The 49831-nt window shown below is 45.4% G+C and carries 35 protein-coding genes and 1 riboswitch; of the genes, 14 read left to right on the top strand and 21 right to left on the bottom strand.

Translation table 11 applies throughout. From position 1 onward, the window contains the following. The first annotated feature begins 454 nt into the window (after positions 1 to 454). A riboswitch (cobalamin riboswitch) is annotated at positions 455 to 658 on the top strand. A 36-nt stretch (positions 659 to 694) separates the two neighbouring features. Genes DWW90_RS09135 through DWW90_RS09125 form a run of 3 tightly spaced genes read left to right on the top strand, consistent with a single transcriptional unit; the run spans position 695 to position 4940 of the window. Continuing rightward, the gene (locus DWW90_RS09135; RefSeq protein WP_122344765.1) at positions 695 to 2695 is read left to right on the top strand and encodes a TonB-dependent siderophore receptor; all 2001 of its coding nucleotides are present in this window, start codon (positions 695 to 697) and stop codon (positions 2693 to 2695) included. A 20-nt stretch (positions 2696 to 2715) separates the two neighbouring features. Next, on the top strand, positions 2716 to 3807 hold the full coding sequence (locus DWW90_RS09130) for a YncE family protein (protein ID WP_147292113.1): 1092 nt from the start codon (positions 2716 to 2718) through the stop codon (positions 3805 to 3807). Between the two features lie 11 nt (positions 3808 to 3818). Continuing rightward, positions 3819 to 4940, top strand: a complete 1122-nt coding sequence (locus tag DWW90_RS09125; protein ID WP_122344764.1) for an ABC transporter substrate-binding protein — start codon at positions 3819 to 3821, stop codon at positions 4938 to 4940. Positions 4941 to 4950: 10 nt separating this feature from the next. Here DWW90_RS09125 and DWW90_RS09120 read toward each other — a convergent pair whose 3' ends face one another. The 4 genes from DWW90_RS09120 to carB all read right to left on the bottom strand — a co-directional run bounded on the left by DWW90_RS09120 (position 4951) and on the right by carB (position 14145). Continuing rightward, positions 4951 to 6900 (bottom strand): ATP-binding protein, encoded by a 1950-nt coding sequence (locus tag DWW90_RS09120; RefSeq protein WP_122344763.1) that lies wholly within the window; start codon positions 6898 to 6900, stop codon positions 4951 to 4953. A gap of 285 nt (positions 6901 to 7185) precedes the next feature. Next, positions 7186 to 8562, bottom strand: a complete 1377-nt coding sequence (locus DWW90_RS09115; protein ID WP_115499692.1) for an NAD(P)/FAD-dependent oxidoreductase — start codon at positions 8560 to 8562, stop codon at positions 7186 to 7188. 196 nt (positions 8563 to 8758) lie between these two features. Then, the gene (locus tag DWW90_RS09110; protein ID WP_122344762.1) at positions 8759 to 10816 is read right to left on the bottom strand and encodes a triple tyrosine motif-containing protein; all 2058 of its coding nucleotides are present in this window, start codon (positions 10814 to 10816) and stop codon (positions 8759 to 8761) included. 110 nt (positions 10817 to 10926) lie between these two features. Further along, positions 10927 to 14145, bottom strand: a complete 3219-nt coding sequence (carB, locus tag DWW90_RS09105) for a carbamoyl-phosphate synthase (glutamine-hydrolyzing) large subunit (RefSeq protein WP_122344761.1) — start codon at positions 14143 to 14145, stop codon at positions 10927 to 10929. A gap of 487 nt (positions 14146 to 14632) precedes the next feature. Between carB and DWW90_RS09095 the strand changes: the two genes are divergently transcribed. After that, the gene (locus DWW90_RS09095) at positions 14633 to 16462 is read left to right on the top strand and encodes a heparinase II/III family protein (protein ID WP_122344759.1); all 1830 of its coding nucleotides are present in this window, start codon (positions 14633 to 14635) and stop codon (positions 16460 to 16462) included. Here the strand turns inward: DWW90_RS09095 and DWW90_RS09090 are convergent. The 13 genes from DWW90_RS09090 to DWW90_RS09025 all read right to left on the bottom strand — a co-directional run bounded on the left by DWW90_RS09090 (position 16452) and on the right by DWW90_RS09025 (position 36164). After that, positions 16452 to 18281, bottom strand: coding sequence for an O-antigen ligase family protein (locus tag DWW90_RS09090; protein ID WP_122344758.1), 1830 nt, complete (start codon positions 18279 to 18281; stop codon positions 16452 to 16454). The genes DWW90_RS09095 and DWW90_RS09090 overlap by 11 nt on opposite strands. Before the next feature lie 317 nt (positions 18282 to 18598). After that, complete coding sequence (locus DWW90_RS09080) at positions 18599 to 21856, bottom strand: efflux RND transporter permease subunit (RefSeq protein WP_122344757.1); 3258 nt, start codon at positions 21854 to 21856, stop codon at positions 18599 to 18601. A 13-nt stretch (positions 21857 to 21869) separates the two neighbouring features. Further along, the gene (locus DWW90_RS09075; RefSeq protein ID WP_233547696.1) at positions 21870 to 23315 is read right to left on the bottom strand and encodes a TolC family protein; all 1446 of its coding nucleotides are present in this window, start codon (positions 23313 to 23315) and stop codon (positions 21870 to 21872) included. A gap of 67 nt (positions 23316 to 23382) precedes the next feature. Beyond that, entirely contained in the window at positions 23383 to 26463 is a 3081-nt protein-coding gene (locus DWW90_RS09070) for an efflux RND transporter permease subunit (RefSeq protein ID WP_122344755.1), read from the bottom strand. A 54-nt stretch (positions 26464 to 26517) separates the two neighbouring features. Then, on the bottom strand, positions 26518 to 27582 hold the full coding sequence (locus tag DWW90_RS09065; protein WP_122344754.1) for an efflux RND transporter periplasmic adaptor subunit: 1065 nt from the start codon (positions 27580 to 27582) through the stop codon (positions 26518 to 26520). Between the two features lie 73 nt (positions 27583 to 27655). Continuing rightward, entirely contained in the window at positions 27656 to 29470 is a 1815-nt protein-coding gene (locus DWW90_RS09060; RefSeq protein WP_233547695.1) for an O-antigen ligase family protein, read from the bottom strand. Between the two features lie 28 nt (positions 29471 to 29498). Then, positions 29499 to 30371, bottom strand: coding sequence for a signal peptidase I (gene lepB, locus DWW90_RS09055; protein WP_122344752.1), 873 nt, complete (start codon positions 30369 to 30371; stop codon positions 29499 to 29501). 25 nt (positions 30372 to 30396) lie between these two features. Continuing rightward, positions 30397 to 32430 (bottom strand): hypothetical protein, encoded by a 2034-nt coding sequence (locus DWW90_RS09050; RefSeq protein ID WP_122344751.1) that lies wholly within the window; start codon positions 32428 to 32430, stop codon positions 30397 to 30399. Between the two features lie 9 nt (positions 32431 to 32439). After that, positions 32440 to 33474 carry a 6-bladed beta-propeller gene (locus tag DWW90_RS09045; RefSeq protein ID WP_122344750.1) on the bottom strand — a complete coding sequence of 345 codons (1035 nt, stop codon included), beginning with the start codon at positions 33472 to 33474 and terminating at the stop codon, positions 32440 to 32442. Between the two features lie 15 nt (positions 33475 to 33489). Then, positions 33490 to 33780 (bottom strand): NVEALA domain-containing protein, encoded by a 291-nt coding sequence (locus tag DWW90_RS09040; protein WP_122344749.1) that lies wholly within the window; start codon positions 33778 to 33780, stop codon positions 33490 to 33492. Between the two features lie 222 nt (positions 33781 to 34002). Continuing rightward, positions 34003 to 34866, bottom strand: coding sequence for a DUF1573 domain-containing protein (locus DWW90_RS09035; protein WP_122344748.1), 864 nt, complete (start codon positions 34864 to 34866; stop codon positions 34003 to 34005). A 6-nt stretch (positions 34867 to 34872) separates the two neighbouring features. Then, positions 34873 to 35931 (bottom strand): BF3164 family lipoprotein, encoded by a 1059-nt coding sequence (locus DWW90_RS09030; protein WP_122344747.1) that lies wholly within the window; start codon positions 35929 to 35931, stop codon positions 34873 to 34875. 2 nt (positions 35932 to 35933) lie between these two features. Further along, entirely contained in the window at positions 35934 to 36164 is a 231-nt protein-coding gene (locus tag DWW90_RS09025; RefSeq protein ID WP_122344746.1) for an NVEALA domain-containing protein, read from the bottom strand. Positions 36165 to 36312: 148 nt separating this feature from the next. Here DWW90_RS09025 and DWW90_RS09020 point away from each other — a divergent pair, with 148 nt between their 5' ends. Beyond that, a complete protein-coding gene (locus DWW90_RS09020; RefSeq protein ID WP_233547689.1) occupies positions 36313 to 37371 on the top strand; it encodes a hypothetical protein in 1059 nt (352 codons plus the stop codon). Here DWW90_RS09020 and DWW90_RS09015 read toward each other — a convergent pair. From DWW90_RS09015 to DWW90_RS09000, 4 genes are all read right to left on the bottom strand, one after another. Next, entirely contained in the window at positions 37352 to 38407 is a 1056-nt protein-coding gene (locus DWW90_RS09015; protein WP_122344744.1) for a BF3164 family lipoprotein, read from the bottom strand. The genes DWW90_RS09020 and DWW90_RS09015 overlap by 20 nt on opposite strands. Further along, positions 38404 to 38988: a hypothetical protein gene (locus DWW90_RS09010; RefSeq protein ID WP_147382414.1), complete on the bottom strand. Its 585-nt coding sequence runs from the start codon at positions 38986 to 38988 to the stop codon at positions 38404 to 38406. Before DWW90_RS09010 ends, DWW90_RS09015 begins: the two co-directional genes overlap by 4 nt. A gap of 59 nt (positions 38989 to 39047) precedes the next feature. Beyond that, positions 39048 to 40604: an ATP-binding protein gene (locus DWW90_RS09005; protein WP_122344823.1), complete on the bottom strand. Its 1557-nt coding sequence runs from the start codon at positions 40602 to 40604 to the stop codon at positions 39048 to 39050. Between the two features lie 92 nt (positions 40605 to 40696). Next, positions 40697 to 41698, bottom strand: a complete 1002-nt coding sequence (locus DWW90_RS09000; RefSeq protein ID WP_122344742.1) for a 6-bladed beta-propeller — start codon at positions 41696 to 41698, stop codon at positions 40697 to 40699. 966 nt (positions 41699 to 42664) lie between these two features. Here DWW90_RS09000 and atpD point away from each other — a divergent pair. Genes atpD through DWW90_RS08955 form a run of 9 tightly spaced genes read left to right on the top strand, consistent with a single transcriptional unit; the run spans position 42665 to position 49710 of the window. Continuing rightward, positions 42665 to 44182, top strand: coding sequence for a F0F1 ATP synthase subunit beta (gene atpD, locus DWW90_RS08995; protein ID WP_122332763.1), 1518 nt, complete (start codon positions 42665 to 42667; stop codon positions 44180 to 44182). A 6-nt stretch (positions 44183 to 44188) separates the two neighbouring features. Beyond that, positions 44189 to 44422, top strand: coding sequence for a F0F1 ATP synthase subunit epsilon (locus DWW90_RS08990; protein ID WP_122344741.1), 234 nt, complete (start codon positions 44189 to 44191; stop codon positions 44420 to 44422). Positions 44423 to 44439: 17 nt separating this feature from the next. Beyond that, complete coding sequence (locus tag DWW90_RS08985; protein WP_122344740.1) at positions 44440 to 44868, top strand: hypothetical protein; 429 nt, start codon at positions 44440 to 44442, stop codon at positions 44866 to 44868. Then, complete coding sequence (gene atpB / locus DWW90_RS08980; protein WP_122344739.1) at positions 44846 to 45904, top strand: F0F1 ATP synthase subunit A; 1059 nt, start codon at positions 44846 to 44848, stop codon at positions 45902 to 45904. The genes DWW90_RS08985 and atpB overlap by 23 nt, the downstream gene beginning before the upstream one ends. Positions 45905 to 45940: 36 nt before the next feature. Beyond that, the gene (gene atpE, locus DWW90_RS08975) at positions 45941 to 46195 is read left to right on the top strand and encodes an ATP synthase F0 subunit C (protein ID WP_005633044.1); all 255 of its coding nucleotides are present in this window, start codon (positions 45941 to 45943) and stop codon (positions 46193 to 46195) included. Positions 46196 to 46209: 14 nt separating this feature from the next. Then, positions 46210 to 46710, top strand: coding sequence for a F0F1 ATP synthase subunit B (gene atpF / locus DWW90_RS08970; protein WP_115500042.1), 501 nt, complete (start codon positions 46210 to 46212; stop codon positions 46708 to 46710). A 3-nt stretch (positions 46711 to 46713) separates the two neighbouring features. Then, positions 46714 to 47256, top strand: coding sequence for a F0F1 ATP synthase subunit delta (locus DWW90_RS08965; protein ID WP_122344738.1), 543 nt, complete (start codon positions 46714 to 46716; stop codon positions 47254 to 47256). Positions 47257 to 47269: 13 nt separating this feature from the next. Beyond that, entirely contained in the window at positions 47270 to 48847 is a 1578-nt protein-coding gene (gene atpA / locus DWW90_RS08960) for a F0F1 ATP synthase subunit alpha (protein ID WP_122344737.1), read from the top strand. A 5-nt stretch (positions 48848 to 48852) separates the two neighbouring features. Next, a complete protein-coding gene (locus DWW90_RS08955; RefSeq protein WP_115500045.1) occupies positions 48853 to 49710 on the top strand; it encodes a F0F1 ATP synthase subunit gamma in 858 nt (285 codons plus the stop codon). Positions 49711 to 49831 lie beyond the last annotated feature (121 nt).

Here is a 49831-nt window from a genome sequence, read left to right as displayed (position 1 = left end):
GTGCGCAGTCCGTTTCGAAAAGCGTGCAAATTGATTACCGAAAGACGGAAACGCCGACAATGTGATAAAGCTTAACTCCCGGAGAATCGAATATTTGAAAATAAAACGGACGGCGTTCCAAATATCCCAAGGAAATTCAGGTACTTTTTTGCCCTTATGACGGTCCTCTTTCCAATTACGACCGTCCAAATCGCCATTACGACCGTGCTAATCTTCGCGAGGTGCCGAGTGCACTACACATTAGCACGGTCGTAATGGCAAAGAGGACGGTCGTAAGGGCTGGAAACACTCAAAAAAGCGGAAAAAGTCCTTTTTTGAGGCTCGAAAATTGGATTAACATTTGTTTTGTTTCGGATGCCTTTCGAGCCTAAAAAATGCGTTTTATACAATAAGCCCCCCCCGAAATAGTTGAAAGTTAAGAGTTGAAAATTGAAAATTAGGTTTGTTTTTGTTACCTTTGCGCCCGGATAATGGTGTAACCGCGTTTGCTTCCGCAGGCGGTTAGTAAAAGGGAATCCGGTGTAAGTCCGGAGCTGTACCCGTAGCTGTAAGTTCTGTAAAACCCTGGCAAATCTTGTTGCCACTGATTAAATTCGGGAAGGTAGCCGTAAAAAGGGGAGAACAAGCCAGAAAACCTGCCACTATTCAATATATTCGAGCCCTCGGGTAAAGGGTGCGATGAACCGATTAAGATATGCAGAATTCATTTACCAAACGCTTTTTAGAGCTGTTATGTGTTTGTCTGTTTCCGTTTGCCGTTTTGCATGCGCAAGTGGACACGACGACTTTTCACCAACTTTCGGGTGTTGAAATATTGGGAAAGGTGCGCCCTTCCACCACGCGCGAGAGCACGCCGCTCCAGGTGATGGACAAAGCCGGCATCGAGCGTCTCGGCGTGCAGGATTTGTCGGAAGCCGTGAAGCGCTTTTCAGGTGTGACCGTGCAGGACTATGGGGGGATAGGCGGTTTGAAAACAGTCTCCGTTCGCAGCCTCGGCGCCAAACATACGGCTGTCAGCTACGACGGCGTGACGATTACGGATGCACAGAGCGGACAGGTGGATATCAGCCGCTTTACACTGGATAACGTCGATATGATCTCCCTGTCGATCGGGCAGGCGGACGATATCTTCCAGACGGCGCGGATGTATGCGTCGGCGGGGGCGTTGAACATAAAGACGGCTCGACCGGTGTTTGCCGACCGGCCGTTCCATGTGAAAGCACAGGTCAAGGCCGGTTCGTTTGGTATGGTGAATCCTTATTTGCGCTATGAGCAGAAGTTGGGTAAACACTTCGCGGCGACGGGCCAGGTCGATTGGTTGCGCGCAGACGGGAATTACCCTTATGTTATTCAGAACGAGCAGCAAGAAGAATCGGGGAAGCGGAAGAACAGCGATATCCGGACTTTACGCACTGAATTGAATCTGTTTGGCGATCTTGGCAAAGGTAGCGAACTTGCGGTGAAAGGTTATTATTTCGATTCGGAACGGGGATTGCCCGGTTCAGTGATCCTCTATAACGATTATGCAAAGGAAAGGCTTTGGGACAAGAATTATTTCGTACAGGGACATTATAAGAAACAATTCGATACCCGCTTTTCTTTACAGGCGCAGGGTAAGTATAATTACTCTTGGAATAAGTACATCGACTTTAATAACAACTATGAGACAGGAAAGCAGGAGGACCGGCATACGCAACGGGAGTATTATTTTTCTGTCGGAGGTTTATATACACCGGCCGAATACCTGTCGTTTTCTCTGACAACAGACTTTTCTGTTAATACATTAAAGAACAACCTGCCGGATTGTCCTTTCCCAACCCGCTACACCTCCTTGTCGGTACTGGCGGCTCAATATAAAGACAGCCGGTTGACGGCAACCGCCAGTTTGCTGAATACGTTCATTTCCGAGAAGGTGGAAAAAGGAGATAAACCGTCCGACCGGAAACGACTGTCGCCGAGCATAAGTGCTTCGTGGCGGATTTTGCCGGAGCAGAATGTACGGGTGCGTGCTTCTTTCAAGGATATATTCAGGGTGCCGACTTTTAATGATATGTATTATTTGAGGATAGGCAACACGAACCTGAAGCCGGAGCGGGCGACTCAATACAATCTTGGGGTGACATGGGGCGAACAGCCTTCTTCCTTCCTCTCTTATCTGAATTTGTCGGTCGATGGTTATTATAACCGGGTACGGGATAAGATTGTCGCTCTTCCTACTCTTTATATCTGGAAAATGATGAATATGGGAGAAGTGGCGATCAGTGGAATCGACGCGAATGTGTCTGCCGAAATTACCTGTTCGGAATCATTCAGCTTCTTGCTGCAAGGCAATTATACCTGGCAGAAAGCGATTGACATAACCAAAGAAACGGCAAAGAATTACCGGGATCAAATACCCTACACACCCAGACATTCCGGTACGGCATCTTTGTCTGTACAAAATAAATGGTTAAACGTCTCTTATCTGCTGACGTGTGCCGGCGACCGCTATTCCTTGCCCCAGAATATAAAGGAGAATAGGATCGACCGGTATGTGGAACAGACTGTTTCTGTAAACCGGGAGTTTCAACTGCATAATTGCAGACTTCGTTTGCAAGGCGAAGTGCTGAATGTAGGAAATCTTAATTATGAGATTATAAAGTATTATCCGATGCCCGGGCGTTCATTCCGGGTGTCAGTCTCTTGTTCTTTCTAAATAATTAATATATAAGTGGAATGAAAAAGAAGTATTTATTATTTGCATTATGCTCTTTGATGGCAGTGCCGTTTGTTTCTTGTGATAACGATGATGATCCGAAGCCGGATGTCCCGGCTGAAACTTCTACGACTGGCGTTTATCTTTTGAATGCCGGTAAGATGAATAGTAATAATGCTACTCTGGATTATTATAATCCGGAGACAAAGGAACTGACGACTAAAGTCTTTGCTGCAGCGAATGGGCGTGGCCTTGGCGATACGGCTAACGATATGCTTATTTACGGTTCTAAGATGTATATCGCAGTGAACACCTCTGCAACAATTGAAGTTACAGATTTGTCCGGCAAGTCTTTAAAAACAATCAGCCCGAAGGATGAGTCTAACCAGCCGCAGCAGCCCCGTATGCTTACTGCTGCCGGCGGAAAGGTCTATGTAACATTGTTCGACGGGCATCTGGCTTGTATCGATACTACTTCTATGGAGATCGTGAAGAAAGTGAAAGTCGGTCCTAACCCGGAAGGTGTTTGCGAATTGAATGGAAAGTTGTATGTCGCAAATTCAGGAGGATATAATGAGGTGCAGGATTCTACTTTATCTGTAGTGGACGCAAATACATTTGAAGTAACAGGTTCTATTGTTGTTACAATCAATCCGAAGACTGTACAGAAGGATGACGAAGGCAATTTATATGTTCTTTCTTTGGGTAACTATGGAAATATCGGTAATGAATTGCAGCGTCTGAATGTGGCAACCGGTGACTCGAAGGTGATTGAAAAGAATAGTCAGCTTGTTTCTACCGTATGTGGTGATAAAATCTATATTTATAGTGCCAAACAGGAGAACTGGGTGGTGACAGATTATGATTTTAAAGTGTATGACATTAAAAAGGGCAACCTGGAAGATAAAAGCTTTATCACAGACGGGACAAAATTGGACAATACATATTGTATGAGCTCTGATCCTGTGACCGGTAATGTTTATATTGGAACTTCTGATTATACCAGTACAGGAGATATGTTTATCTTTTCTTCTGAAGGAAAGTTGATCAATCAATTGGCTTTGTCTGGCTTGAACCCGATGGGAGCTTACTTTTTAACTGAACAGAAATAAGATATTTTCCAATGAGGAATCTTGTTTGCTTCTTATTGACTTTTTGGGTTGTGGCTTGTTCGCAACCCAAAAAGCCTCACCTGGAAGAATCCCTTTCCTCCGACACCATCCGCTACGCCCAGGGCTTTACCGTTCATCATTTCAATGATTATACCTCGGTTGATGTGCGTGATCCTTGGGACAGTACACGCTTGTTGCAGCGCTACTTGCTGGTAGACCGGGAGAAACCTGTTCCCGGGAATCTTCCGAAAGGTACAGTCGTGCGGGTACCGGTGCAGAATATAGTGGTCTACACATCCGTACATGCTGCAGTTATCGACCAATTGGGAGAAACCGGGCGGATTATCGGTGTCTGTGAACCCCGCTATATGGACACGCCCTCTATCCAGGAAGGGTTGAAAGCCGGACGGATTGCCGACATGGGAGAGGCGACGGCGCCGAATGTTGAGCTGATGATCGATAAAGGAGCGGAGCTTGTCCTTGTTTCCCCTTTCCAGAATAGCGGTTATGGTCCTGTCGAGAAATTGGGTATTCCCATTATCGAAGGCGCCGATTATATGGAATCACTGCCGTTGGGACGTACCGAGTGGATTCGTTTCTACGGAATGTTGTTCGGTAAGGAGGCAAAGGCGGATTCTATCTTCCGGGTTACCGAGAAAAGTTATCTCGACCTGAAAGAACTGGTGACGGCGGATATGCCTCGCCCAAGCGTTATCTCCGAAAAGAAATTCGGCTCTTCCTGGTTTATGCCTTCCGGGGAAAGCTATGTTGCCAATTTGTATAAGGACGCCGGAGCCGATTATATATTTACCGATCTTCCCGGAGCCGGAAGCACGCCGTTAGCTTTCGAGACGGTGCTCGACCGGGCGATCCATGCCGATCTATGGTTGATTAAATATAACCAGTCCAAAGATATGACCTATGGGGACTTGCGGTCCGAATATACGCCCTATGAGAATTTTGATGCGTTTAAGAACCGTCGGATTTATGCTTGCAATACCGGTGTAGTGCCTTATTACGAAGAGTTTCCCCTACATCCCGATTATTTGCTGAAAGACTTGATTTGGGTGTTTCATCCGGAGCTGTTGCCGGACTATACGCCCCGGTATTATCATAAGATGCAGGAAGAATAATCGCTTTTGTTTATTCTTCCTGTATATTTGTTTCACAAGGCACCCATGCCCAGAATGTAGAGCCGGTACCGGGAGTCGAACTGAAACTGATTGAACCTCCCGCCGTTTCGACAATTGCTTTGGAAATAGCCAATCCGAGCCCTGTCCCCTGCACAAATTCATTGATCTTCTCAAACCGGGCAAACACTTTGTCGTGCGATTCCTGCGGAATGCCGATGCCAGTGTCTTCAACATATATCCGGACACCATTCCCTTCAACGGAATATCCCATCTTGATATGTCCGGACTTCGTGTATTTTATCGCATTGGTGAGGAAGTTCATCCATACTTGGATGAGGCGGTTCCTGTCTAATGTAACCCAGCAATTTGCCTCGGCTTTATCCTGGCAGAGCTTAACACCCGGATTTGTTATCTTCGGCAGAACACAGGCATATAGTTCGTCTGAAACGGTTGCCAGGTTGAACCTTTCGATTTTACGTTCGAGTATTCCTGCTTCTATTTTGGAAAGGTCAAGGATATCATTGATCAATCTCAACAATAACTCGTTGTTGGACTTTATGATGTTTATGTACATGTTTTTTTCTTCCGGATCGTTGCATGATGTCATCAGCTCGGAAAAACCGACGATCGCATTCAGCGGAGTGCGTATCTCATGGCTCATGTTGGCAAGGAAAGCAGACTTAAGCCGGTCGGAAAGTTCCGCCTTTTCTTTCAGCTCTTTGATCATTTCTTGCTGTTCCCTGTTCAATTTCTGAAGTTGCGGGATGTTTTGCCGGAAGCCGGTGAAATGTGTGATATTGCCATTCTCGTCTTTCTCGAAAGGAACTGCGGTAAAGTCGCAGTATTGCCATGACTTGTCGTATTTGGTCTGCATACGGCATGTGAAATAGACTGTCAGGTCTTTCCCTTCCAACATAGGCGCTATTGCGTCACTAAAAGAGGTACGGTCTTCCGGATGTATGACATCCAGATATTCCGACAGGGTTAATAGTCTGTTGGAAGTATAATCGTTTATGGGATCATTGTAAGATTCGAATTTTTGGGTTTTTACATCGAAGTCCCAATGGACGATATTACTGACTTTCATGGTCAGCTCACGCTTGGCAATCAGGTCTTGTGTCTTTTTCGCCATTCGTACCTTCTCTGTTACATCTAACTGTGTGCCGACAACCTGCAGTTTTCCCCAATGTTCGGTGGACAATCGCATCATGCTCTCGTAATAGCGGTATTGCTGTTCCTGTGCGTTGTAAAAGCGCACCGTTATCTGCTGCTGTTCGATTTTCTTATTGATTAGCAGCGTAAGGCTTTGCATTAACAGTTGATGATCCTGGGGATGTAGTATCAATAAAAGTTCTTCGATTGGTGTTGTGCCTTTTATTACCGTATCGCCGTATAATGGCTCGAATACCTTTTTGTGCACATCATATACCCAGGAAGACATATTGGCCGTATTCATGGCCAGCTCTAAGTCTTTTTTAGTCTCTTCCGTATGAAATTCCGCGTCTTTTATAGCTGTGACATCGTTGGATAAGAGTATATGCCCGATAACCGCCCCGTTCTTACTTAGGATGGGAATTATCCGGACATCGTAAATCATCGTATCCTGGTTCTTGGTGGAAAAGTATGCATTGTTCTTTATCCGTTCGAAATCATATTCGAACTCGAGCCTGACAATTTCTTTGCCGCTTTGTATCTTAGCTCTTAGCTGGTCATCGACATAGGGACTCTTGAAAAGATTGACAAAGTTAACAACCGTGTTCCGGTCCTCGACTCCATACATATGTAACGCATGGTCGTTTATGCTGCGTAAAACACCGTTGGCATCATAAACCTCAATGCTTATAGGCAGTCTGTTGTATATGCTTTCCGTGAACAGGAGCTGCTCTTGTATGAGTTTGGATATCTCTTCCTCAAAGGATGCATTATCTTCATTAGAGGAGGTCTCCTTATCTTGTTCCATGATTCCCTATTTTTATTGACAATAAAATTACTTATGTAATAGCTATCGGATGTATTTGCCCAAAGCGTTTTTAAATACTACATATATTTAAATATTTCGACAAATGTATGCAAAAAAAAGGAACAATGATTGGCTTTGTGACTTTGAAACTAAAGGGATTGTCTATTAATTATTGATTTTTAATGAAAAAACAAGACAGGGTATTATAAAATTCCCCCGGACTCTTACAAGCGAGCCGGGGGACTTTCAGTTTGGCATTTTATTATAGGGAGTTGTTTTTGGTTGTCAAGCCCATCCGTTCAACATTCCATAGAAATACATGGGTTTCAGGAAATAAACTTTCAACAGCCATGCTGCCCAAAGTTCTTTTGACGGATTCATCATGGAGAACGGGAATGAACTTTCCTGTTCTTTCTTATAGTTGAACTCGCAGAGCAGGACGTGTCCGTAGTCTGTTACGATCGGGCAAGCTGCGTAGCCGTCGTACTTTTCTACGGGTTCCTTGCCTTCCATCAGCGAGATCAGGTTCTTGGCTGCAATAGGCACTTGCTTGCGGACTGCGGCGGATGTCTTACTGGTCGGGATTCCGGCTACGTCTCCGAGGGAAACGATATTCGGATATGTCTTGTGTACCAGCGTCTCTTTGTCCACCATGACCCAACCGTCGGCAGCTAATTTGCCTTCTGTCCATCCCAAGCCGGCTTCTTTCACGAAATCCGGGGCTGACATTGGCGGTGTGAAATGCAGGAAATCGTAGTCTTCAACAAACGGTGTGTAGACCTTCTGGTCGCCAACCGTCTCTATCTTCTCGAAATGGACCTGTTTAGCGGATGTATCCACTCCTTTTACACGTACGTTCAGATTGATAGGGACATTGCGTTCCTTATAAATTTCCAGCAGGCGGGGGGTGAAGTAGGGAATATCATATAACTCTTTGGAAGCTGTATAATAGTTCAAATCCACTTTATCGCGTGTTCCTTGCTTGCGGTTATAGTGTTCTGTCAACAGACAAATCTTTTTCGGAGCGCCTCCGCATTTATGTTTCGTATAAGTGTCTGTAAAAATGCCGCGTCCGCCGGTCTTGGAGAATTCCTGCAGACCTTTCCATGTTTTCTGTGCACCTTCGAAGTCGTAAATGCTATATGCGTTGCCTTGTCCTAACGTATCGTGCGTGATACCTTCCACCTTTTCCCAGTTTGTCTGGATTCCGGGGGTCAGGACCAGAAAGTCGTAGGCGATCTTTCCGTTATTTTGAGTTGTTACCTGGTTCCATACCGGATCGACGGCGGTAACAGAGTCTTTAATCCATTTGATATCGCTGGGCATACAGTCTTCCTGCTTTTTCCAGACATCGTTCGGTTGGTAAACGCCTGATGCGATCAGGGTGAAACCCGGCTGATAAAACTGACGGTCACTGGGATCGATCAATGTGATATCCGGCTTGTCCAGCCAGCTCTTTAAACGGGCAGCCATGCTGATACCGGCAGCACCGCCACCGATAATAACAATTTTACCTTTCGCATTGCTTGAGAATGCTTTTGCTTTTTGTGTACTTGCAGCGGTCAGTAATCCAGCCATTGCCATTAGTTTGAAAAAATGCCGGCGGTCGATACCTTTTTTCTCAAACGCCTTTAGTTGATCTTCCAGTTCGTGTTTCATCATGTCTAAAAAATTAGATTTTGGATGCAAAGGAAAGATAATTATATAAGCGCGTACAAAAAAGGGCTACTACACTGCTTGCGCAAGCTTTTTGAGAGGGATGAAATAGTACTACAATGCTTTCTCATCACCTTTCTTATTGTACTTAATTATTTAATATATAATTAAATACGGGAAAGGCTTTTCTGAGATTATATTTTTAGAAATTCATTAGAAAATCAACGAGATTCGTGTCTCCTTCCAATCCTAAACGCTTTCTGAGGCGATAACGCCGCAGTTCAATCGCCCGTATGGACACATTCATAAGGGAGGCGATCTCCTTTGTGGAAAGATTCATGCGAAGCAGGCAACAGATACGGAGGTCGCCGGCCGTGATGTCTGCATATTGTTGGCGCAGGCGGTCCATGAAGTTTTGGTGTGCGCTGTTGAAATAGCTTTCAAACAGGACCCAGTCCGCCTGGTCGTTCAGCGTTTCTTCCATTAAGGTTTTCATCCGGCTGTAGAGTTTGTTCGGATAGCGTTCGCCTAATGCCTCCTTTTGCTTTTCGAGTTCTTCCAGCAGGGTTTGGACAGCCTGGTTGCGTTTGACAAGGGCTGTTGTCTGCAATGTCAGTTCATAGTTTTTGTTCTGAAGTTCGGACTCGAGCATCCGGTTTTTCATTTCCTGCATCCTTTGCTGCTCGGCCTGGCGTTCGGCTTCGACTTTTTCCTGTTCTTCCTTGTGCAGGTTCTTCAGGTTATAACGGAGCGCAGTCTGCACGATAGCCCAGACCAAAGCAATATAGAGCAGCCATGCCCATACCGTATTGTACCAGGGAGGGCGGACTTCTATCGACAGGGATAGCTCCGGATACGGACCTTTGATGACATACTTACGCACTTTCAGTTGGTAATGCCCTTCCGGCAGCTGCAAGAAAGAGATTCTTCCATCGTGTTGCCAGGCCGACCAATCGGACGATACGCCTTCGATCTTGTAGCTGATCTGGTGGTTGGAAGTGAATATGGTAGTCCCGATCCAGACATTAAGTTCCTGGAAGTTATACGGGAGTGATATCTTTTGGGAAGAGAGCGGCAAATTATGGCTCCCGGACGAATCGATATATTCCAGTTGGGAAACAGACAGGGGCGCACTGCTGAGACTGTTCCCGATCAGTTCCCGGATGTTAATGAGCAAAGTCCCTTGCATGGCGGAAACCAATACCAGCGAATCATTCAAGGGTATGATCCGCCTGCCTCGTGTGACAAGGTTCATGTTGTAGTTGTCGAAGAGAAGGCGGCATTTTAGTGTTCCGATGCCGTCTGCCACATGGAACAGCGCGGCTTCGTTGCCGATCGATAGCCAGTAAAGATCGTCGCCTGCCGGATAGATATGTTCGGCCTGTGCAAATATGCCCAACGCTTCCGTATCGCGGAATAGCTGTTTGATCGTGGGAATGGGCGCCTTTTCTGTTTTGAGATAAGGCTGTGCTTCTGTTTCGCTGATCGGGGTGAATACATTTCCCGCTATCAGCGGACGTTTGAAGTAGCCGAGATTGGTTTGGATATACAGCTCTTCCCCGTCGAGACCGGCGTTGGTCAGTTTGCCTATCGAACTTCTTTTACCCAACAACGCGATTGGAGGCTCGAAGGTGATTTGGGTCAATCCGTTATCTAAGGCTACCCAGATTTGCCGGGAATCCTGTACGCAGATAAAACGGACGATATTGTCCTGCAACTGGTTCTGCAAAGATAAATGTTGGAGAATTGTCCCGTCGGGCGAGGTGATAAACAATCCTTGCGTCAGGGTGCCGATAAAGAAGTATGTTCCGTTCGTTGCAAAAGCACTGGGATGTGCGTCCTCGATTTCTTTCGGTAACGTAAAAGGTATTTCGACTGGCGGAGGGTCGAACCTGATTTCCGGCGGAACGGTGGTTAGCGGATGATAATGAAGGATACCGTCCGTGTCGCGTGTCCAGCCGCCTAACATGGTCGCATTGCGTGTATAGATCGTGTCGTTGTAATAGGTTACGCCGGTCACCTCTTCCTGCCCGGGCAATGAATACAGTTTCCATGTATTTCCGTCGAACGCAAGCAATCCGGAGTTATTGGCAGCATACAGCATACCGTCCGGCGTCAGCGAAAAGCCCCAGTTCTGGCAGCTTGCCTTATAATCGTCGACCGTATAGTTCTTGACAAAAACATAGGGAATAGCTACTGAAGCGCACACGGCATGAGCCGTGAACAGCATAACAATAAGGATGTTCAGTAGTCTATACATTGCAGTCTAAACGAGTTTTATATTTGGTAGAGAATTAAAAGGGCTGTAAGCACGATCGCATACAGCCCTTTGTATCCGCTTTTCAGCGGCAAATATAGTTAAATTCTCTATTATTTGTATTCCTGCCAGCTCTTAATCTGGATGTCTTTTTCTCCCATATTGCAGAAAGCTCCGATGAAGGCGCTTGCCAGGCGGGCGTTGGTGATCAACGGGATGTTGTGATCGATCGCTGCACGACGGATCTTATAGCCATTGGTCAGCTCGCGCTTGCTGTGGTCTTTCGGGATATTTACAACCAGTTCGAACACGTGCTGGCTGAACATATCCATGATGTTCAGGTCGCCCTGTTCGTCCGGCCAGCAGACTGCTGTTGCAGGGATGCCGTTTTCGTTCAGGAATTTAGCTGTTCCGTCTGTTCCGTAGATATGATAACCTTTGGCGGCCAGCATATGGCACGGTTCCAGCAGTTCGGCTTTGCTCTTGGCAGCCCCTGAAGAAACGAGTACGTTCTTTTGCGGTATCTTGTTGCCGACAGCCATCATAGCGGAAAGCAATGCTTCGTCGAAGTCGTCGCCGATACAACCTACTTCACCGGTTGAGCTCATATCCACGCCCAATACAGGGTCAGCCTTGTGCAGACGGGCGAATGAGAACTGGGATGCCTTGACGCCGATCCAGTCGATGTCGAATGCGCTCTTGTCCGGTTTGGTATATGGAGCGTCCAGCATGATACGGGTTGCCGTTTCGATAAAGTTGCGTTTCAGCACCTTCGATACGAACGGGAAGCTGCGGGATGCACGCAGGTTACATTCGATAACCTTCACATCGTTGTTCTTTGCCAGGAACTGGATGTTGAACGGTCCGCTGATGTTCAGTTCTTTTGCGATCATCTTGCTGACCTTCTTGATACGGCGGGCTGTCTCGAAATAAATCTTCTGAGCCGGGAATACCAGTGTCGCGTCACCGGAGTGAACGCCGGCAAACTCGATATGTTCGGAGATTGCATATTCGACCACTTCGCCGTTCATGGCTACCGCGTCGAATTCGATCTCTTTCGCTCCCTGCAGGAATTCGGAAACGACAACCGGATATTCTTTCGATACCTTGGCTGCCAGATCCAGGAACTCAATCATCTGTTCCTTGCTGTGGCATACGTTCATGGCAGCGCCTGACAATACGTAAGACGGACGGATCAGGATCGGGAAGCCCACCTTTTCGATGAACCCGTCGATCTCTTCCATACTCGTCAGCTCGGCCCAACGCGGCTGGTCGATACCTAACGTGTCGAGCATTGCGGAGAACTTGTGACGGTTTTCAGCGCGGTCGATCGACAGCGGGGAAGTTCCCAAGATAGGCACGTTCTGACGGTGCAGCTTCATGGCAAGGTTGTTCGGAATCTGGCCGCCAACCGATACGATTACGCCTTTCGGAAGTTCCAGGTCCATCACGTCGAGTACGCGTTCGAACGAGAGTTCGTCGAAGTACAGGCGGTCGCACATGTCGTAGTCCGTTGAAACCGTTTCCGGGTTATAGTTGATCATGATAGACTTGTAACCCAACTTGCGGGCCGTCTGTGCTGCATTAACCGAACACCAGTCGAACTCTACGGACGAACCGATACGGTATGCACCCGAACCTAAGATAACGACGCTCTTGTCGTTCGGATAGTAAGCGATGTCGTGTTCGCTGCCGTCGTATGTCATATACAGGTAGTTGGTCAGTTCCGGATGTTCGGAAGCGATCGTGTTGATACGTTTCACGCTCGGCAGGATGCCCATCTTCTTACGCAGGTTGCGCACGCGGATGTTTTCTTTTTCCATGTTGCCTTCCGGATGCTCCACATAACGGGCGATCTGGAAGTCTGAGAAGCCCAAGCGTTTCGCTTCTTTCAGTACCTCTTCAGGCAGGTCTTCGATCTTATTATAGGAAGACAATACTTTCGTATAGTCTACGATATTCTTCAAGCCGTTCAGGAACCACATCGTGATCTTGGACAGTTCGTGGATGCGTTCAACCGTGTAACCTTCTTCCAGTGCTTTGGCAACGGCGAAGATACGCAGGTCAGTCGGGTTGGCCAATGCATCGTCCAGGTTGTCGAATGTGATGTCGTTGTTGCCCACGAAACCGTGCATTCCCTGTCCGATCATACGCAGACCCTTCTGCATGATCTCTTCGAAGCTCTTTCCGATCGACATGATTTCACCTACCGATTTCATGCTCGAACCGATCTGGCGGCTGACACCTACGAACTTCGTCAAGTCCCAACGCGGGATCTTCACGATCATATAATCGACTTCCGGAGCTTTATAGGCAGAGTTCGGTGTACCCATTTCGCCGATTTCGTCAAGGCTGTAACCCAATGCCAACTTAGCAGCTACGAACGCCAACGGATAACCGCTTGCCTTGGATGCCAATGCCGAAGAACGGCTCAGACGGGCGTTCACCTCGATCACACGATAGTCGAATGTATCGGAGTTGAAAGCATATTGGATGTTACATTCGCCGACGATACCCAAGTGACGGATCGTCTTTGTCGAAAGTTCTTTCAGCAGGTCCAGTTCCTTCTCTGTCAGTGAGCAAGTCGGAGCGACCACGATACTTTCACCGGTATGTACACCTAACGGATCGACGTTTTCCATGCTTACCACCGTGAAGCAATGGTCGTTCTTGTCACGGATCACTTCGAACTCGATTTCCTTCCAGCCCTTCAGTGATTCTTCGACCAATACCTGCGGAGAGTAGGCGAAGGCGCTTTCTGCAAGCACGCGCAGTTCCGCTTCGTCTTTACAGATACCGCTACCCATGCCACCCAAGGCATAAGCCGAACGGATCATAACCGGGAAACCGATCTTGTAGGCCGCTTTTACTACGTCTTCCAGGTTTTCGCAAGCCTGGCTGATAGGAGTCTTTACTTCTATCTCGTCGAGTTTCTTTACAAACAGGTCGCGGTCTTCCGTGTACATAATCGCTTCTACGGAAGTACCTAATACTTTTACTCCGTATTTGGCCAGCGTTCCGCTGGTGTACAGTTCAGTTCCGCAGTTCAGGGCAGTCTGTCCGCCGAAAGCCAGCAGGATACCGTCCGGTTGTTCTTTTTTGATAACTTCTTCAACAAAGTAAGGAGTGATAGGCAGGAAATACACCTTATCGGCCACCCCTTCCGATGTTTGAATAGTTGCAATGTTCGGATTGAGCAATACTGTGCTGATTCCTTCTTCCTTCAGCGCTTTCAATGCTTGTGAACCGGAGTAGTCAAACTCGCCGGCCTGTCCGATTTTCAGGGCACCCGAGCCCAGAACAATCACCTTTTTGATACCACTTTTCGACATAGTAATTTGGGTTGTTTAATTTATTGATTTTATAGAATGTTATACCGCCTTATCAGATTATGAGGCACAAAAAAAATGCGTTAGTAAAAATAACTAACGCATCTTATATTACCAAACGATAATCCTTAGAAATGAAGAAATGAGCTTCATTGTCCGACATATAACCGGAAAAGTACGCTGGATTGTCCTTATGTGCTTTCTGTGCCATGAACCTCTGTCTTCAAAATTTCGGCAAAGATAAGTCTTATATTTCAAACGTGCAAGATAATGATTGGTTCTTTTTGGTTATTGACCGCCAGGCTCCTGTTAAACATAAAATAGCTTCCTCGGTGATGCGTTGCTTTTACCCTCTTTTTTTCGCTCCCGTCCGAAAAAAAACCGCCCTTGTCTGAAAAAATATGGGACAGGAGCGGAAAAATACGGGACGGGAGCCCGAGGTGATTCGTTTTTATTTTTATTTTTGTTTCCTATAATAACATTTAAGACCATGAACAAAACATTATTTCTTATTGCAACCTGCCTGCTTTTGTGCCTGGGCATGCATTCCGTTGCTCAAACGTTCGATTACAGCCGCGTGGAGAGTCATCCCCGCCTGTTGATGAAACAAGGCGAGGAGCAGGATATACGGAAAAGCTTGGAGGGGAATCCCGAAATGCAGCGTGTCTATAACCAGATTGTCGGGGAAGCCGACCGGTTGATGATCAAACCGACACTTACCTATAAGAAGGAAGGCCTCCGCCTGCTGGCCGTCTCCCGGGAAGCCTTGAAACGTATTTTCGATCTTTCGTTTGTGTACAGGATGACAGGCGAAGACAAATACCGGCTGCGTGCCGAACAGGAGATCGTTTCCGTTTGCTCGTTCGACGACTGGAACCCGTCGCACTTTTTGGATGTAGGCGAGATGACGATGGCCGTTGCAATCGGTTACGACTGGCTGTATGACCGGTTGTCGCCCGAGACGAAGAAACTGGCGCGGGAAGCGATCCTGCAGAAAGGTTTCGCCCCGTCGAACGACGAACAATATAACTGGTTCCTGAAAGCCGAGAACAACTGGAACCAGGTTTGCAATACCGGATTGGTCTATGGCGCCCTTGCTCTTTTGGAGTCGGACACAAAGGTGACGACGGGGATTATCGAACGGGCCATGTCGTCTGTTCCTCTGTCAATGAAGGTGTATGCTCCCGACGGTAATTATCCGGAAGGATATAATTATTGGGGATATGGGACGAGCTTCAATGCCATGCTGATTGCCGCGTTGGAGTCGGCGCTCGGTTCGGACGGCGGATTGTGTGCGACCGAAGGTTTTATGCCTTCCGCCCGTTTTATGCAGTATATGGCGGGTACGACGGGGCTCGCTTTCAATTTCAGCGATGCGCGTGAGACGACTCAGTCTTTTCCGGCGATGTTCTGGTATGCTTCCAAGCTGAACGACCCTTCTTTGCTGTGGAACGAAAAGATATTTCTGACGCGTGGAGATACTCATTTCACGGCCGAGGAAGAACGTTTCCTGCCTATCATCCTGATCTACGGATCGCATTTCAACATGGAAGAGGTGACGCCGCCGGCATCGAAAATATGGGTCGGACACGGGAAGGTGCCTGTTGCCCTGATCCGTACCGGATGGAATGAGGGAGAAGGTTTTTATGTCGGGATCAAGGGCGGTACGGCTTCTGCCAACCATGCCCATATGGACGCCGGTTCTTTCGTGTTCGAGGCTTTGGGCGTACGCTGGGCGCAGGATTTGGGGATGCAGGAATACTATTCGCTTGAAAAGGAAAATGTGCGCCTCTGGAATGGTGATCAGGATGGACAGCGTTGGGATGTGTTCCGCTATAACAACTTTGTCCACAACACGCTGACGGTAAACGGTGAGAAGCATCAGGTGAAAGGGACGGTCCCTATCCTGGCGACCTACACGAAGGATGCCAAGTTAGGAGCCAGCCTGGATATGACTTCCCTGTTCGGGGATGATCTGAAAAAGGCAACCCGCGAGGTGGCCCTAATCAAGGAGCAATATTTGCAGGTGACGGACCGTGTACAGGCTGCCGGTAAGCCGGCCTCTGTCCGGTGGACGATGGTGACATCCGCCACTCCGAAACAGATCGATGCCCATACGATGGAACTGACGAAAGAAGGGAAAAAGCTGCATTTGATTCTTGACAGTCCTTCTTCCGCTTCTTTCTCGGTGATCGATAATGTCCCGTCACACAGCTACGACGCTCCGAATCCCGGTTCTGTCCGCATCATTTTCGATGCCGACCTGAAAGCCGGCCAGAAGGAGACGCTGAAAGTACGGTTCGTTCCGGTTACTCGATAGGGGTATTTTCGTGTTTCAGGATTTGGATGATTTCCTCTTTCATCTCTTTTGTGATATTGTTTTGCGCACTTGGCTGGATGGTTAGAACCCTTTTGGCTGCTATCCGGAATTTATCCGGATGGCAGAAAGACGGTTCTGCGTATAGTTTTGCCAGCAGGAAATAGGTATATCCCTGTTCGGGCAGGATCCGGTTGACATCCAGTAAGTATTGTTCGGCAGCTTCATATTGTTGGATCGCTTCTTTGTTTTGGGCGATCGCGTAATATAGATGTGGTTCTGCACTTAGCTGCAAGGCTCTTTTTAACCAGATGATGGCAATGTCATGGCGCCCTGTCTGGCTGAAGCATTCCGCTCCTTCATACAAAAAGTCGGCTTGGTGATACAGCTGCTGGTATAGGTTGGCGTATTGGTCGGCCGCTTGCTCGTACGCTTTGTTTTGATATAGCTCTTTAAGCGTTTTCCATTCTTTATAGGTATAGTAGCAATCTTTCTGCCCATAAAAAAGGACGCAGGCAATGATGGCAGCAAGAGCTCCGATATAAGGGGTGTTTCGTTGTTCGCGTTGTTCGTTCTGTTTCGGGTTGGTTGCGCAGATTACTGCCAGGAACATGAGTAAGACCCAGTATGCAGGCAGTTGGAGCGGATAGGAAAATAACGCAAATATTCCGAGTGCCAATACGCCGCCGGATGCTCCTATTTGCCGGTGCTTGATGCCGTAATACAGGGAGAAAGCCAGCCAAAGGGCAAACAGGAGCAACCCCGTTATTCCCAGCTCAACACCGATTTGCAGGTATTCGTTATAAGCATACCGGGGACAGATTGCCGTTTGTTTTTCTATAGGGGAAGCGATTCCCGTGTCGAAGTAATTTGCCTGGGCCTGGGCGAATGTTGTCGGGAAGCCTCCTATTCCTGTTCCGCTCATCGGATGCTCCATAATTGCTTTGGTCGTGATGTTCCAGATCAGAAGCCGGCGATCGCCTGCCTGGGACTTTTGGATGTTGCCGGCCAGTATGATTGCTGTGATGATTACGAACAGAACGATAGAAAAGATGGCAAAAAGTTTGTTGTGCAGTTGTATGGTCTCTTTTGTCTGTCTCCACCCGATCATTCTCATCCAGCAAACCCAGATGCCCGAAAGAATAGCGACTATCCATGCCGGGTGATTCGTGTTGGATAATAAGGCTATTGTGATAAAGATTGCCCCAAAGGCGGAAAAGTAGAACAGAAATGTGCGGGATTCCCACCAGGCGAACTTATCACAGTCTTTAAACCGGAGTACAGTGCTTAGGCAGATAGGGAAGATGACTGCGATATAACCGAAAAACGGTTCCGCCTTTAAAGATATCTGGAGTAGCCTGAAAACAGGGTGTGTGGAGGGTTCGTTGTTCCCGAAACTACAGATTCCCCATATGGCCGGAACGATCCCCGTAAATATGATGATTGTGATGAAAAAGGGACGGAGTTCCTGATGTGCCAGTAACGTACTCCTGAGCATAAACCAGAGTGTAATGAGCTGGGCTATAAAAAGGAAACGTTCCGGTTGCAGGTTCCTGTCTTTGTCGTAAGTGATTAAGACAATACCGAACAGAAGTAATAGCAGCGCATCCGGTAAAGAGAATATAAAACGGCTTTTTCGGGTGGTAAACTCCATAAGTAGTACACTTCCGGCTAATAATAATGCGGTAAAATGAAACCAGCATATCCTTCCGGAGAAAGTCCCGTTGGCCAGTTCAGGATTAATTGCAAAAATTGTGCATAAAAGCAACATTCCGCTCGTCGCGAGCAGAAATAACCGAAGGTAGTAAAGTGAATTGTTCATGTTCTTTTTTATATTTAAATTGGTAACAAACTATCCGCAATCTATGGGTAAAACGGGCAGGAATTTTCTCATAGTCAACCTGTCAGGCTATTGCCAGGCAGATAACAGGAAGTGGAGTGAACAAATATACCCTATAAAACAAAAAGGGGAGCTTGTGAGTTTCCCTTTTGAAAAAAAAGATTAATCGAAGTGGCAAAAGTAGGTTTTACTTTGTTCCAATGCGGAGGTCTGGATGTGACATTTTGTTGACAATTTATAAATAATAGGAACACAAATATTTGGAGGATAAACCACTGTTGTTTTTTTTAAAATGGAAGTCAAGGCTTCGGTTGTTTTTTCAAAGTGAAGATCGGCAGGTAGAGGAAAATGCCCAGAATAGACATGATAAGTCCCCCGATTGTCCCGGCGGCCAACGGAAACCAGAAGGCTTCTTTGCCTTCACCTAACATAAACGGTATAAAACCTAAAATGGTGGAAACGACTGTCAGGAAGATCGGAGTGATCTTCGCATTCCATGCTTTCAGATAGGCTTTATAAGGCGACATCAACGGCTTGCGCAGTCGTATCTGGTTGTATTCGTTCAGGATATAGATACTGGCATTCACTGTAATACCGCATAGCAGGACGAAGGAGGCAAACCCTCCCTGGTCGAAATTCAGCTTGAACCAGTAGAATGTGAGGAACACGCCGATATAAGAGATCGGTATCACGAAGATAACGGCCAACGGTTGTTTCAGCGAGTTGAACAGGATACTGGTCGTGAAAAAGATAATGACGATGATAAGCAGCAACAACAGGTATTGCTTGTTGTCTTTCTTGTCCCAGTACCAGTAAGCGCTATCCGATTTAGCCGTGTAGCCCATTGGCAGGATGGCATTGAACTCTTTCAACTCCCGTTCCTGTATCTTATTCCCCTGATTTCCGGCGCCGATATATTCGTATTGCAGGCAAAGGCGGTATTGCTGATTTACTTTGGCAACCTTTTGTGGCATCTGTCCTTTTTCGACGGTTGCCAGTTCGGCCAGCTTGTAAGGCTTGCCTTTGATGCTTTGCGGGACGTTCTGCATACTCCATACATCGTATTCCTGTGACTGGCGGGAGGTGAGTTTCAGCTTTTCCGTTTCATCTTTCATCACGATCGTCCCGCTATAAATGTCTTTCCCGAAGACCGGGTTCAAAGAGGCGAACAACTCGATCGGCTGTATGTTTTCCTGTGCCAGGCGGGCTTTGTCCAGATTGAAGTAGAACTCTTGGTAATCGTCTTTCCACCAGGAAAATTCCGAATTGATCAGGACTTCTTTGATACGGCGGTAGGTGAGCAACCTGGCCTTCAACTGTTCGGCCCAGTCGTAAAGCTCGTCGTAGTTGTAGCCGTACATCTCGATGCGGAAAGAACCGGCACCTTCCCGTACGTCGTTGCTGAATCCCTGGTCTTGCAATCCCCATACATTCCAACTACCGCCACCCAATTCGAGGGCTTTACTGATAATCTTGCTTTTCAGGGTATAGGGGAAGCCGCTCCGTTCGCTTTCTTTCGTGAAGTAGATGCTGATGCCACCCTGGCGGGCGCTGTAGACGCTTGTCTGGAACTGGCGTATCTCTTTGAACGTGCTTAGGTAGGCTTCCATACGGCTCATCAGGTTATTCATCTGGGCCAGAGTCGTCCCGTTCGGAAGCGAGGCACTGACGCTTAACACAGTCTCTTCGTTCCGCGTAAAATAGCTTCCCTCATATACTTTCTGGACAAACAGGCGCAAGGTTCCTCCTAATGCTTTGTCGATAATCGGTTTGACTTTTTCTTTATAGGTTTCGTTAGCCGCGAACTTGTTGTAGTTCTCGATCATCATGGAATCGGTCGCTGTGTACACTTTCTTTTTATCTTTCGTGTCGTATTCTATTTTCTCCGGCAGCAGGAAGACCGGAAGACCGAATGCCAACAGCAGGACGAAGCAGGCGAGCTTCTTCCAGTTGCAAAGAAAATTGATTAGCCATTGGTAGCAGCGGTTGTAATAGACCGGGAAGCGTTTGAGGAAACGGTTTGTCCTTTTTCTGAGTCGGTACATAAAGCTGTTCGGGGAACCGGAAGTCCTTGTTTGAATCTCCTTATGCTGGCTTCCTTTTTTCCATTCCAGATTCATCTTGTCGATCAGGGCGGGAACCAGGAACAGGGCAATCGACAAAGAAACACCCAGATTAATGATAACAACCGCTGCGAAATCCTGCAGGTTAAGGCGTATCTTTTCATCCAGGAAGAAGATGATAACCAGTGCCCCCATCGTTGTCAGCGTAGCGGTCAGAATGGACAGGATTGCTTTCCGGTTATGCCGGTTCCGGATATGTTCCGTCATGACGATCGTGTTGTCTATCACAAGGCTGAGCGAGATTGTGACGCCGGCCAACGAATAAAGTTGCATTTCCAACCCCAGCAAGTAGTAGAGGATAACAGCGATGCAAAGGTTGATCGAAAGGCTGATCACGATCAATAGCAAATATTTAAGTTCCCGTGTGATCAGCAAGACAAAGATCAGCAGGATCAAGACCGTAAGTCCCGTACGGATATAAATTTTGTTCAACTCGTCCTGGATAAATTCGGTTGCGTCATAGCTGGTATGTATTTCATATCCGGGAGGTAGCAGGGCGCGGATGTGTTCCATTTCTGCTTTGACCTGTTTGGCCAGTTCGAGCTGGTTGGCTGTCTCTTCGGCTCGGATGGACAGGTAGATGGAGTTCAGCCCGTTAATACGGTAGTATCTTTGTGGAGCCTCTTCCTGACGGGTTACTTTCAGGAGTTGGTCCAGACGGATCAGTTTGCCGTCTTTATTCATGACAGTGATAAGCGACGGCTCGAACCCGTCCTTTTCGCTTTCCGGGATCAGGGCGAGGCGAATCCATGAGGTCATCAATTCGGTTTTTACGTTGCCGGTCCCTAAGAATTCCTTTTGGTAATACTGGCTGATAGCCCTTTGTATATCAGCAATACTGATGCCTAATGTTGCCAGCTGGCGACTGTCATATTCAAGTCTCCATTCCATGGGCGTGGCCCCGCTGACGTCTATCCGGTAAATACCGGGAATACCGCTGAGACGGGGTTTTATCTGGTCTTCCGCAAAACGCTGGATGAAAATAGGAGTGGCTGCGGCGTTTAGCGTATAGCTCATAAACGGGCGCACTTCCTTATCGTCCGGGCGACTCATCTCCAGGACCGGATAGCTCAATCCGTCCGGCAGGCTGGGCCATGTCTGGCGGATGATGGTCGACGCCTCGAAACGGGCGGCGTCTATATTGGTGTGTTTGTCCAGTTCGAGCGTGACATATCCCCAACCGTTTCCGGATGTGGAATTGATCTCCTTGATCCCTTTGATACGCGCCAGCATGGCTTCCAGACGCGAAGTCACCTCCATCTCTATCACGCGTGCCGAGTTTCCCGGCATATTGTAGCTGATGGTCAATTGCGGCAAGGTGCGCGATGGCGACAGCTTGATCGGCAATAGTGGTATAAAGGCAATCCCCGCCATTGCCACACAAAGGAAGGTGACGATGATGGTAAAAGAGGATATTTTAGGAGATGCACTCATTCTTTTCTTTTATTTACAACCCATTCTTATAGTCGAACTCGTTCGCAAGCGAAACGCCCGTCTCAAAATCATGCAAGGTCAGCTTCCTGATCTTATAATAGCTCAACCAATAGTTTTGCAAAGCTGAAATGTAATTGCGCTGTGCTTCCTGCTGGCGGTTCAGTGAAAGGGTAAGGCTGTTGATGTCTGCCTTGCCGATCATGAAACGCTGTTTGGTTTCGCTATAAGCCGTTTCGGCCAGATCCACCGCTTCTTCAGCGCTTGCGATCAGGGCTTGCTGGATATTGAAGTCGCCGACGGTCATGATCACATCTTCCTCGACGGTCAGTTCCTGCTGCTTGGCGGAGGTTTCTGTCACAAGCAGGTTGTTTTTGGCAACATTATGTTTCCCTTTCCTGACGCCCCAGTCCACGAGAGGAATCGAAACAGACAGGGAGACTATCTCCTGTTGTTGCAGGTTCTTATAAGCATCCTGGATCTTACTGGAGACCTGGTTGAAGCCGACACTGGCGTTGATCTGGGCGTTGAACATCGCTTCTTTCTTGGTCTTGTCGACCTGTTGCTGTGCTTCCAATATCTGTTGACGGAGGTCCAGGAAAGTCGGGTTGTTCTCGCGTGCCAGTTCAAGCGCCTTGTCTACCGATATTTCCATATCGCGCGGGCGGCTCGGCAGGCGCAGGCGTATTTCCGTGTTCTTGTCGAAGTTCAGATAAGACGCCAGGCTGAACATGGCGCGCTTCAATGCAATTTCAGCATTTTTCAAGGTATTGCGGGCATTTACGGCATCGAGTTTCAATGTCAGCAGGTCCGCCTGGCTGATGGAAGCGATTTTGTGGCGTTCCTGCCCTGTCCGGTACAGCGTATCCGTAGTGGCAACGTTCTCTTTGGCCAGGTCGTATTCTACTTGCGCCATCGCTAAGGCGAAGAAATAGGTTGTTGCCTGCTCGCTCATCTGTTCCACGTTATAAAGAAGTTCTTTCTTTACTTTCTCGTATTTCAGCGGCTCGATTTTCCGTTCCCACTTGAAGGCATTGTAGCCTAACAAGTCTTGCTGGTAACCTAAGCGTACGGGGACAGTCGAGAACTGGTTATAGGTTTCGTTACCGAAATAACGCATATAATCCAGATCCGTATCCAGGTAGAACGTACCGCCCAGGAGGTCGAAGTTCTGTTGAACCTCCAATTGGCCGCCGGCATAAAGCGATTGCTGTTTTCTATACACGTCGATATCGTTTTCCGAATCGTATCGTTGTGTAAAATACCGCCGGTATTGTGCCGGTGTCAGGTTCAGGGTTAGACTCGGCAAACGTCCCGCCTTATAGGTCCGGTATTGCCAGTACCCAGCCAGATACATGTTCTTATAGCGGAAAGCATCCAGCGAACTGTCTGCCGCCAACGTTATTGTCCGTTCCAGTGTCAGCGTGAGCTGTGCCTTTCCCGGAAGCATACATAAAAGCATTAACAATGTGATTATGTATTTATACCTGTGTACAAACTTGTTGTTCATAACTTTTAATTTTCAATTTTCAACTTTCAACTGTTCTCACATCGTGTTTGCGGTAAATGAACCAATAGATTAACGGGATAACGAAAAGGCTGACTGCCGTACCGATGAACATGGCCGAGATCATGGCAATGGATAGCGGTTTTTGCAGTTCGCTACCCATGTCGAAGGTGAAGAGCAGCGGTACCATTCCGAATATGGTTGTTAATGATGTCATGATGATGGGACGCAAACGTCGACGCCCGGCTTCATGTATGGCCTCCATGAGCGGAACCCCGCCTTTCCGGAGCTCGTTGATGGCATCCAGTTTCAGGATGGAGTCGTTGATGATGATACCGCAGGTAACAACGATACCGATGGCACTCATCAGGTTCATGGTATGCCCGCATATCCAGAGCACCAGCAAGGATGCGGCCACGTCGATCGGAATTTCCAGCAATACGATCAGCGGTTGCAGGAAACTTTCGAACTGCGCCGCCAGGATAAAATACATCAGGAGGATCGAGATGAAAAGGATTACCACCAACTCATTCAACATCTGCTGGTTGGAGAAGAAACTTCCGGAGAAGTCTATATCCCAGTTTTTCTCAACTTCTTTCTTGACACCGTCCATCAGCTGATCCGCCTTATCGACATCATAGAAACTGAAAGGGATATATTCCCCGTTCTTTCCGGCAGTGATTGTTTTCAAATCTTCACCCGGAGTGACGTGTACCAATGATTGTAACGGTACGTATCTTACATTTCCATCCGCATCGGGAACCGTGTGGACCAGTGTTTTTTGTAAAACCTCGTTTACCGTCTGTCCCTCTCCGGCGAGTGCGATCGGCAGATATTGCTGGTAGGAGCGGAGCGTCGCCACCTCATTCTCTTTGAATGCTGTCTTCAGTAACCGGTACACCTCATTATAATCGACATTGTAAAGCAAGAGTTTTTGTCGGTCTATCGTAATGTTCAGCTGGTTGTCGAAAGCAATACCGACAGGAGCATGTCCGGTTCTCGCCTCTATCTGCCGTTCTATCTTACGGAGCACGGATGCGTCCGGAGCCTCAGTCTTGTTGTGTGAATAAAGCTCGGCAACAATATCCGCTTCTCCGGTGACAAATAGCTTTTCAAAGACAGTGACAGGCGGGGAGAACGAGATTACCGCCATCGGATAATGCGTCTTGATCCAGTGTTCGACGGATTTCTGCAAGGGAGCGATCCCTTCCGGTTTTTCCGTCTTGAAATACATTTCGCTTTCCGAAGCCGACATTTCCTGGTCACGGTTCAACAGGAACTGCTGTTGTCCCACGTAGGCTGTATGTTCTGTCACCCTGTCATTGACGGATGACGTCAACTGGTTTATCCGGCTCCTGTTTTCGTCAATATGGATGTTTTCGTTCCATTCCACATGGGCGATCAATTCGTTCTGGTCGATCTCCGGCATACGGCTTTTGGGAATTTCGTAGAACAGGAGGCCGCAAAGCGGTATTGTAATGGCAGTAAGAATCAGGGCAACCTTCTTGTGGCGGAATATGAAATCGACTCCGCCGTCATAGAAGCGGTCCAATGTATGTTCTTTGACCAGGTTGTTGATCCGCATATTGAATCCCTTGTGTTTGATATCCGGGATACTATATACCAGTTTGTAAAGCACCGGCAACAACATGATTCCCGTAAAATAGGAAACCATCAGTCCGACTGTTACGGCAAAAGCCTGGTCGAAGAAGATCGCTCCGGCTATTCCGCTCATAAAAACCAACGGGACGAATACGGCGATTGTCGTAAAGGTCGAACTCAGCATCGGCGTGATCACTTCAGTCGTTCCTTTTTGGCAAGCCTCTTCCAGCGAATCTCCGCGTGCCCTGTACTGCATGATGTTTTCGGTTACAATAATCGAACTGTCGATCATCATACCCAAAGCCAGGATCAGACCGGAAATAGAGATGATATTCAGGGACATCTTGCACAGATAGAAGAACAGGAAACTGATAATCAAACTCACGACCATACTCAACCCGATTACCGCCGGACTCTTGATGTCCCCCAAGAACAGGATTGCCACGATACAAATGAACAGGAAACCTAATGATAAGTTCTGTTTCAGGTTCGAGATAGTATAGTCCAACAGTTCCGTCTGGTTACGGCTCACATTGAATTCGATATCCGGATAGACCGTAGCAAAATAATCCGTCACCTCTTTCAGCGCCTCTTTCATATTGTCCATATTCTCGTCCGCCTGTTTGATCACAGCCAGCGTAACCGCCCGTTTCCCGTTGGAAAGGGATGCGCCGGTCTCTTTCTCCGGAACGACAGATATGCGTGCCAGGTCTTTTAGCTGGTAAATATGGTTGTTTTTGCGGATATAGATGTTTTCCACATCTTCGGGTGTACGCAGCAGGGTCGAGAATTTAATGTTGTATTCGTAATATCCGTCGCGTACGGTCATGCTGCCCGGTTCGATATTATTGGAAGTCAACGCAGTCTCCAGATCGTCAAGTGTGATCTCTGACATTTTCAGCAGCTTCATATCCGGTACGATCTGCAACTGCCGTTTCAGGATACCGGTCACATCGACCATTGCCACTTCGGGCAACTGCTCGATCCGCCGTTTGATAACCGTTTCAGCAAACTGGCAGAGATCGAGGAAAGCTTGTTCATTTTCACCTTTCACCTTTCCACTTTCCCCTTTTAAAGTCAGGTTCAGGCAGAACACCGGAATATCGGTTGCACTTGCCTTGATTACCCGCGGACGTTCCACTTCACGCGGCAGGTAGTTCATGGCAGCGTCTATCTTTTCGTTTACTTCGATAAAAGCCAGATCCGTATTGGTCCCGAAATCGAAGTTGAGGCGTATGATGGCAGCTCCGTCGCGTGTCTCACTGTGGATATCGCGCAGGCTGGCAACCTGCATCAACTGTTGGCGGATGGTTTTTACTACTGTGTTTTCCAACTCGCGTGCCGATGTATTCTGCCCGGATACCTGTACGGTAATTTCCGGGATTGCAATATCTGGCAACAACGACACCGGAATGGTGAAGTAGGTAACCAACCCCACGATAAAGCAAGCCGTGAAAGCCATTAGTACCGCGATAGGACGTTGTAGTAGAAACTTTATCATGTATTAGAATTATGAATTGTAGATTATGAACTTTCAACTCTCAACTTTCAACTCTCAATTGTCGACCACCTTCACCGGTGCCTCGTGTGCCAAGTTGATATTTCCGCTTGTGATTACGATATCGCCCTCTTTTAGCCCGTCAACTATCGTGTAGCTGTCAGCATTTTCCAAACCGGTATGTACATAATTCCAATACGCCTTGTTGTCAGTCAATGTGAATACGACCTGTTTTCCGGAGCGGAGTACTACGGCGCTTTTCGGAACAACCAGCTGTTTTCCTAACGAGCGATGAATGCTTACCCGTACATTCATCCCTTCGAACAGTTTACCTTTGTCGCTTACGGCAGCTTTCACCTGTACCATTCCGTCTTTATCCACCAACGGATTTATCTCGGAAATACGTCCTTCCGCCATGATTTCGGACAGGGCAAAAGGTACGACTTCCACCCGGTCGCCTGCTTTGATCAGCGGCAGTTCGCTTTCCAGAACGGTGAAGGCCGCTTCCAGTGTGCGGGTGTCTATGATAGAGCAGAAAACATCGGATGTTGAAGCCGTATTGAATTGTTTGGCGAACAGATTGGCCACAATGCCGTCGAACGGAGCGGTCAAGACAGCATTGCGCTGTTCATATTCGGCAAGCTGATAGCTGATCAAGGCCTGATCATATCCGCTTTTCACCCTGACCAGCTGCATGGTTGCAGGCGGCACTTTGGTAGAATCTTCCAACTTGTATCCCTGCCCGATCAATACGTCCTGCAGTTCCAGCTTGGCACGTTCGAGTGCGTCTTTGGCTTGTGCCGTTTTGTTTGTGAGACGGAAGGTCGACAGTTCCGCTAACTTTTGCCCTTTGGTCACGCGGTCGCCATTTTTTACATAGATAGCAGCGATCGGTTCCGCCGATTCGAATTTCAGGTCGACAAAGCCGCGTGCGGACAGTTTGCCGTTACTGATCAACTCGTGGTTGAAATCGGTCGTTTTCAGCGGCATCACGGTTACTTCGTTCGGCTCGTCCGGCAAAACCGTTTCCACGTTTTCTCCGGCATCCTTTTCTTTCTTTTCACCGGAGCAAGCCATCATTCCGGCCAGAATCAGTATCGCAAACAATTTGTAGTATTTCATATATCTTCTCGTTTTTATCAAAGTTGTCGTTTCGCAAATATACAAACATATTTTAATTACGAGTGATTCGTAATTACTTTTTTTCTAATATCTTTTTTATTTCTTCTCTCATCTCCATAATTGCCCTGCTTTCGACCTTCGGTTCTTTGGTCAGAACGGCGTAGGTGGCAGCCTGAAGTTTGTCCGGCTGATAGAAATCCGGTTCTGCATATAACTTGGCCAGCAGATAGTAAGGATACAGCCTTTCGGGCAGTATTTCGATTGCGTGCAGCAGCTCTTTTTCAGCCTCTTGGAACTCTTTGGCCGCCTGCCTGTTTTTCGCGATCATATAGCGGATCATCGGATCTCCGCTAAGTTGCTTCGCCCGTTCCAACACCTGTACGGCAGCTGCATATTGCCCCGTCTTATTCAGGCATTGCGCCTCCTCAAACAGAAATTCCGGCTTATGCTTCAGTCTGTCATGCAGTGCCGCATAATCTTCCGCCACCGATTCGTATGCTCTATTATTGTAAAGCATCTGCATCCGTCCCCATTGTTTGTAAACCTCGTATTGTCCCTTTTGTATGGAGAAAATAATGATACCCGTCAATGCTATAATCACGATTCCCGCTTTTGTCAATAGCATTTGGTAGTATCTTTTTCCCTCTCGAGAAGGAGCAGGGCGTGTGTTATTTTTCGTCGCGCATATTGCCCCCAAGAACACTATCGCTATCCAAAACGACGGCAACTGCAACGGATACGACGACACCGCAAATACCGCCAGCGCGAGTATCCCGCCGACCGCCCCGTTTTGTCCGCTTTTTATCCCGCAATAGCAAATACTCCCCAGCAATAACACAAACACGATCAATCCCCCGATCCCCTGTTCCAGTCCGATCTGCAAATACTCGTTGAACGCATATTCCGGACATCCGGCCACCAGCTTCTCTTTGTCAGTCGCTGCTCCCGTCCCGAAATATTCCGCCTGTGTCCCGGCATAAGCCGCCGGGAAGCTGCCCAATCCCGTGCCGCCCGGATGTTCGGCTATCGCTTTTCCTGTTATTTTCCACATCAATAACCGCCCGTCTGCCGAGTCCTGTTTCATCCCGTAAACGCTAACCACAGCACTGCCGGCCAGGATGGCAACAATTATAATAAATGGAACAGCAGCCTTTCGATACGTTATATATACGGCTTTTGTCTTTTCCCATCCGATCCGTTCCACCCAATAAACCCATCCGCATGCCGCAATCGCCGCTATCCACGCCGACCGGCTCATTCCGGCAGGCAAAACAATCAAGATCGCTCCGACACATATCCAGGCAAAATAGTGCATCAGCCGTTGAAACCGCAAGGCCGCCCACAGGCAAACCGGCAATACGACCGTGATGTATCCGGAGTAGGGACCCGGATTAAAGAAAGAACCTGTCAGCCGGAAAAGCGAGTGATTGGAATAGCTGTAACCATGCAATTGCTGCATTCCCCAGACCGCTTCGGTCAATCCGGTAAGCATCAGTACAAGCAGAAAAAAGAATTTCAGGGGAGGATATTCCGTCAGAAAATAACGCAGCAGGAACCACAAGGCCAATAACTGCCCGCCAAAGAGCAGCTTCTCCGATTCGGGATTCAGTTGCCAGTCGTATGTCGCCAGCATTATTCCTGTAAAAGCGATCAGCAGTCCGTCCGGCAATGAGAACGAAAGCGCTTTTTTGCTTTTTATCCAAACCGTTCCGATCGTACAAACCGCCATAAACAGCATAACAAGATGAAACCAGAGCACTTTTCCCATCACCAACCCGTTTGCCAGTCCGCTGTCGGCAACCAATGGCGTACACAACAGCATCGCCCCACAAACGGATGCCAGTGCAATCGGAATTTCATGCCTATGGAATTTTAGTTTCATGCTCATGTATTTTATTTTCATGCAAGTCCGTTTTTTATTCGATCTTTTTCAGAAAACGGTCCCATCTGAACTTCTTTGTATAGGGGGCGACTGACTTCCAAATGCGTACGGCTTTCCCAACGATATACTCTTCCGGCAACAAACCCCAGTAGCGTGAATCTTGCGAATTTGCACCTTTATCCCCTGCCATAAAGTAATAGTTCTTTTGGAAGCGATATGATTCAATCGTCTTCCCGTTTAGAAAGACAGCCGAATCCTGGTATTTAAGCGAACCTTTCTGTTCCCATTCGATCAGTTTGCGATATAAGAGATAGTTTGTCCGGTTCATCGGCAACTCGTCACCCGTTTTCGGGATATAGAGCGGGCCGAAGTTTTGAATGTTCCACCCGATAATGGAGTCGAACGGAAAACTTTTATACACCCCGTCGGGAAATTCTCCCGGCAAAGTCTGTCCGACTCTTCGTTGTGAGTCAATGTTTCCTAATGGCGTATCGACCCCGCCGACCTGAAACATCCCGTTCCGGATCGACAAAGTGTCTCCCGGTAATCCGATGCACCGTTTAATATAATATTTCATGATGTGCATCTCGATCTTATCCCATCCGTTAGGGTGAGGAAAATTAAAAACCAGCACATCATTCCTTTTAACTTTCCGGAATCCGGGCACACGGTGAATATCGACCTGTTTAAGCTGCATGGTCGCTTGCAGATTAAAAAGCCGTGCCCCCAATACCGGTTTCCAGATCAGTATGGCGTCTCCTTCTATCAGTTCCGGTTCCATCGAATCGCTGGGGATGCGGAAGGAGGTGAAGAGGAAGACTTGGCAAAAAAGCCAAAGAGCGGCAAGAGTGAAACTTATCAATAATAAGTTTATTCCCCAGTTGAATATGTTCTTTATAAATGTCATTGCTACGATTTATCTTTATTCTCTATTACCACCAAACCTGTTTCCTGTTTTCATAAGTAAACGGTCTGTGTTCCTTTCCTCTGGTATGGTTATGTATGCGGAATAAAGCATTTTTTCGTATGTCGTGGTATGTCAGCTTGTTTTCTTTTGCATATTGCTGACCTAATGAAATCCATTTCTTGTCCCAATAGAATAATTCATATAATTCTCCTGTGACAATTCTGTTGTCGTCACTTCTCGGATAGAATTCGACTTTTTCGATTTTGCAGGGTTGCTTCATTTCAAATATGATTTGTTGCTGCTTTTCTTGCGTGTCTGGTTGATAATATGAGACTCTGTCTTCATCCGTAATCATATCAAGCGTGCAATTAGGAGCGTTTTTTGTTCCGCTCCACTCGCCTGCAACTAATTTATCATTGTTTTCATATACTTTTATTTCAGCTATGCCGAAAGGATATCCTATTGAGTTCACATTTTTGAAATCGCATATTAAATAGCGGTATTTTTTATTGTCGGGAATGTTGAAACTATCAACATAAAAAGGTATTTCATTTATTGTATGAACAAGCGCACTATCTGATAAATCTTTTCTGTTGCAAACATAAAAGCGAGTGCCTACTGCATCGGCTGCCTGAAGTACAGTACGTATGCGATAGGGTGTTTTGGTATAAAATGTAGCGGAAGGCTCGGTTCTGCTCTCCTTCGATGAGAGAAATTCTAACTCACCATTTGCAGTCAGAATAAAAGCCTCTCCAGCCGGTAGAATAGCCCCATTATCATAGTAAGCCGGCAAATAAAGCATATTGACACCCATTTTTTCAAAGAATGCATGTTCCCCTTTCGGGCAGCTCCAACTTACCGGAATCCAATTGTCAGCATCGTAGCTGCATAAATAAATATGCATTTTCGGATGCCGGTCACTCCACAAGGGAACTTCAATATTTTTACATACTATATATTTGTCAGTGATGTCTTCAATATCTGGGCTTTTAAAGAAATCCGGTATTTCCTCTTCAGTCGAGAGAACTAAACTATTTTTCATCAATTCATAGTTGATTCGATACACTTTGGGGACAGTTCTACAATGTTGGATAGAAATAAATGGCATTATATCCTCTTTTACCAATGGATTGTAAGCATTTACCCAGAACATATTAGTAATTAACGCATCTTTTTCGGAAAAATAAGGTCTTTGTGTGTTGTCATATAATTTTTCAATTTCTTTATCTCCAATGATTTCAGTCCAAAAGTGAGGAAAATCTGAATTACCCCATCCTGGATGCATATTCAATACAGCAGGTATCCCATTCGTTCGTAATGCAGCTATTTTATATATGTTTTCTTCTAAGCAAGTTCCCATTTGTGCGGATGCTATATTTTTGAATGTTGTAGGAAGCAATCCTTTATATTTGTCTCTGAAAATAGTCCATTCTTGGAGAAAACTTCCATCAATATCGTTGGATATGAGTTCCCCCACTTCTTTATAGGATTTATCCCTGACTGTATCTCTTAACAATGCATATTTTTCGGAAAAGAAGTCGAATGCCTGTTCCCAATAGCTATTGTTAGTCGTATAAGGAAGAATGTATTTTTGGAAAGTTTCAGTATCAATATTCTTACACCAAGGATATTCGTTCCATATATGAAAACAATTATCAATGTGATGTATTAGGAAGTTGGAAGATAATATTTGTAAATCCTGAAGATATAGAGGGTATGATCCTATATTTGGATATTGTTGATTGATGCTATCGTAAATGATGTATTGTATGTCGTTTTTATATGAGCCATGTTGTTTAATATAATTACTAAAAGCATCAAAGAATGGTTGTTTTTTACTGATTGAATTACTGTCAATAACCTGTTTGCCAATCATATTTCGGATAAGAAAATGAGTGGCAGCCAATTTTTCAGGATCGTGACTGTAATGTTGTAGTACCTTTTCCAGTTCATGTCGGTTCTCCCCCGCAAAATCAAGAGCGTAGTCTAATTGTTTATTACTATATAAAGAACAGGCTGTTAGAAATATAAGTAGAAATAGTTGAATGTACTTGACCATATTCTAAATTTAGGGCTTTAAATGCAAAATCTGTATTACAGGATTATTTTCTTCATTGTCAGCTTTAACATAATTAGTAAATGTATTCCCTTTCGAAGAAGACAAGAAGAATATATGCTCTTTGTTGTCAATGTCATTTTCAAAAACTTCTCCGAGAATATATTGATTCGTATTTTTGTTATATAAAAGAGTCCTGACCTTTTTTAATGTGCAAAAAATCAAATTAACCCAATTTTGACTTTCCCTGTATATTGTTCGATAATAATTATCCCCTAAAAGAGGGGTTCCCTGTTTACTCTCATAAAAATCTGATGGTATTTGAGGAAATAAGTTAAAATCTATAACTTTCTTTATCGAATCTCCATCATAAGAATAAATAACATTCTCTATTTGAGGAGTGATAAAATGAATACCATCATTTAACTGTATCAATTCCCAATAATTGGTTGATTCAACTTTATATTTAGAGTTTCTTTTGAAAAGCACTTTTTTGATATGTCCAGCAGTATCGGCCAAAGCGAGAAGTGTACTCGGATCATCTAACCTTTCAAGGCGAGATAATAGATAATCACCATTGTCGAATTGATACAAATCGGAAATGTGGAAAGGGGGCGTAAACTCATTTTTTAAGTTTCCATACAAATCATATTCTATAATTTTAGAAGAAGCCAAAGAAATACTTTGTCTTTTTGCATTATAAGTAATTTGATTGATAATATTGTATTCACTTGGTCCACTCCCTACTTTAGCAATTTTTCGAATGAATTTCCCTTTTTGATTAAATTGAAATATAGTATTTTGTTCATCGTTTAATACGAAAATTATCGAATCTGAAAGAATTATATCCTGTATTTTACCAATTAAACAATCTTCATTTGTTTCCAGTGGAATGTAAGAGATAGAATCAACAAAGGAAGAAAATAATATTTTCTTTTGAACTTTTTTATCTAAGTCTATGGTTGTTTTATTGGTATTTGTTTGTTGGGAACATGCCATAAAGCATATTCCCATTACTATTAAATAATGAAGTTTATATTTATTCATGCTATAGAACTTTATTTAATTACAGTTTCCCCATTGGTCATTTTGATAGTGACAAACGTCAGAGTGAGATGTCGAAGTAACACATCTTGCTCCAGTAGCAACTCCATTGCCATTGTAGCATGTTTGCTTCTTCATTCCACTTCCTTCATTGGGATCTTCCCATCTTGCTAATGCATCGATATTAGCCAATGCCAAATCTGATAATCCTACCTCATTTGTATTCTGCTTTGTATTCTGCTGGTAGTTCCAGCCAGCAGCTGCGGCGATTGCAGCAAAAGCGATAACGCCTAAAATTTTCTTTCCCATTTCCGTATTATTTTTAGGGATTTATAGATTTCTGTTATTTTTTGGATCTTTGCTCAGTATCATTTCCTGAGATCGGGTGATTCCAACCTTCTTTGTTTGCTTTTACTACTTTTGCACGTCACCTCCTTCTTTATTTGTTATTGAATGAGGAAAAGTCCTGGAGTTTCTGCTAACGTTTGCAAGTCTGTGGGCAGGAACTCCTTTCTTTTTCCCGTTATTGTTTTATTTCACTGTTCCGATAAAACTCACCATTAGCGAGTTATTCGGAATGTTTCCATATATCTCCACCGTCCGGTAAAAATCTCCCAGCTGTTCCGCTTTGTAGCTGACCGAAATTATTCCGTTTTCTCCCGGTTGCAACTCTTTCCATTCGCAAGTTGCCTCTGTGCAATCACAAGAAGTAGTAAAACCTTTCAGTTTAAAAACATTTGTTCCCACATTCCGTATTGTGATCGTTTGTTCTTTGGTTGTTCCGTTTAGAACTGTCCCTAAATCATACTCGGTTTTCTCCGGCTCAAGAGTCGTTACCGTTAACGTTTCTTTGTTTTGTATTCCCATGATCTGTTTTAGGTAAAGGTCCTTTACTGCTAAATTGTGTATTGGATTTCCAATCACCACTATTCTATTTTTCTTATCTAATAGAAATGTCTGGAAAGTGATATTTTGAGGAAAACGATTTAGCTTGTCCAATTCGCTATTCCGATCAATGCATACCGGACGGTTAAAATTATCTCGTTTCAGAATATAACGCAATTCTTTGTCGTCTTTCGATTGGAAAAAGAATAAGAATGGAATATTATTTCCTGTAACCGAATCTGTATAAGCAATCAATTCTTTCCATTTTGGGAGTTGTAGCTTACAACTGGTACAGCCAGTGGAATCGACATAAATTAGAACTTTGTAATCGGATTGCGGGATCTGATAATCTACAGTATCAGTTACAAACCGGGTGAAAGTGATATTTTTCGGAAAAACAATCTCTTTCCCTTGCCATTCCTGTACCAGTCGGGCAACTTCTTCTTTTTTGTTTTCTTTGCAAGAGGTTAACAAAAAGAGTATAGATAATAGGTATAACAGTGATTTCATCTATCGTTATATTTTAAATTCCATGATTGGTTCATCGCTTTCTACGCAAGTGGCGATGATCGTTTTTGTTTTTTCGTTTACATCAATACCGTATATGGGTTTATCTAAGGTGTATTTTTGTATGGGATTACCTTTCAGATCGAATACATATATGTAACGCCCTCCGTCTTCCGGTTTTTTGCCTTGTTGGTAAGATGCTAATTTGTCTTTGAACCGGACGCCCTGGAATACGCTGTAGATATGTTGATCGGTGACAACAATATCACTGAATCCCATAATTCCGGTAGGGAAGCCTTCACCTTTGACGCTTTTAAATTGGGGTTCACCATTCGGACCGTATAATACGGTATGGGTGTTTTCTTTGGTGTTATATATTTCAATGGATTCTCCTAATTGAGTGACCATTGCAAATATGCCATTATGCGGGTTGTAATCGATAAAACTGCGCCATGCTTGAGCCAATGCAGGGCGGATTTCCTGCGTGAGATCTGTTTCAGAAGGGATTTTACCAATGCTTTTGATTGGTTTACCGCTGTAGTCGACTTGCCAATAGCGATGTTCTCCTAAATAATCAGGGATTAGAAAACAGGAATCTGTCGCATAGAAATCTAAAGAACGGACCAGACTTTTATCTAATTGTATCACCTCTTGTCTTGTTGCCGAATAATTTTCAGCAGAGACAGCCCAACGCGATATTTGCATTTTGTTTGCATCGAGGGCATATATCGAATCAGGCGAGTTAAACTGGAATGTTTCCGCTGAAAGCATCTCTTCCGGTCCTTCCCCGCGCTTGCCGAAAGAAACGATATGTTTCCAGTTGGGATGGGTGAACGCGTGAAAAAAATAGTCAGTGTTATGCAAATCCATTACAATAGCTATACTGTCTTTGACCGCTACCCGGAATGGGTAGCGGAAAAAAACAGTATCCAGGTCGATAACCCGCGCACTTATTGCCTTTTCATTGGGAAAAGTTGAATAGCGGCGGGGATAGCGAGTACCGGGGGAATCGGTACAGGAGATTATCGCACTGATACCTATTAATAATATATATGCAAAACGTTTCACGATTATTCTAAACTAAAGCCCGTGATTTTCATTTCAACTTTGAATGTTTGGCAATCAATAGATCCGTAACCAAAACACTCGACATATTCTTCGTTTTCTCCATTAGCTAATGCCTCTATATTTTGAAATGCCAGTTTATTCAATGTGGCTGTTTCATTATTATAGAACAGACTATATGCAGCTAATAGACAGCTTGCTGTGAAAAGTAATTTTAATAGTGTTTTCTTTTTCATAACTATTCTTGTTTTCTGCAAAAGTAATCTCCTGATTTAAGATTGTCAACTAAATATGGAAACATTTAGGTGTTTCCAATGAAATGTATCCAAAGTGTTGATTTGGATTACTGATTTAAGTACTTTTGTATCACAAAATGAAATGAAAATGGAAAAAAACAGATCTATTATTGCTGTTGCAGCTATGCTTATTTTAACGATATTGATCGTGTTTTTATCCTACCGTTATTTTTTTCAAATTGAAAATGAGCAGATCCTTAAAACTGTTTATATATTTAATCATGCTGTGGATAAAGAAAAAGGACTTATGCAACCAGAGTTTGTTTCTATATCGAAATCCAGTGCTAGAGCATCTTCAGAATCTACTGTTATCGAAACCGAAAAGGGGAAAGCTATATATAAAAGAGATAAGAAAACGGATAGTCTTACTTTGTCCCATAGAAGAGAGTGGAATTTCCAGATGTACTTAGCCTTTAAAAATCCCAATCGCGCCTTTACTCTCGACAGTCTTTTTCAAGAGGAACTTAAAAGTGAAAACATAGTCGCTCAAACTGCTGTCTCTTTTTTCCAGGGCGACAGTCTTGTGAGTTGTTCGAATAAATCATTATGCCAAGCAGGAATAGCTTTGGACCCTGTTGTTTTTGGAGTAGAGCATGATCCGAAACAAATAAAATTACAGGCGTATGTCTCGTTCTCCCGTTCCTATTTAATTAGTCAGATGCCTTTAATCTGGGGGCTGGTTTTATTATGGTTTGTTCCTATTATATTGATGTTTATATGGCGACGGCGTAAAAATGTAGAATATAAGGAAGTTATTAGTTTTGTCCCACCAGTACCGGCTGTGATCTCATTGGATGCATCAGAGTGGAAAGAGATAGCATCGGGCATCTTTTTTAATGAGAAAACAGGAGTATTGAAGAAACAGGATCATGAGGTTTGTCTGAAAAGAAATCGTTTACGCGCTTTTTCTCGTTTTTTAGGAGCTTCGGATCATACTATCAGTTACTCTGATTTTTGTAAAAATGTGTTGGAGCGACCTTTGAACGAAGACGAATCGAACGAAAAAAATAAGGAATTGAACCAAGCGATAAAGAAATCTATGACGCAAACAATACAGCGTTTGCGAGATGATTTAAAGGATTTCCCGGAGTTGTCTATTGACAATATACCTAATTCAGGCTATCAGCTTAATATTGAAACCTTATAATCACCGGGTCCGGTTGCTCGGAAAGCCCATAAATACACTTTTCTACTGGATCTACAGAAAAAAAAGTAATCGGTGTGTCTAATTCGTAGTGTTGTAGCGGTGTTCCCTGATAGTCAAAAACGAATAGGGTACGCTGCATTTCTTCTCCTTTTTGAGGGGATATGCCATAATATAAAGCCCAGATTTCAGAATCAGTCAATACGCCGAATAGATATGAAAATTTGGTCTGTTCAGGAATAATGTATGCGAAATCATGATCATCTACTTTTCGGTTTCCTAAAACAGGGATAAAATTATCAGGTCCTTGTATACGCTGTATAAGCTGCATATCAGAATTGTATATTTCAATGAGATCGGAATAAGTATAAAAAATAATGATTTTATCATTATGTGGGTTATAATATATCCTGTTTTCCCAAAAACGTTTTTTTAGATTATCCGGTATATTATTTGTCGACACTTCCGGGAATTTTGTCTGTAATTGATTGTCTTTATTTCCAGAAGCATCAAAACGTGTCACCAAATTATTAGAATCGCTTAAATCCGAGCATAAAAAAGATCCATCGGGCAATACGGCAACACTGGTTGGTGCACCATTCTTAAATTTGACCGATTGAATTGGAGAAATATGTTTTCTCTTGAGGAAATCGGGAATACTATATGCTTCCATTTTAGCCTGTTGCATATCGAACGCCCAAACCCTATCCGGATAAAATTGTAAAGACCAACAATTTAGTAATTCTCCTGGGCCGATTCCTCGTGGAATGTTTTCAGTTGTTTTACGACCATTTTTCTTATCATAGATTTGTGCAAAATAGTCACAATACATATCAACACTCACTAAAGAGGAATCGCATACCCAAATTCGAATGGGCTTCCAAAGAGTATCTATATTCAATATTTCACCTTTCAAAGAAGTCGTTTGCTTAAAATTATCTTTTGTGAAGAGGACTGTTTCCTTGACTGTTCCGGACTCTTTTTTGCAAGAACATATTAATAAAATCGGAAGAATTGCTATATAGAATCTTATTCTCATTTCTCTTTTAATTGGTAAGTTAGTATTTTGAAAGAAGTTGTTTGGGATAATAATTCTTTCAGAATCGCCTCTTCTTTTTTAATGTCAAATTCTTGTAGGGTTGTTATTTTATTCAATGTCTTTTGTCCTATATTATCTTCTTTTGGTGCAAATAATATGATCGGAGCAACTTTATCTTTCATTTTGGGAAGGGATTTAATTATATAGGGGGCGATTTGAGTATTTGATTTCAAAGGATGAACTGAAAAAAACTTTCCAATGAAATTACAACATATCTCTATCTGGCTATTCTCATTTTGTTTGATTATAAGATCGACCCTCGGATTTTCTTTTATATCCAATGACTCATGAAAAATAACGGCCTTATTCATATTTTCAATGTTATCTTGAAAGCTCCATAACGTAACTTCCAAAGTCATATTCTTCGCGAAGTGACTAAATTCGAAATGAGCAATATTTTCTTTCTCAGTCGGTTGAAACGGAAGGCTTGACATGGAACCATATCCGGCAACTTTGATACTGTCTTGAGCACTACAATAGAAAGATAAAAATAAGAATAATGAATAAATAAGACTTTTCATATGATTAATTTTGTGGAGATGAGTATGTACCCTTTGTTTTGAATATAATATTTTATGTGTTAGTTTTCTTCAATTATCCACTGTTCAATATTCCGTAACTGATTGCTGAAATTCACGCCGATCTTGAATAGTTTCCGAGGATCGGTTGCGAATGGCAGCGCGTAATGCTTCTCGTTTATCTGTTGTAAAGCCTCTTCAGCTGTCCCTTCTAATTTGAACTCCATGACATAAATGTAGTCATTGGTTTTCAATACTAAATCGATACGCCCCATATTGGTGTGGTACTCTACTTGGGTATAAAGGCCGGCTAATTTGAAGACAATGAAAAGTACATTCTGGTAATGTAGTTCCAATTGGCGGACCAGTTCATAAGGCGTATCGGCAAAGAAACTTTGCAGGCGACGCAAAAAAGCATCTGGCTGACCTTTACGTATTTCACTGACGAATTTCTGTATTTCGAAAGGAGACTCAACTTTATTGACATTTGTATAGAAAGGCATCAGGTATCGTACAAACCCTTCTTCCACCTCCCGGTTAGGAAAGCCTAACTGGTAAGTACCAAATTCTTCGTCATAACTTTTGATCGTCAGATAGCCGCTCTGGTAAATGACAGGAATAGGGCTCGACGAATCTGCATAAATACTGTTTAATACATCTGCATTGGTCTCTTCATTAGCCATGCGCTCCAGATTGTAATGGCTTTGTTTTAACAGTTCTACCAAATAGGTGGGGGTGCCTGTCTCAAACCAATAGTTGCTGAACTTATTATATTTGAATGTATTGAGCAGGCTGAACGGATTGTAGATGCCTATTGTGTTTTCTGCAAAGTGATAGCCATCGTAATACTCTTTGAGTTTGGCACATGTTTCTTCATATGTCATTGCTTGCGCATGTGCCAACTCGTGAAGCTCTTCTTCCAGATTGTCGTGTATCTCCTGTTCGGAAACGCCGCAGATGTTGACATAAGGTTCGCGCATGGAGATATCGTCCAGATTGTTCAGGTCGCTGAATACGCTGATTTTGCCAAATTTGGTTACTCCCGTCAACATGGCGAACTGGATGTAGCCGTCCATTGATTTCATTACGCCATAGAAAGCTTTTAAAGTTTCACGATATTCATTTTGTAAAGCAGTATTCTCTATGGTTTGCAGCAAAGGTTTATCATATTCGTCTACCAGAATGACCACTTTTTGCCCCGTCTTTTCATAAGCCTTCCGGATGAGTGTGACAAAACGGTCATCTATCGTTTCGTCTGATGGGGAAGATCCATATTTCTCTTCATAGATGAGAAACTGGCGATCTATAAGGCGAAGCAAATCGTCTGTTGTATCAAATTTTTTAGCATTCAGGTCTAAATGCAGGATGGGATACTTGATCCAGTCTTTTTCCAGCTTTTCCATGGCAAGCCCCTCGAACAGCTCTTTTTTGCCTTGAAAGTAAGCTTCGAGCGTAGATATGAGCAAACTTTTACCAAAGCGACGCGGGCGGCTCAGGAAATAGTAGCTACCGGTTTTGACAATACGGTAGATCAGTTCGGTTTTATCAATGTAGAAATAACCGCTACTGCGAAGCTTTTCAAAGTTCTGTATTCCGATAGGATAAATCTTGTTGCTCATAGCTGTCTTTTTTGTTGTTTGCCGGAATGATGCATTCGGTCCGTAATACAACAAAGATAGTAATGTTTCTTTAATGTCAGTCTGTTGGGCTGCTATATTATATCTGTTAAATCTAAATAAGCGAACTGTATCTCGTCGTTTAAATTTATAATGAGCCTGTTGTTTTCTTTGTCATAACAAAAATCGGTTATCATATATCCGGTTTCCAGGGTTTTGAGATAATTACCATTTAAATCGAAAACCAAAAATTTTGTGGGATAATAGGCCTCTGTACGATGGTCGCTACCCGAATAGAGTGCCACTATCTTATCTTTGCAAAATGTAGCGCTGAGAGCATAGTGCTGTGTCTGTGTTATTTCAGTATTCCATTTAGGGCCATGGATGTTACAGATTAAATTCCCGTCGAAGTCGCAGATTGTCATCAGGTCGTATTGGCTATAACATTGAACATACCGTTTATGCTCTGCGGATGCGGCGTATATGAATCGGACTCTTTTCAGATCAGGATATTCGTACTTCATTGGCACTATTTCTCCGGTGGTCATGTTCCATCTGGCAACAGATGGGCGATAGTCGCTGTTTCCGATCGGTTCTATAATTCTGGCAATACAAAGTGTGTCATTCAAATATAAATATCGGTCGGGAAACTGTCTTTCTTTCATATTCATTTTAACTTCCGGCTGATAATCAGGGTTGGCTAAAACGCTATCAAGGTCGTAACTGAATATTTTCAGTTTACCGTGATCCGAGACGAAAAACCTGCGGTGTGCTTCATCAGTTCCCACGTGGCCGATAATCGTAATTTCTCCGGGGCCTTGTCCCTGATAAGTGGTGCTGGCTAAATGGTTGAAATTATTTTTGTCAAATAGGTGTATAAGTTTGTCTGGCACATTATATTCGGTGATAATTAGATAATCGCTGAGCAAGTATACTCTCGAAATTCGACCGATTAAAACGTCTTGTGTCGAGAACTCTTTCATTTTGTCCCGCACGTTAATCACATGATCCCGCTTACTTTGATATTTCTCGGTTTCAGAATCCCGGCTACAGCTCCAGCAGGATATAATTAGTAAAAGGTATAACAATTTGTTCATGACTTTATTGTTTTAGGATGCTGACATAACGCAAATATACGAATATATTTTGGTTACGAATGGTTCGTAGCTTAATTGTCTCGTGATTTTATCGATTTGCGGAGATTCGGAAAAGGGTACTTATTGTATAAAACGGATTTTTCAAGCTCGGAAGAAGCCTTGATGCAAACAAATGTTAATCCACTTTTTTGCCCTCAAAAAGGGACTTTTTCCGCTTTTTAGAGCGTTTCCAGCAATTACGACCGTCTTCTTTGCCATTGCGACCGTGCTAATGTGTAGTGCACTCGGCACCTCGCGAAGATTAGGACGGTCGTAATGGCGATTTGGACGGTCGTAATTGTAAAGAGGACCGTCTTTAGGGCAAAAAAGCACCTGAATTTCCTTGGGATATTTGGGACGCCGTCCGTTTTGTTTTCAAATATTCGATTCTCCGGGAGTTAAGGTTTATCACTTTGTTGGTGTTTTCTGTTTTCGGTAATCAATTTGCACGCTTTTCGAAACGGACTGCGCACCTCGTTTTTCCTATTGTTAGAAAGGAAAGCTAAAACCGTGAAAAGAGTCAATCCAAAATGAATCAAGATTTCGGACGAAATAGAAAAACGGCCCAAAAGGGGGGATATTGTAATTTTCGTGTATGCTTCTTTGCGATTCCGCATCGAAGCGCGGGGACAGGAATGGTTTATTCCTTTTTATTTAACAATGCAAAACATTTTGCCTTTTCTTTACCTGCAAAACGTCACATACCGCTTAGGAACCTCTTTCTCTATGATTTACAAAATAAGCTTTTTCCTGCATTTTGGTCCATATCCGAACTCTATTGGTTTATTTCAGAATAGAATGAAATTAGTTGAATATTTAACTAAGTATAAAAAGAATCAAAAAGTAATATTTCCGAACATCAGACAATCATAATTCGTAATATTGCAGCCGAAGAGTTGAATAGGTCTAAGGAAAAAAAGAGATTGTATGGGAGAAATAAAAGGTTATATATCACAGGTTATCGGTCCGGTTGTGGACATTCATTTTGACAATGAAAAGGAAGAAAAGATAACACTTCCACGTATCCACGACGCAATGGAGATAACCCGCCCTAATGGAAAAATACTGATTGTAGAAGTTCAGCAACACATCGGGGAAAACACGGTCCGCACCGTAGCAATGGATACGACAGACGGACTGAAGAGAGGAATGGAAGCCCTGTCATACGGCTCACCTATTACGATGCCGGTCGGCGACCAGGTGAAAGGACGCTTGATGAACGTGACAGGCAACCCGATCGACGGGATAACGGAACTCGACCGCAAAGGCGCTCTCCCGATCCACCGCGAACCGCCCAAGTTCGAGGATCTGACCACCAGCCGCGAAGTGTTGTACACAGGTATCAAGGTGATCGATCTGCTGGAACCTTATTCAAAAGGTGGCAAGATCGGTCTTTTCGGCGGTGCCGGTGTAGGTAAGACGGTTCTGATCATGGAGCTGATCAACAACATTGCAAAGAAGAACAACGGATTTTCCGTCTTTGCAGGTGTCGGCGAACGTACGCGTGAGGGGAACGACCTGCTGCGCGAGATGATCCAGTCCGGTGTGATCCGTTACGGTGAAGAATTCAAGAAGAGCATGGAAGCAGGCCATTGGGATTTGTCGAAGATCGACTATGACGAACTGGCCAAATCGCAGGCGACATTAGTGTTCGGGCAGATGAACGAACCGCCGGGAGCGCGTTCTTCCGTAGCCCTCTCGGGGCTGACGATTGCCGAGTCTTTCCGTGACCTGGCGCCGGAAGGGGAGACGAGAGACATCCTCTTCTTTATCGATAATATCTTCCGTTTCACACAGGCCGGTTCGGAAGTTTCCGCCTTGTTGGGACGTATGCCGTCGGCCGTCGGCTACCAACCGACGCTGGCAACCGAGATGGGCGCCATGCAGGAACGTATCACGTCGACCAAGAAAGGCTCCATCACCTCTGTTCAGGCTGTTTATGTGCCCGCAGACGACTTGACGGACCCGGCTCCGGCGACTACATTCACGCACTTGGATGCGACGACGGTGTTGAGCCGTAAGATCACCGAACTCGGTATCTATCCGGCTGTCGACCCGCTGGAATCGACTTCACGCATTCTGGACCCGCTGATTGTCGGCAATGAGCATTACGAGACAGCGCAACGTGTCAAACAGATACTGCAACGCAACAAGGAATTGCAAGACATCATCTCGATCCTCGGTATGGAAGAGCTTTCCGACGAAGACCGCCAGACCGTCAACCGCGCCCGTCGCGTGCAGCGTTTCCTTTCGCAGCCGTTCTCCGTTGCCGAACAGTTCACCGGCATACCGGGCGTGATGGTCTCCATCGAAGATACGATACGCGGATTCAAGATGATCATGGACGGCGAAACCGACAATATCCCCGAACAGGCCTTCCTGAACGTAGGAACGATCGAGGATGTGATGGAAAAGGCGAAACGATTGGCAGAACAAGCAAACTAAACAGGTATGAGACTGGAAATTATATCACCGGACGGCATTCTCTACGAAGGCGAGACCCAGCAGGTTTCGTTTCCGGGTGCAGCCGGTTCATTTGATATTCTTCCTCATCATGCTCCGATGATCGCCGCTCTCGGAGAAGGAACCATTGTCTTTGAAAACGATGGCAAAAAAGGGGAGCAGGCCATCAGGAGCGGATTCGTGGAGGTGAAAGATGATCATATATCTGTTTGTATCGAATAAATAAAAAGTACACGACAATGACAGGGTGGTTAAAAATTAAGCTGATGGGGTTGATTACTTTTGTCAACTTTGCTATTGGTCTGACATTAGGCGGTTTGTTATACACAATCTGGCCGGAACATTATTTCACATGGTATCCTTCCATCCCGATCTTCTACTGGTTGATGTCATTGGCAATGACATATGTTCTCGACCGGATGAAAAAGAAGAGAGGCGATGTGACCATTACCGCTTATATGCTGGTGCGGTTCTGCAAGTTTACCCTTGCGATCGTTTTCTTATGGCTTTATGCCGCACTGGTGAATGACCACTTGAAGACATTCGGTTTTACACTGATGCTCTTCTTCTTTATTTACCTGGCCATGGAAACATATACGATTTATCTGTACGAGAAAAAAAGAATGAAAAGAGAAAAAAGAGAAGATGAAGAACAATCTCATAAATAACAGATTGATATGGATAGCGCTACTGCTCTGGTTCTGCGCGTTGGGCCCGGCCCAGGCAGATACCAAAGAGGAAGGCATCGATGTGCAGGAGATCGTTTTCTCACATATTCAGGATGCCTATACCTGGCACATTACCGAATGGAACGGAAAAGAGATCGCCGTCTCGCTGCCGATACTGGTCAAAAGCGAAGAGCGGGGATGGGATATGTTCCTTTCCCACCATTTGCATCACGGACAGACGCATCATAACTATTACATCGCGGCCGAAGGCGAACATGCCGGCAAGGTGGTCGAAAAGAACAGCCGGGGCGAAGAGGTCCGCCCGCTCGACTTCTCATTGACCAAGAATGTCTGCGGACTGTTCCTGAGTTGCGGCATTCTGCTGTTTGTGGTTCTCAGGACGGCACGCTGGTATAAGAAACATCCGAACCAGGTCCCGGGCGGATTTACCGGGTTGATGGAGATGGCTATTTCCTATATCGAGGACGGTGTCATCAAGGAGTCGATCGGCAAAGAAGAATACAAGCCGTTTTCATCTTATCTGCTGACGGTCTTCTTCTTTATCCTGATCAATAACCTGATCGGCATCATACCGATCTTTCCGGGTGGCGCTAACATTACCGGAAATATTGCCGTAACGGCAGTCCTGGCAGGATGTACGTTTATCGCCGTCAACCTGTTCGCGACTAAAGGATACTGGAAAGAGATATTCTGGCCGAAAGCGCCGATCTATCTGAAGTTGCCGCTGCCGATCATGCCTTTCGTGGAGTTTTTCGGCGTGTTCACAAAACCGTTTGCCCTGATGATCCGTCTGTTTGCCAACATCATGGCGGGACATACGATTATCCTGGCGCTCACTTGTCTGATATTCATCACGGTGTCGATGGGGATGGTTGTGAATATGGGGATGACGGTCGTTTCAGTTCTGTTCTGCGCGTTCATGAACTGCCTGGAACTGTTGGTCGCTTGCTTGCAGGCATACATATTCACCTTGCTTTCAGCAAACTATATAGGTTTGGCCAAGGTTAAAGATTAAATATATTTGAGGTACTAATTAAAAGTTTAAAACACTATGTTATCGACTATTTTATTACAAGCAGCTGCCGGAATGGGCATAGCGAAGATGGGAGCAACAATCGGAGCGGGATTCGCCGCTATCGGTGCAGGTATAGGTATCGGTTTGATCGGAAAAGGTGCCGTCGAGGCTATCGGACGCCAGCCGTCGGCAGCCGGCGAGATCCGTACTTCCATGTTGATCATGGGCGCTTTGGTGGAAGGTGTGGCACTGTTTGCTATTGTAGTATGTTTCCTGGCTTTGTTCCAATAAAAAAGTAACAAGCTATGTCATTATTAACACCGGATTCGGGACTTCTGTTCTGGATGATCGTTTCATTCGGGATTGTCTTTGTCATCCTTTCCAAATATGGTTTCCCCGTCATTATCAAGGCGGTGGAACAACGGAAAGCCTACATCGACGATTCTTTGGAGACGGCACGCCAGGCGAATGAACAGCTTGCCAATATCCAGGCCGAAGGTGCCCGGATACTTGCCGAAGCAAAAGAAAAACAGAATGCGATCCTGAAAGAAGCCTTTGCCGAAAAGGAACAAATCATCGACGAAGCTCGTCAGAAGGCTGCCGCCGAAACCCGTTTACAGGTGGAAGAGGCTGCCCGGCGTATCCGCGAAGAAAAGGAGAAAGCAATCCGCGAAGTCCGTTCGGAGATTGCAGACCTTTCGATCGCCATAGCAGAGAAGGTGATGAAAGAAAAGATCAGCCGTGACGGTGAACAACAACAAATCATCGACCGGCTGTTGGATGAGGTATCGCTTTATAAATCGTAGCGTATGGATATAGGAACAATCTCTTCCCGGTATGCGAAAGCGCTTTTCTCGCTTGCAAAGGAGAAAGGGCTGGAGACCCGGGTATATGACGACATGAAGATGCTGGCAGACAGTTTCTCGCTCGAACCGGAGTTACGGGTTGCCGTTAGCAACCCGATCATTCCCAAAGAGGAGAAAGTCAAGCTGTTGATAGCGGCCGGCGGCATAGAGGTTTCGGACTTGTATGTGCGTTTTATCCGTCTGGTCTTGCAACACAAACGGGAAAACGAACTGCTCTTCATGGCCCACATCTATATCCATTTTTACCGGAGAGATAAGCATATCACCCGCGTACAATTCAGTACTGCCACTCCGGTAAACGACGAGGTGAAGGAGCATCTCCAGAAGAAGCTCAAGGAAGAGACAGGCAGCACCATCGAATTTACCGGGCTCATACAGCCGGAACTGATCGGCGGTTTCCGCCTGCGTATCGGAAACTACCGGATAGATGCCAGCTATGCGACACAGCTGCGGGACATCCGTAGCCGGTTACTCGAAAACAGATAAAAAAGAAAGAAGTATGACAGATCAGATAAAAGTGAGTGAAGTTTCCGCCATCCTGCGCCAGCAGTTGGAAGGTATCAGTACCAGCATCCATACGGAAGAAGTGGGTACCGTACTTCAGGTGAGCGATGGTGTGGCACGCATATATGGCCTCGACAATGCCGAGGCGAACGAACTGTTGCAGTTCGACAACGGAATGGAAGCGATCGTGATGAACCTCGAAGAAGACAACGTGGGAGCCGTCTTGCTGGGGCCGACCGACCTCGTGAAAGAGGGTGACACGGTCAAACGGACAGGACGTATCGCCTCTATCGACGTTAGCGAAAACATGATCGGACGTGTAATCGACCCGCTCGGAAACCCGATCGACGGAAAAGGGGAAATTGCAGGCGAGACCTGCGAGATGCCGCTTGAGCGCAAAGCTCCGGGCGTGATCTTCCGCCAGCCTGTGAACGAACCGTTGCAGACCGGCATCAAGGCTGTCGACGCCATGATACCGATCGGACGCGGACAGCGTGAACTTATCATCGGTGACCGCCAGACAGGAAAAACTTCCATCGCGATCGACACGATCATCAACCAGCGCAGCAATTACGAAGCGGGCAATCCGGTTTATTGCATCTATGTGGCGATCGGACAGAAAGGTTCGACTGTCGCCTCGCTTGTCAACACGTTGCAGGAAAAGGGTGCGATGGACTATACGGTTGTTGTTAGTGCGACAGCTTCCGATCCGGCAGCCATGCAATACTTCGCTCCTTTTGCCGGAGCCGCTATCGGCGAATATTTCCGGGATAGCGGACGCCATGCCTTGGTGGTCTACGACGACCTCTCGAAACAGGCTGTCGCCTATCGTGAAGTATCCCTGATCCTGCGCCGTCCTTCCGGACGTGAGGCCTATCCGGGCGATATCTTCTATCTGCATTCCCGCCTGCTCGAACGGGCAGCCAAGATCATCAACCAGCCGGAAGTGGCAAGCCAGATGAACGACCTGCCGGAGAGCATGAAAGATAAAGTGAAAGGCGGCGGTTCCCTGACGGCCCTGCCGATCATCGAGACACAGGCCGGCGACGTTTCGGCTTATATCCCGACCAATGTGATCTCCATCACCGATGGACAGATCTTCCTCGAGACAGACCTGTTCAACCAGGGAAACCGTCCGGCTATCAATGTCGGTATTTCCGTTTCCCGTGTAGGTGGTAACGCGCAGCTGAAGGCGATGAAGAAAGTGGCCGGAACATTGAAGATCGACCAAGCGCAGTTCCGTGAACTGGAATCATTCTCCAAGTTCGGCGGAGATATGGATGCCGTAACGGCCTTCACGATCGACAAAGGACAAAAGAACACGCAGTTGCTGATCCAGCCTCAATACAGCCCGATGCCCGTTGAAGAGCAGATCGCGATCCTCTATTGCGGCACGCAAGGCCTGCTGAAAGATGTCCCGTTGGACAAAGTACACGAATTTGAAAAAGAGTTCCTGCGCGAACTGCGCACATCGCACCGGCACGACGTCCTGGATGTCTTGAAAACCGGAACCATCGACGACGATATCCGGAAGAAACTGGAAGAAACAGCGAAGCAACTTTCAATTAAATAGAGTCTATGTCATCATTAAAAGAAATAAAAGTCCGGATTGCATCTATCCGGAGCACGCAGAAGATTACGGCTGCCATGAAGATGGTTTCTTCTGCCAAGCTCCACCATACACAGATGCTGACCGAACATACACTCCTTTATGCGAATAAGCTGTCCGCCATTTTAAACGGTCTTTTAGGTGCGGAATGTGACCTGGAATCACCTTACACTGAACAGCGTGAGGTGAAGCGGGTCGCAATAGCCGTATTCTCATCCAGCAGTGGGCTATGCGGCACTTTCAATGTCAACGTCTGGAAAGAACTATCCGCCCGGCTGCATGAATACAAGGCACAGCAGATCGAGGTACGCCTCTATCCCGTCGGAAAGAAGATTGCGGACGAATTGCATAAGGCCGGTTATACAACCGAAGACAACTTCCTGCATTTAGGAGAAAAACCGTCTTACGATGGAGCTATCAGCTTGGCGGGAGACTTGATGGAGTTGTTTACCTCCGGCAAAGTAGACCGGGTGGAATTGCTTTACCATCATTTCAAGAACACGGCGACACAGGTTTTGACTCATAAAGTGTACCTGCCGATTACCCTTCCGGAAGCGACAACCGATGCTTCTGCAACCGATTACCTTCTGGAACCGTCTCCGGAAAACTTGCAAGCCTTGCTCTTCCCGAAGTTGCTGAACCTGACAGTCTACACGACACTGCTCGACACGGTAACTTCCGAGCACGCCGCCCGCATGATGGCCATGCAGACCGCTAATGACAACGCGAACGACCTGATCCAGGACCTGACTCTCCAATATAACAAAACACGCCAGCAAGCCATCACCAACGAGCTGCTGGACATCATGGGAGGAAGCGGGCAATAAACCCGATTCCCTCCCCGATTTTCAAACCAGAATAACAGCCTCCGTAGGGGAATATGTCAAAAGTCCCTTGTCCCCGCGCTTGACGCCATAGCCGTCAAGCAAATCGAAGTAAGTGTTGTAA

The sequence above is a fragment of the Parabacteroides sp. AF17-28 genome (genome assembly GCF_003479205.1).
Classification (GTDB): domain Bacteria; phylum Bacteroidota; class Bacteroidia; order Bacteroidales; family Tannerellaceae; genus Parabacteroides; species Parabacteroides acidifaciens.
The sequence above is the reverse complement of the archived record's forward strand: the minus strand, read 5'-3'. Positions and strand labels throughout refer to the sequence as shown.

Excerpts from the sequence above, each read along its gene's own strand:
- DWW90_RS09135 (WP_122344765.1), top strand. The coding sequence starts at position 695 with ATGCAGAATTCATTTACCAAACGCTTTTTAGAGCTGTTATGTGTTTGT.
- DWW90_RS09130 (WP_147292113.1), top strand. The coding sequence starts at position 2,716 with ATGAAAAAGAAGTATTTATTATTTGCATTATGCTCTTTGATGGCAGTG.
- DWW90_RS09125 (WP_122344764.1), top strand. The coding sequence starts at position 3,819 with ATGAGGAATCTTGTTTGCTTCTTATTGACTTTTTGGGTTGTGGCTTGT.
- DWW90_RS09120 (WP_122344763.1), bottom strand. The coding sequence starts at position 6,900 with ATGGAACAAGATAAGGAGACCTCCTCTAATGAAGATAATGCATCCTTT.
- DWW90_RS09115 (WP_115499692.1), bottom strand. The coding sequence starts at position 8,562 with ATGATGAAACACGAACTGGAAGATCAACTAAAGGCGTTTGAGAAAAAA.
- DWW90_RS09110 (WP_122344762.1), bottom strand. The coding sequence starts at position 10,816 with ATGTATAGACTACTGAACATCCTTATTGTTATGCTGTTCACGGCTCAT.
- carB (WP_122344761.1), bottom strand. The coding sequence starts at position 14,145 with ATGTCGAAAAGTGGTATCAAAAAGGTGATTGTTCTGGGCTCGGGTGCC.
- DWW90_RS09095 (WP_122344759.1), top strand. The coding sequence starts at position 14,633 with ATGAACAAAACATTATTTCTTATTGCAACCTGCCTGCTTTTGTGCCTG.
- DWW90_RS09090 (WP_122344758.1), bottom strand. The coding sequence starts at position 18,281 with ATGAACAATTCACTTTACTACCTTCGGTTATTTCTGCTCGCGACGAGC.
- DWW90_RS09080 (WP_122344757.1), bottom strand. The coding sequence starts at position 21,856 with ATGAGTGCATCTCCTAAAATATCCTCTTTTACCATCATCGTCACCTTC.
- DWW90_RS09075 (WP_233547696.1), bottom strand. The coding sequence starts at position 23,315 with ATGCTTTTATGTATGCTTCCGGGAAAGGCACAGCTCACGCTGACACTG.
- DWW90_RS09070 (WP_122344755.1), bottom strand. The coding sequence starts at position 26,463 with ATGATAAAGTTTCTACTACAACGTCCTATCGCGGTACTAATGGCTTTC.
- DWW90_RS09065 (WP_122344754.1), bottom strand. The coding sequence starts at position 27,582 with ATGAAATACTACAAATTGTTTGCGATACTGATTCTGGCCGGAATGATG.
- DWW90_RS09060 (WP_233547695.1), bottom strand. The coding sequence starts at position 29,470 with ATGAGCATGAAACTAAAATTCCATAGGCATGAAATTCCGATTGCACTG.
- lepB (WP_122344752.1), bottom strand. The coding sequence starts at position 30,371 with ATGACATTTATAAAGAACATATTCAACTGGGGAATAAACTTATTATTG.
- DWW90_RS09050 (WP_122344751.1), bottom strand. The coding sequence starts at position 32,430 with ATGGTCAAGTACATTCAACTATTTCTACTTATATTTCTAACAGCCTGT.
- DWW90_RS09045 (WP_122344750.1), bottom strand. The coding sequence starts at position 33,474 with ATGAATAAATATAAACTTCATTATTTAATAGTAATGGGAATATGCTTT.
- DWW90_RS09040 (WP_122344749.1), bottom strand. The coding sequence starts at position 33,780 with ATGGGAAAGAAAATTTTAGGCGTTATCGCTTTTGCTGCAATCGCCGCA.
- DWW90_RS09035 (WP_122344748.1), bottom strand. The coding sequence starts at position 34,866 with ATGAAATCACTGTTATACCTATTATCTATACTCTTTTTGTTAACCTCT.
- DWW90_RS09025 (WP_122344746.1), bottom strand. The coding sequence starts at position 36,164 with ATGAAAAAGAAAACACTATTAAAATTACTTTTCACAGCAAGCTGTCTA.
- DWW90_RS09020 (WP_233547689.1), top strand. The coding sequence starts at position 36,313 with ATGGAAAAAAACAGATCTATTATTGCTGTTGCAGCTATGCTTATTTTA.
- DWW90_RS09015 (WP_122344744.1), bottom strand. The coding sequence starts at position 38,407 with ATGAGAATAAGATTCTATATAGCAATTCTTCCGATTTTATTAATATGT.
- DWW90_RS09010 (WP_147382414.1), bottom strand. The coding sequence starts at position 38,988 with ATGAAAAGTCTTATTTATTCATTATTCTTATTTTTATCTTTCTATTGT.
- DWW90_RS09005 (WP_122344823.1), bottom strand. The coding sequence starts at position 40,604 with ATGAGCAACAAGATTTATCCTATCGGAATACAGAACTTTGAAAAGCTT.
- DWW90_RS09000 (WP_122344742.1), bottom strand. The coding sequence starts at position 41,698 with ATGAACAAATTGTTATACCTTTTACTAATTATATCCTGCTGGAGCTGT.
- atpD (WP_122332763.1), top strand. The coding sequence starts at position 42,665 with ATGGGAGAAATAAAAGGTTATATATCACAGGTTATCGGTCCGGTTGTG.
- DWW90_RS08990 (WP_122344741.1), top strand. The coding sequence starts at position 44,189 with ATGAGACTGGAAATTATATCACCGGACGGCATTCTCTACGAAGGCGAG.
- DWW90_RS08985 (WP_122344740.1), top strand. The coding sequence starts at position 44,440 with ATGACAGGGTGGTTAAAAATTAAGCTGATGGGGTTGATTACTTTTGTC.
- atpB (WP_122344739.1), top strand. The coding sequence starts at position 44,846 with ATGAAGAACAATCTCATAAATAACAGATTGATATGGATAGCGCTACTG.
- atpE (WP_005633044.1), top strand. The coding sequence starts at position 45,941 with ATGTTATCGACTATTTTATTACAAGCAGCTGCCGGAATGGGCATAGCG.
- atpF (WP_115500042.1), top strand. The coding sequence starts at position 46,210 with ATGTCATTATTAACACCGGATTCGGGACTTCTGTTCTGGATGATCGTT.
- DWW90_RS08965 (WP_122344738.1), top strand. The coding sequence starts at position 46,714 with ATGGATATAGGAACAATCTCTTCCCGGTATGCGAAAGCGCTTTTCTCG.
- atpA (WP_122344737.1), top strand. The coding sequence starts at position 47,270 with ATGACAGATCAGATAAAAGTGAGTGAAGTTTCCGCCATCCTGCGCCAG.
- DWW90_RS08955 (WP_115500045.1), top strand. The coding sequence starts at position 48,853 with ATGTCATCATTAAAAGAAATAAAAGTCCGGATTGCATCTATCCGGAGC.